The organism is Pseudomonas sp. AC172 (assembly GCF_979258595.1).
On record NZ_OZ409868.1, the window covers coordinates 1,418,436 to 1,476,106 of the forward strand.

General features: G+C 58.2%; 45 protein-coding genes and 3 pseudogenes (1 of these 48 only partly in view). 22 read left to right on the top strand and 26 right to left on the bottom strand.

All coding sequences use genetic code 11. The features are described 5' to 3' along the window. The first annotated feature begins 64 nt into the window (after nucleotides 1–64). Nucleotides 65–1,234, top strand: coding sequence for an acetyltransferase domain-containing protein (locus ACZ0A4_RS06550; protein ID WP_463573679.1), 1,170 nt, complete (start codon nucleotides 65–67; stop codon nucleotides 1,232–1,234). 117 nt (nucleotides 1,235–1,351) lie between these two features. On the opposite strand, the gene ACZ0A4_RS06555 is transcribed toward ACZ0A4_RS06550, so the two are convergent. Beyond that, nucleotides 1,352–2,743 (bottom strand): aldehyde dehydrogenase family protein, encoded by a 1,392-nt coding sequence (locus ACZ0A4_RS06555; RefSeq protein WP_463573681.1) that lies wholly within the window; start codon nucleotides 2,741–2,743, stop codon nucleotides 1,352–1,354. A gap of 103 nt (nucleotides 2,744–2,846) precedes the next feature. Here ACZ0A4_RS06555 and ptrR point away from each other — a divergent pair, with 103 nt between their 5' ends. From ptrR to ACZ0A4_RS06570, 3 genes and pseudogenes are all read left to right on the top strand, one after another. Continuing rightward, nucleotides 2,847–3,725, top strand: coding sequence for a putrescine utilization regulator PtrR (gene ptrR / locus ACZ0A4_RS06560; protein WP_463577498.1), 879 nt, complete (start codon nucleotides 2,847–2,849; stop codon nucleotides 3,723–3,725). Between the two features lie 114 nt (nucleotides 3,726–3,839). Next, nucleotides 3,840–3,926 (top strand): annotated as a pseudogene (locus ACZ0A4_RS06565) (M24 family metallopeptidase); the annotation flags it as partial. Between the two features lie 144 nt (nucleotides 3,927–4,070). Beyond that, on the top strand, nucleotides 4,071–4,499 hold the full coding sequence (locus tag ACZ0A4_RS06570; protein ID WP_463573683.1) for a TOBE domain-containing protein: 429 nt from the start codon (nucleotides 4,071–4,073) through the stop codon (nucleotides 4,497–4,499). Between the two features lie 61 nt (nucleotides 4,500–4,560). Here ACZ0A4_RS06570 and ACZ0A4_RS06575 read toward each other — a convergent pair whose 3' ends face one another. Further along, a complete protein-coding gene (locus ACZ0A4_RS06575; RefSeq protein ID WP_463573684.1) occupies nucleotides 4,561–6,129 on the bottom strand; it encodes an aldehyde dehydrogenase (NADP(+)) in 1,569 nt (522 codons plus the stop codon). Then, complete coding sequence (locus ACZ0A4_RS06580; protein ID WP_463573686.1) at nucleotides 6,126–6,764, bottom strand: cysteine hydrolase family protein; 639 nt, start codon at nucleotides 6,762–6,764, stop codon at nucleotides 6,126–6,128. The genes ACZ0A4_RS06575 and ACZ0A4_RS06580 overlap by 4 nt, the downstream gene beginning before the upstream one ends. A 98-nt stretch (nucleotides 6,765–6,862) precedes the next feature. Between ACZ0A4_RS06580 and ACZ0A4_RS06585 the strand changes: the two genes are divergently transcribed. After that, a complete protein-coding gene (locus tag ACZ0A4_RS06585; protein WP_463573687.1) occupies nucleotides 6,863–7,360 on the top strand; it encodes a winged helix-turn-helix transcriptional regulator in 498 nt (165 codons plus the stop codon). A gap of 6 nt (nucleotides 7,361–7,366) precedes the next feature. Here ACZ0A4_RS06585 and ACZ0A4_RS06590 read toward each other — a convergent pair whose 3' ends face one another. Together ACZ0A4_RS06590 and ACZ0A4_RS06595 are read right to left on the bottom strand one after the other, a co-directional pair. Beyond that, nucleotides 7,367–7,990: a glutathione S-transferase family protein gene (locus ACZ0A4_RS06590; protein ID WP_463573688.1), complete on the bottom strand. Its 624-nt coding sequence runs from the start codon at nucleotides 7,988–7,990 to the stop codon at nucleotides 7,367–7,369. A 99-nt stretch (nucleotides 7,991–8,089) separates the two neighbouring features. After that, nucleotides 8,090–9,505, bottom strand: coding sequence for a purine-cytosine permease family protein (locus ACZ0A4_RS06595; RefSeq protein WP_007910838.1), 1,416 nt, complete (start codon nucleotides 9,503–9,505; stop codon nucleotides 8,090–8,092). A gap of 235 nt (nucleotides 9,506–9,740) precedes the next feature. Between ACZ0A4_RS06595 and ACZ0A4_RS06600 the strand changes: the two genes are divergently transcribed. After that, on the top strand, nucleotides 9,741–10,652 hold the full coding sequence (locus ACZ0A4_RS06600; RefSeq protein WP_463573689.1) for a LysR family transcriptional regulator: 912 nt from the start codon (nucleotides 9,741–9,743) through the stop codon (nucleotides 10,650–10,652). Nucleotides 10,653–10,670: 18 nt separating this feature from the next. On the opposite strand, the gene argE is transcribed toward ACZ0A4_RS06600, so the two are convergent. From argE to ACZ0A4_RS06630, 6 genes are all read right to left on the bottom strand, one after another. Next, nucleotides 10,671–11,819, bottom strand: a complete 1,149-nt coding sequence (gene argE / locus ACZ0A4_RS06605; RefSeq protein WP_463573690.1) for an acetylornithine deacetylase — start codon at nucleotides 11,817–11,819, stop codon at nucleotides 10,671–10,673. Next, nucleotides 11,816–12,493 carry a DUF1028 domain-containing protein gene (locus tag ACZ0A4_RS06610; RefSeq protein ID WP_463573691.1) on the bottom strand — a complete coding sequence of 226 codons (678 nt, stop codon included), beginning with the start codon at nucleotides 12,491–12,493 and terminating at the stop codon, nucleotides 11,816–11,818. Before ACZ0A4_RS06610 ends, argE begins: the two co-directional genes overlap by 4 nt. Nucleotides 12,494–12,612: 119 nt before the next feature. Further along, the gene (locus ACZ0A4_RS06615) at nucleotides 12,613–13,029 is read right to left on the bottom strand and encodes a RidA family protein (protein WP_007910844.1); all 417 of its coding nucleotides are present in this window, start codon (nucleotides 13,027–13,029) and stop codon (nucleotides 12,613–12,615) included. Between the two features lie 58 nt (nucleotides 13,030–13,087). Further along, on the bottom strand, nucleotides 13,088–14,407 hold the full coding sequence (locus tag ACZ0A4_RS06620) for a flavin-containing monooxygenase (RefSeq protein WP_463573692.1): 1,320 nt from the start codon (nucleotides 14,405–14,407) through the stop codon (nucleotides 13,088–13,090). Between the two features lie 206 nt (nucleotides 14,408–14,613). Further along, nucleotides 14,614–14,880: a FecR/PupR family sigma factor regulator gene (locus ACZ0A4_RS06625; protein ID WP_463573693.1), complete on the bottom strand. Its 267-nt coding sequence runs from the start codon at nucleotides 14,878–14,880 to the stop codon at nucleotides 14,614–14,616. Between the two features lie 62 nt (nucleotides 14,881–14,942). Next, nucleotides 14,943–15,761, bottom strand: coding sequence for an alpha/beta fold hydrolase (locus ACZ0A4_RS06630; RefSeq protein ID WP_093437554.1), 819 nt, complete (start codon nucleotides 15,759–15,761; stop codon nucleotides 14,943–14,945). A 176-nt stretch (nucleotides 15,762–15,937) separates the two neighbouring features. Between ACZ0A4_RS06630 and ACZ0A4_RS06635 the strand changes: the two genes are divergently transcribed. The 7 genes from ACZ0A4_RS06635 to ACZ0A4_RS06665 all read left to right on the top strand — a co-directional run bounded on the left by ACZ0A4_RS06635 (nucleotide 15,938) and on the right by ACZ0A4_RS06665 (nucleotide 32,670). Beyond that, nucleotides 15,938–16,387: a winged helix-turn-helix transcriptional regulator gene (locus tag ACZ0A4_RS06635; RefSeq protein ID WP_463573694.1), complete on the top strand. Its 450-nt coding sequence runs from the start codon at nucleotides 15,938–15,940 to the stop codon at nucleotides 16,385–16,387. A gap of 167 nt (nucleotides 16,388–16,554) precedes the next feature. After that, a complete protein-coding gene (locus ACZ0A4_RS06640; RefSeq protein ID WP_463573695.1) occupies nucleotides 16,555–18,261 on the top strand; it encodes a ShlB/FhaC/HecB family hemolysin secretion/activation protein in 1,707 nt (568 codons plus the stop codon). A 26-nt stretch (nucleotides 18,262–18,287) separates the two neighbouring features. Beyond that, on the top strand, nucleotides 18,288–30,122 hold the full coding sequence (locus tag ACZ0A4_RS06645; RefSeq protein ID WP_463573696.1) for a hemagglutinin repeat-containing protein: 11,835 nt from the start codon (nucleotides 18,288–18,290) through the stop codon (nucleotides 30,120–30,122). A 13-nt stretch (nucleotides 30,123–30,135) separates the two neighbouring features. Then, nucleotides 30,136–30,591: a hypothetical protein gene (locus ACZ0A4_RS06650; protein ID WP_463573697.1), complete on the top strand. Its 456-nt coding sequence runs from the start codon at nucleotides 30,136–30,138 to the stop codon at nucleotides 30,589–30,591. 300 nt (nucleotides 30,592–30,891) lie between these two features. Continuing rightward, on the top strand, nucleotides 30,892–31,167 hold the full coding sequence (locus ACZ0A4_RS06655) for a hypothetical protein (RefSeq protein WP_463577656.1): 276 nt from the start codon (nucleotides 30,892–30,894) through the stop codon (nucleotides 31,165–31,167). Nucleotides 31,168–31,179: 12 nt separating this feature from the next. Then, a complete protein-coding gene (locus ACZ0A4_RS06660) occupies nucleotides 31,180–32,322 on the top strand; it encodes a hypothetical protein (RefSeq protein WP_463573698.1) in 1,143 nt (380 codons plus the stop codon). A 9-nt stretch (nucleotides 32,323–32,331) separates the two neighbouring features. After that, nucleotides 32,332–32,670 carry a hypothetical protein gene (locus tag ACZ0A4_RS06665; RefSeq protein WP_463573699.1) on the top strand — a complete coding sequence of 113 codons (339 nt, stop codon included), beginning with the start codon at nucleotides 32,332–32,334 and terminating at the stop codon, nucleotides 32,668–32,670. A gap of 356 nt (nucleotides 32,671–33,026) precedes the next feature. Here the strand turns inward: ACZ0A4_RS06665 and ACZ0A4_RS06670 are convergent. Further along, a pseudogene (locus ACZ0A4_RS06670) lies at nucleotides 33,027–33,476 on the bottom strand (IS4 family transposase); the annotation flags it as partial. 177 nt (nucleotides 33,477–33,653) lie between these two features. On the opposite strand from ACZ0A4_RS06670, the gene ACZ0A4_RS06675 reads away from it, so the two are divergent. From ACZ0A4_RS06675 to ACZ0A4_RS06685, 3 genes are all read left to right on the top strand, one after another. Beyond that, complete coding sequence (locus tag ACZ0A4_RS06675) at nucleotides 33,654–33,854, top strand: hypothetical protein (protein ID WP_463573700.1); 201 nt, start codon at nucleotides 33,654–33,656, stop codon at nucleotides 33,852–33,854. A 208-nt stretch (nucleotides 33,855–34,062) separates the two neighbouring features. Next, the gene (locus tag ACZ0A4_RS06680; RefSeq protein ID WP_463573701.1) at nucleotides 34,063–34,464 is read left to right on the top strand and encodes a hypothetical protein; all 402 of its coding nucleotides are present in this window, start codon (nucleotides 34,063–34,065) and stop codon (nucleotides 34,462–34,464) included. Nucleotides 34,465–34,765: 301 nt separating this feature from the next. Continuing rightward, nucleotides 34,766–35,773 carry a glycosyltransferase family 2 protein gene (locus tag ACZ0A4_RS06685; protein ID WP_463573702.1) on the top strand — a complete coding sequence of 336 codons (1,008 nt, stop codon included), beginning with the start codon at nucleotides 34,766–34,768 and terminating at the stop codon, nucleotides 35,771–35,773. 178 nt (nucleotides 35,774–35,951) lie between these two features. On the opposite strand, the pseudogene ACZ0A4_RS06690 reads toward ACZ0A4_RS06685, so the two are convergent. Then, nucleotides 35,952–37,147 (bottom strand): annotated as a pseudogene (locus ACZ0A4_RS06690) (IS4 family transposase). A 178-nt stretch (nucleotides 37,148–37,325) separates the two neighbouring features. On the opposite strand from ACZ0A4_RS06690, the gene ACZ0A4_RS06695 reads away from it, so the two are divergent. Both ACZ0A4_RS06695 and ACZ0A4_RS06700 read left to right on the top strand, forming a co-directional pair. Then, entirely contained in the window at nucleotides 37,326–37,760 is a 435-nt protein-coding gene (locus ACZ0A4_RS06695; protein WP_463573703.1) for a hypothetical protein, read from the top strand. A 76-nt stretch (nucleotides 37,761–37,836) separates the two neighbouring features. Further along, on the top strand, nucleotides 37,837–38,187 hold the full coding sequence (locus tag ACZ0A4_RS06700) for a hypothetical protein (protein ID WP_463573704.1): 351 nt from the start codon (nucleotides 37,837–37,839) through the stop codon (nucleotides 38,185–38,187). 56 nt (nucleotides 38,188–38,243) lie between these two features. On the opposite strand, the gene ACZ0A4_RS06705 is transcribed toward ACZ0A4_RS06700, so the two are convergent. Beyond that, on the bottom strand, nucleotides 38,244–39,287 hold the full coding sequence (locus ACZ0A4_RS06705; RefSeq protein ID WP_463573705.1) for an LLM class flavin-dependent oxidoreductase: 1,044 nt from the start codon (nucleotides 39,285–39,287) through the stop codon (nucleotides 38,244–38,246). A 147-nt stretch (nucleotides 39,288–39,434) separates the two neighbouring features. After that, nucleotides 39,435–39,920: a flavin reductase family protein gene (locus ACZ0A4_RS06710; protein ID WP_016987069.1), complete on the bottom strand. Its 486-nt coding sequence runs from the start codon at nucleotides 39,918–39,920 to the stop codon at nucleotides 39,435–39,437. A gap of 324 nt (nucleotides 39,921–40,244) precedes the next feature. Between ACZ0A4_RS06710 and ACZ0A4_RS06715 the strand changes: the two genes are divergently transcribed. After that, complete coding sequence (locus ACZ0A4_RS06715) at nucleotides 40,245–41,651, top strand: purine-cytosine permease family protein (protein WP_463573706.1); 1,407 nt, start codon at nucleotides 40,245–40,247, stop codon at nucleotides 41,649–41,651. A gap of 249 nt (nucleotides 41,652–41,900) precedes the next feature. Continuing rightward, nucleotides 41,901–43,001 carry a polyamine ABC transporter substrate-binding protein gene (locus ACZ0A4_RS06720; RefSeq protein WP_141127597.1) on the top strand — a complete coding sequence of 367 codons (1,101 nt, stop codon included), beginning with the start codon at nucleotides 41,901–41,903 and terminating at the stop codon, nucleotides 42,999–43,001. Nucleotides 43,002–43,127: 126 nt separating this feature from the next. Here the strand turns inward: ACZ0A4_RS06720 and ACZ0A4_RS06725 are convergent, their stop codons facing one another. Beyond that, the gene (locus ACZ0A4_RS06725; protein WP_463573707.1) at nucleotides 43,128–44,102 is read right to left on the bottom strand and encodes a TerC family protein; all 975 of its coding nucleotides are present in this window, start codon (nucleotides 44,100–44,102) and stop codon (nucleotides 43,128–43,130) included. A 165-nt stretch (nucleotides 44,103–44,267) separates the two neighbouring features. Here ACZ0A4_RS06725 and ACZ0A4_RS06730 point away from each other — a divergent pair, with 165 nt between their 5' ends. Beyond that, entirely contained in the window at nucleotides 44,268–45,212 is a 945-nt protein-coding gene (locus ACZ0A4_RS06730) for a Dyp-type peroxidase (protein WP_463573708.1), read from the top strand. Here ACZ0A4_RS06730 and ACZ0A4_RS06735 read toward each other — a convergent pair whose 3' ends face one another. Further along, nucleotides 45,213–46,001 (bottom strand): AraC family transcriptional regulator, encoded by a 789-nt coding sequence (locus tag ACZ0A4_RS06735; protein WP_463577499.1) that lies wholly within the window; start codon nucleotides 45,999–46,001, stop codon nucleotides 45,213–45,215. Between the two features lie 83 nt (nucleotides 46,002–46,084). On the opposite strand from ACZ0A4_RS06735, the gene ACZ0A4_RS06740 reads away from it, so the two are divergent. Then, nucleotides 46,085–47,083 (top strand): bile acid:sodium symporter family protein, encoded by a 999-nt coding sequence (locus ACZ0A4_RS06740; RefSeq protein ID WP_463557773.1) that lies wholly within the window; start codon nucleotides 46,085–46,087, stop codon nucleotides 47,081–47,083. A gap of 10 nt (nucleotides 47,084–47,093) precedes the next feature. Here the strand turns inward: ACZ0A4_RS06740 and ACZ0A4_RS06745 are convergent, their stop codons facing one another. The 9 genes from ACZ0A4_RS06745 to ACZ0A4_RS06785 form a co-directional block, all read right to left on the bottom strand. Continuing rightward, nucleotides 47,094–47,849, bottom strand: coding sequence for an ABC transporter ATP-binding protein (locus tag ACZ0A4_RS06745; protein ID WP_463573709.1), 756 nt, complete (start codon nucleotides 47,847–47,849; stop codon nucleotides 47,094–47,096). Next, a complete protein-coding gene (locus ACZ0A4_RS06750) occupies nucleotides 47,843–48,904 on the bottom strand; it encodes a FecCD family ABC transporter permease (RefSeq protein ID WP_242206174.1) in 1,062 nt (353 codons plus the stop codon). The genes ACZ0A4_RS06745 and ACZ0A4_RS06750 overlap by 7 nt, the downstream gene beginning before the upstream one ends. Continuing rightward, on the bottom strand, nucleotides 48,901–50,082 hold the full coding sequence (locus ACZ0A4_RS06755) for an ABC transporter substrate-binding protein (RefSeq protein WP_463573710.1): 1,182 nt from the start codon (nucleotides 50,080–50,082) through the stop codon (nucleotides 48,901–48,903). Before ACZ0A4_RS06755 ends, ACZ0A4_RS06750 begins: the two co-directional genes overlap by 4 nt. Nucleotides 50,083–50,144: 62 nt before the next feature. Next, nucleotides 50,145–52,559 carry a TonB-dependent siderophore receptor gene (locus ACZ0A4_RS06760; protein WP_463573711.1) on the bottom strand — a complete coding sequence of 805 codons (2,415 nt, stop codon included), beginning with the start codon at nucleotides 52,557–52,559 and terminating at the stop codon, nucleotides 50,145–50,147. Between the two features lie 97 nt (nucleotides 52,560–52,656). Further along, nucleotides 52,657–53,634 carry a FecR domain-containing protein gene (locus ACZ0A4_RS06765; RefSeq protein ID WP_463573712.1) on the bottom strand — a complete coding sequence of 326 codons (978 nt, stop codon included), beginning with the start codon at nucleotides 53,632–53,634 and terminating at the stop codon, nucleotides 52,657–52,659. After that, complete coding sequence (locus ACZ0A4_RS06770; protein ID WP_463573713.1) at nucleotides 53,635–54,150, bottom strand: sigma-70 family RNA polymerase sigma factor; 516 nt, start codon at nucleotides 54,148–54,150, stop codon at nucleotides 53,635–53,637. Nucleotides 54,151–54,235: 85 nt separating this feature from the next. After that, entirely contained in the window at nucleotides 54,236–55,420 is a 1,185-nt protein-coding gene (locus ACZ0A4_RS06775; RefSeq protein ID WP_463557779.1) for an aminotransferase class V-fold PLP-dependent enzyme, read from the bottom strand. 15 nt (nucleotides 55,421–55,435) lie between these two features. Continuing rightward, a complete protein-coding gene (locus ACZ0A4_RS06780; protein ID WP_463573714.1) occupies nucleotides 55,436–56,677 on the bottom strand; it encodes an MFS transporter in 1,242 nt (413 codons plus the stop codon). 13 nt (nucleotides 56,678–56,690) lie between these two features. After that, nucleotides 56,691–57,671, bottom strand: partial view of an IucA/IucC family protein gene (locus ACZ0A4_RS06785; RefSeq protein ID WP_463573715.1) — the 3' portion only. It continues 870 nt past the right edge of the window; the window shows 981 of its 1,851 coding nt (coding positions 871–1,851); its start codon lies off the right edge, out of view; its stop codon occupies nucleotides 56,691–56,693.

Below are 57,671 nucleotides of genomic sequence, written 5' to 3' on the forward strand. Positions count from 1 at the left end.
TAACGAAAATTTCAGGGCGCTCGTTGTAGACGCCTGCGGTTATCCCTTCGATTGCGAAACGCTCATGACGATTGTGCTTCCTCGTTCTGCCCCTTTGACCACTGGCCGGCTGCTGTCCATTGATGCCCTCCGAGGCCTGGTCATTCTGTTCATGCTGCTGGATCACGTGCGTGAAACCTTTGTGCTGCACCGGCAGGTCAGCGACCCGATGGACATTGCCAGCACGGAACCGGCGCTGTTCTTCAGTCGTACCCTGGCGCATTTGTGCGCGCCAGTGTTTGTGTTACTGACCGGATTGTCAGCGTGGTTGTTTGGCGAGAAGTACGCAGGCAAGGCCGACGTCAGTGCGTTCCTGTTCAAGCGTGGGCTGTTTCTGGTGCTGCTGGAATTCACCCTGGTCAACTTCGCCTGGACCTTCCAGCTGCCGCCGAGCGTGATTTATTTGCAAGTGATCTGGGCGATCGGTCTGAGCATGATTGCGTTGTCGCTGCTGGTCTGGCTGCCGCGTGGATTGTTGCTGACATTGAGCCTGGTGATCATTGTCGGGCACAACCTGCTCGACGGCCTGCATTTCCCGGTGGAGTCCGCGCTGCATGTGCCGTGGGCGATTCTGCATGATCGCGGCTGGATCGACGTCAGCGACACTCTGCGCCTGCGCACGTCGTATCCGTTGTTGCCGTGGATCGGTGTGATCGGTCTGGGTTATGCGCTGGGGCCGTGGTTTGCTCGCGGCGTTGAAGCGGGTTTGCGTCAGTGGCATTTGCTGATCGCGGGTAGCGCCGGGCTGCTCGGTTTTGTCGGGCTGCGACTGATCAACGGCTATGGCGAGAAACCGTGGGCCGTGGGCGACACGTCGGTGCAAACCCTGATGAGTTTTTTCAACATCACCAAGTACCCACCGTCGCTGCTGTTTATCGCGCTGACCGTCAGCGCCGGGCTGTTGTTGCTGCTGCTGTTCGAGCGTGTACAGGATCGTCGCTGGATTCGCGTTTTGACCGTGTTCGGTTCGGCGCCGATGTTTTTCTATCTGCTGCACCTGTACGCGTTGAAGGTGTTGTACCTGATCGGCGTGGCCCTGTTCGGGCTGAATCAGGGCAGCTATTTTGGATTCTCCTCGGTGGCGGCGATCTGGCTGGCGGCGATCATTCTAGCGATCGGGCTGTTCCCGGCCGTGCGCTGGTTCTCGGCGTTGAAGGCCCATCGCCGTGACATCGCCTGGCTGAAGTATTTGTAAGCAGCCGATTGTGGGAGCGAATCTTCTCGCGAACGCGGTGGGTCAGTGGCAATTAAGCTGCCTGACTTACCGCCTTCGCGAGCAAGCTCGCTCCCACCGGTTTTTCCGGTGTCTGGATTATTTGCGATCCAGCCAAACGGTCTGCGCGTTGCAGAATTCGCGCACGCCGAAGTGCGACAGTTCGCGACCGAAACCACTCTTCTTCACGCCGCCAAAGGTTACGCGCGGATCGCTGGCGGAGTAGCCGTTGATAAACACGCCGCCGGTGTCCAGTTCGCTGGTCAGTTGCTGGGCCAGTGCGACGTTGGCGGTGTAGATCGTTGCCGTCAGGCCAAACTCGCTGTCGTTGGCCAAGGCCACGGCATGCGCGCAATCGCGGGCGGTGATGATCGAAGCGACCGGGCCGAACAATTCCTGTTTGAACGAGGTCATGCGGTCGGTGACATCGGCCAGCACGGTCGGTTCGTAGTAGTTGCCCGGGCCTTGCGACTTGCCGCCGCCGAGCAGCAGGGTGGCGCCTTCTTCCAGGGTGTCGCGCACTTGCTGGTCGAGTTCATCACGCAGATCGAAACGCGCCATCGGGCCGATGTAGGTCTCGGCGGACAATGGATCGCCGACCTTCAACTTACGCGTAGCCTCGACGAACTTTCTGGTAAATTCTTCGACCACGCCTTCTTCGATGATCAGGCGTTTTGCGGCGGCACAAACCTGGCCGGAGTTCTGGTAGCGACCAATCACAGCGGCTTGCACCGCTTCATCCAGGTTGGCGTCGTTGAGCACGATGAATGGATCGGAACCGCCCAATTCCAGCACGCACTTTTTCAACGCGGCACCGGCCTGAGCACCGATGGCCATACCGGCACGTACGCTGCCGGTCAGGGTCACGGCGGCAATGCGTTGGTCAGCGATGGCGGTGGAAACACCTTCCGGAGTGACGTTGATCACTTCAAACACGCCATCGGCGAAACCGGCGCGGGTAAAGGCGTCGCGCAACAGATAGGCGCTGCCCATCACGTTCGGCGCATGCTTGAGCACGTAAGTGTTGCCAGCGATCAGCGCCGGCACGGCACCGCGCAATACCTGCCAGATCGGGAAGTTCCACGGCATGACCGCGAGAATCGGGCCGAGCGGGCGATATTCGATGCGCGCCTTGCCGCCTTCAACCTGCGTTGGCTCAGCGTCGAGCATGGCCGGACCGTGTTCGGCGTACCACTCACAGAGCTTCGCGCATTTTTCGATTTCGCCACGAGCCTGGGCGATGGGCTTGCCCATTTCCTGAGTGATCATCGTCGCCATGGCATCGCTGGTTTCACGCAGCGCAGTGGCCAGCGCGGTCAACAAGCGCGAACGATCTTGCAACGGCTTGCGCTTCCATTTACCGAAGCCGAAAGCTGCGCGGGTCAGTGCGGCGTCGAGGGCAGCAGCGGATTCAAATGCGTAGTGGCCAATCTGCTCGCCAGTGGCGGGGTTGATCGAGATGGCGTGGGTCTGGCTGGAAATATGGCTCATGGCTTTGTCCTGCATGTTCGTCGGATGGGCCTAGAGTAGGGTGGTGTTTGTTTTCTGGAAACTGAATAATAAAGATCGTTTCTTTCACGATTGGAGAATGACTGTGGATCTGGTGCAGCTGGAAATCTTCAAAGCCGTTGCCGAACACGGCAGCATCAGCGCCGCCGCCGCGCAGATCCATCGCGTGCCGTCGAACCTGACCACGCGGATCAAGCAGCTTGAGCAGGATCTGGGCGTTGATCTGTTTATCCGCGAGAAAAGCCGTCTACGTTTGTCCCCGGCCGGGTGGAGTTTTCTTGAGTACGCACGACGGATTCTCGATCTGGTGCAGGAGGCTCGGGCGACGGTGGCGGGCGAGGAGCCGCAAGGCGCATTTCCGTTAGGCTCGCTGGAAAGCACGGCGGCAGTGCGCATCCCCGAGTTGCTCGCGGCGTACAACCAACTGCACCCCAAAGTCGACCTCGACCTGTCCACCGGGCCGTCCGGCACGATGATCGACGGCGTGCTGTCCGGGCGTCTGGCTGCAGCGTTTGTCGACGGCCCGGTGCTGCATCCAGCGCTGGAAGGCGTGCCGGCATTCGAGGAAGAAATGGTCATCATCGCGCCGCTCAATCACGCCCCCGTAAAACGTGCAGCGGATGTGAATGGCGAGAATATCTACGCCTTTCGCTCTAACTGCTCCTATCGTCATCACTTCGAAAAATGGTTCAGTACCGACGCCGCCGTACCGGGCAAGATCTTCGAAATGGAGTCCTATCACGGCATGCTCGCCTGTGTCAGTGCGGGTGCCGGGTTGGCCTTGATGCCGCGCAAAATGCTGCAGAGCATGCCCGGCAGCGCGACCGTCAGTGTATGGCCATTGGCAGCAGACTTTCGCTTTCTGACCACTTGGCTGGTGTGGCGGCGGGGCACGGTTTCGCGCAGTTTGAGCATGTTTGTGCGCTTGCTTGAAGAGCGCGGCGTGGTGCGTGCAGAAGAGTAATTGACACTTTGTGTCGTGGTTGTATCTTTATCGGCGTTTCGCAATATAAAAAACTATACAGCGCAGCCATGAGGAACAAGGAAATGACCACAGCCCTGAGCGGTAAAGAAGCGACAGGCACCGAATGCCGGCGTGTGGATTCTGGAAGTCCAGATCGCCCATCCCTCGCGGCCATTCGGCGCGTTTTATGAAGTTTGCTGATTTGATTCGTGCCGGTTTTTCAGAGCGTGCTTTTATGTAGGAGCGTGACAACAGAGCGCAGCGCTGTAGTTGTTTTTATATAGCGCCAACTTCGATGATGCACGCCGTTTCCTAACTCCAAAGTCAAAAAACAGGACGTCCATCATGAAAGTCAGCGCACGCAACGTATTCAAAGGCAAAGTCAGCAATGTTCAGGCCGGCGCGGTCAACGCCGAAGTGGTACTGACATTGGCTGGCGGTGAGCAATTGGTTGCCGTCGTGACCATGGAAAGCATCAAAAGCCTCGATATCGCCGTCGGCAAAGAAGCCGTTGCGTTGGTCAAGGCGCCATGGGTGATGCTGATGACCGAATCCAGCGACATTCGCTTGTCGGCGCGTAACTGCCTGGAAGGTAAAGTGCTGAGCGTGACCGACGGTGCGGTCAATGCTGAAGTGGTGATCGAGCTGGCTGGTGGTTCGAAGGTTTACTCGATCGTGACCCGTGATGCCGTCGCCGAGCTGGGCCTGGCCAAGGGCGTCAGCGCGACTGCGGTGATCAAGGCTTCGCGCATCATTCTGGGCGTGCCAGCCTGATTTGATTTTGCAAAAATATAATGCCGGGCTCTGGCACCAGACCCCGGCATTTTTTTGCCTGTCAAAACGCCCCGTCGATACTGCGTGGCACGTTCAGCGGATTACCTTCGCGCAATACTTCTGGCAGTAACTCATCCGGAAAACCCTGATACGCCACGGGCCGCAAGAAGCGTTCGATCGAGCTCATGCCGACCGAGGTGAAACGGCTGTCTGAGGTCGCTGGAAACGGCCCGCCGTGTACGGTGGCGAAGGTCACTTCCTGTGGATGGGCGAAGGCATTGACCACGATGCGCCCGGTACGCCGCTCCAGAATCGGCAACAACCGTTGCGCTAATCCGAGGTCGGCGTGCTCAAGATGAATGGCAGCGCTCAGCTGTCCTTTGAATGAGCGAGCCACCGTCAGCAGTTCCACCTCATCGCTGACCGAGACCAACAACGCGGACGGGCCGAAAATTTCGTGGACCAGTGTCGGGTCGTTGAGCAAGTGCTGTCCCTCGACTTCCAGCAGGGCCGCACGCCCGGCGAGTGCGGCGTCGGCCGTCGTACCCACGGCGATCACCTGCGCGCCGGCTCCTTCCATCGCCATCAGACCCTCGACGTAGGCACCCTGAATACCCGGTGTCAGCATCGTTCGCGCCGGGGCCTCGCTGACCCGTTTGCGCATGGCATTGCGCAGCTCATCAAAACCCGCGCCGCGAATGGCGATCAGAATCGACGGACACAAACAGGCCTGACCAACGTTGACCAGCATCCGTTCGATAAAGCCGTCACCGATTTCGGCGCCGCGAATCGCCAATGCCTCGGGCAGGATGAAGGTCGGGTTGACGCTGGTCATTTCGGTGAACACCGGGATCGGCTCGGGACGCAATTGCGCGCGGCGATAGAGCGCCATGCCACCCGGTTCGGAGCCGGTGAAGGTCACGGCTTTGATCAACGGATGATCGACCAGCGCTTCGCCGATGGCATTGCCGCCGCCACGCACCATCGAGAAAACACCTTCGGGCAAGCCATGCGCCTGCACGGCTTTGCGAATGGCCCGCGCCTGGATTTCCGAAGCGCCGGGATGCGCGTTGTGTGCCTTGAGAATCACCGGCGCCCCGGCCGCCAATGCCGACGCGGTATCGCCACCCGCCACCGAGTAGGAAATCGGGAAGTTGCTCGCGCCGAAAATCGCCACCGGGCCGATGGCGATTTTTTGCAGGCGATGATCCATCCGTGGGCGCGGCTGACGCCGGGGTTGCGCCGGGTCGATGGCCAGTTGCAGAAAGCGGCCCCGGCGCACCACGTCGGCGAATTGGCGGAACTGTGTCGCGGCTCTCAACGCTTCGCCCTCAAGCTGAACTTCGGGCAGTCCGGTTTCCAGCGCAGCACGGGCGGCCAGTTCGCTGCGTACTGCGTCGAGGTTGTCAGCAATGCTCTCGAGGAACGCCGCGCGTTCGGCGAGCGAGGTGTGGCTGTAGCGGTCGAATGCCGCATCGGCGAGGTGGGCGGCCTGATCAACCTGCGCCGCACCACCGAAGGCGAACTCGGGTTCGATCAACTGGTTGCTGGCCGGGTTCAGCGCTTTCATCGTGCCTTCGGTGGCAGCGACATCCGCCGCGCCGATCAGCAAGTGGCCGGTCAGGCTCATTGTGCTTCACCCTGGGATTTGAGGTTGGCAATCAGATCGTCAGTGCTGGCAATCACGTGAGCGAATGTCGGGCCGTTGAGTTCGTGGGCGGCGTGCATCATTTCTGCTTTGAAGGCCGCCGTTGCATCGCGGACCAGGGTGACGTGGTAGCCCAGTTCCGAGGCATAGCGCGCGGTGGCTTCGATACAGGTGTTGGCCAGCAGGCCGACGATGATCAGGTGGGTGACGCCTTGCTGCTTCAGGCGAAAATCCAGGTCGGTGTTGGCGAAACCACTGGAACCCCAGTGTTCCTGAACCACGATATCACCGTCCTTCGGCGCGAAATCCGGGTGCCATTCACCGCCCCATTCGCCGCGAGCGAAGTGGTGCATGTGCATGATTTTGCATTGCGTCGGGGTCGGGTGATCCCAGTTTTCGTAGTCGCCTTTTTCCCAGCGGTGATGGGGTACGATGACCACCGGAATGTTCAGCTCACGCACGGTGCGGTCAAGTTTGCGCAGGTTGTCGAGCAGGCCGTTCTGCTCGGCCATCGGTTTGATCAGAGGGAACATCTTGCCGCCGTCCGACAGAAAATCGTTATACGGATCGACCAACAGGTAGGCGGTTCTGTCCAGTGGATAGGGGGTATTCGACATGGCTGCTTGCTCCGGCAATGAGATTATCGGTGCACAGGGCTTGTCCTGGCATCGTGTAGATATGATAATCATAGTAACTGTAAAAGAGGCAAGCCCTGATGGCAGTAAACGATAGTCTTCCTGACACGCTGTGCCCTATCTCCCGGGCCGAGACAATCGTCGGCGACCGCTGGACCGTGTTGGTTTTGCGCGAGTTGTTCATGGCCAATCATCGCTATGACGAGATCCAGGCACAGACCGGCGGTACGCCGCAAATGGTTGCCGCGCGTCTGAAATGTCTGGAAGCGGATGGGCTGGTCGAACGACGCTTGTACAACGAGCGACCGAAACGCTACGAGTATCACCTCACGGCGAAGGGCGAGGCGTTCTACCCGGTGATCATTGCACTGCGGGCATGGGGAGAGACTTGGTGCAAAGCACCGGAGGAGGGACTGGCGGTGAACATGACCCACAAAAACTGCAACCACAGCGCCGGCCTCGGGCCGCTGTGCGAGCACTGCGGCGAACCGTTGCGTCGGGAGGATCTGATCAGCCAGCCACGAGAAGCCTACGCTGCTGAACGGCAGGCGCGGCGTGAGGCGTTCAAAGGCAAATAATCTTGATCACGGCGTGCCGTTTTTACGGTGCAGCACGTAGCCGGGGCGCAGGCTCAAGCGATCGTAATAGGCTTTCACCGCGGCAAAATCCGGGTGAGCCAGTGGGGTTTCGAACCAGCGGTTCACCGACAGCCCGATGGGGATGTCCGCCAGGGAAAACTGTTCGCCGCTGACGTAGGCGCCGGTCTTTTCCAATTGTCGGTCGAGGATGGCCATGGTCTTCGACCACTGCTCAATGCCGTTCGCCAGCGCGGTATTGTCCTGATAGTCGGGCGACTGGCGCACCAGCGACATGAAGGCGTACGACCACGAGCGATTCAGCTCCGAAGCCTGCCAGTCGATCCACTGATCCACCCGCGCCCGGGTTTGCGGTTCGGTCGGATAAAGGTGCGAGCCGTCATAGCGCGACACCAGATAACGAATGATCGAATTGGATTCCCACAAGGTGAAATCACCGTCTCGAATCACCGGCACCATGGCGCAGGGATTAAGCGCGAGAAACTCCGAATCGTTGGTCGATCTGAAGCCCGCCCCCCAGTCTTCACGCTCGAAAGGAATGTGCAATTCAGCGCAAGTCCAGAGCACTTTGCGCACGTTGATCGATGAAGCTTTACCCAGTATTCGCAGCATTGGATGTCCCTTACCCAACAGTCGTCAGACCTACAGAAATACCACAGCGCAATAGAGAAGGCCCGCACAGTGCGGGCCTTCTTTTTCAGCGCATCAATCTCACAGACTGCTCGCCAGTTTCCCGCCCATCATCCGCCGACGGTAGGACGTGTCGCGATTGGCCAGCCAGAAATACAACGGCGAGGTCACCAACAGTCCCACCAGCCACGACAGGTCCGCACCGTTGATGTGCGCCGACACCGGGCCCACGTACAGCGGCGTGTTCATGAACGGGATCTGCACGGCGATGCCGATCGCATAGGCCAGCAAGGCCTGCGGGTTGTAGCGGCCGTAGATGCCGCCGTCGACCTGGAAGATCGACTGGATGTCGTACTGGCCTTTGTGGATCGCGTAGAAGTCGATCAGGTTGATCGCCGTCCACGGCACCAGCACTACGAGCAACACCAGCACCATGTCGACGAAGTGGCCGATAAAGTCTTTCGAGGCGCCGACGGCGGCGAAGCAGCAGGCCAGCAAGACAATGATCGAGATTACCGCGCGGCTCTTGGCGGTAGGAATCCAGCGGTAGGCGAAAGTCTGTACCAGGGTGATCAACGACAACACCGCGCCGTACAAATTGAGGGCGTTGTGGCTGATCACGCTGAGCAGGAACAGCACCAGCATCAGCGGGCCAATGGAACCCGTGGCGAGTTTGACCGCGTCCATGGTGTCCATGCCCACAGGCGTCGCCAGCACCGCGACGGCACCGAAGATGAACGCCAGACTCGAGCCCAGCGCTGAACCCAGATAGGTCGTCCAGAATGTCGACGAGACTTTCACGTCCGCCGGCAAGTAACGCGAATAGTCGGACACGTAAGGCGCAAACGCGATCTGCCACAACGCCGCCAAAGACACAGTGGCCAGCCAGCCGGACAGGTTAAAGCTGCCCCGGGTAAGGAAGTCATCAGTCTGAATATGGGTGAAGATGTAGCCGAAGCCGACGACGATGCCGATCCCCAGCACCCAGGTGCCGATGCGGTTGAGCACGTGAATGAAGCGGTAGCCGATGATGCCGATGATCCCCGAACCGACTGCGCCAATGACGATGCCGACCGGCACAGGAACGCTGTCGACCACGCCGTGCAAAGACTTGCCGGCCAGCACGATGTTGGAGGCGAAAAAGCCGATGTACATGACGCCGGCAATCAACACCACCAACAATGCGCCGAGAGAGCCGAACTGCGCGCGGCTCTGGATCATCTGCGGAATGCCCATCTGCGGGCCTTGCGCCGAGTGCAGCGCCATCAGCACGCCGCCGACCAGATGGCCGACGAGAATCGCGACGATGCCCCAGAGCAGATTCAAGTGAAACAACTGCACGCCCAGCGCACCGGTGACGATGGGCAGCGGCGCTATATTGCCGCCGAACCAGAGCGTAAACAGATCCCTGACCTTTCCGTGGCGATCTTCGGGGGGCACGTATCCTATCGTGTGTTTTTCAATCAGCGGAGCGGAGGATGCTGCAGGGGTAGCCATGACGAACTCCAAGGCAAGGATGAGTACGTGGACGTACTTCGGCAAGCGCCGGCACGGGCGGCGCATTTCTTGTTGAAGTGATCATGTGCAAAGCGTCGGGATAGATAAATTAGTAAGTTTGTTGCTTCAGACCTTAAAAAAAATATGCTTCGGCTGGCGCCGGCGTCCGGTATGTTCAAGCTTGATCGTGCGCCAGGGAAACAGGGCGAACACCCGCGCTCTTTGGGAGACTCACATGGCCGCCTATAACCTGCGCCAGCTCAAATACTTCGTCACCACCGCCGACTGCGGCAGCGTCGCCGAGGCCTCGCGCAAGCTCTACATCGCGCAGCCGTCGGTCTCCACGGCTATCAAGCATCTGGAAGAAAGTTTCGGCGTGCAGTTGTTCATCCGCCATCACGCCCAGGGTGTTTCGCTGACGCCCAGTGGCTCGCGCTTCTATCGCAAGGCATTGGAGTTGCTGCGCGTGGCTCACGAATTCGAGCAGAACGCGCTGGCCGACAATGACGTGGTCGCGGGGCAGATCGATATCGGCTGTTTCGAAACCGTCGCGCCGCTCTATCTGCCGCGTCTGATCGCCGGTTTCAAAGCTCGCTGGCCGGGGGTGGAAATCCGCATTCGTGATGGCGAACAACAAGAGTTGGTACAGGCCCTCACTGCCGGTAGCATCGACGTGGCGATGCTTTTCGAACACGACCTCGACAGCACCATCGAAACCACGCCGCTGATGCCGCCGCAGCAGCCATATGCGTTGCTGCCGGCCAGCCATCGCTTCGCGCAGCAGGCCAAGGTCTCGCTGGATGATCTGGTGCTGGAGCCGATGATCCTGCTCGACGTGGTGCCGAGCCGCACCTATTTCGTGAGCATCTTTGAAGAGCGTGGCCTGACACCGAACATCGTCTTCAGCTCACCGTCGATCGAGATGGTGCGCGGTATGGTTGGCAACGGTTTCGGCTTTTCGATTCTGGTGACCAAACCGTTCAGCGACTACACCTACGACGGCCAGCAAGTCGTCTGTGTGCCTCTGGTGGAAGATGTCACTGGTTCGGGATTATCGGCGGCCTGGCTGCGCCGGGTGCAACTGACCAAACCGGCGCAGTTGTTTGTCGATCATTGTCGCGAAGAGTTGGCCCGGCTGCACCCGTGAGCGCCGTCGAGCCGCTGGTCAGAGGCTGATAAACGCCAGCATCCGCCGCAGCATGGCATCGCACGCCTGCAACTGTTCGAGGCTGACAAACTCGTCGGGCTTGTGGCCCTGGTCCATGCTGCCGGGACCGCAGACCACCGTGGGAATGCCCACCGCATCGAACAGTCCACCTTCTGTACCAAACGCTACAGTGCCGAAATCCTTTGAGCCGCAGAAGGCTGAAATCAATTCCGCCGCTTGGCCTTGTGCATCAGTAGCCAGCCCCGGATACGCCGACAAGGCACTGAAGCGAATATCACTCTGCGCACTGACCGCTCGCATACGCGGCAGCACTTCGCGCTCGGCGTAGGCTTTCAGCGCTTCGGCGACGAGGGCTGGATCCTGCGAGGGCAGGGCGCGGATTTCGAAGTCGAAACGGCAATCGGCAGGCACGATGTTCAAGGCCTTGCCGCCGCTGATCACGCCGGTTTGCACCGTGCTGTAGGGCGGATCGAAGCGCGCATCGTGATGCTCCGGCGCTTTCAACTGCTGGCCGAGGCGGCCCAGTTCGCCGATCAGTTCGGCGGCGTATTCGATGGCATTGACGCCGAGTGGCGCGTAGGCCGAATGGCACGGATGGCCGTGCACATCGCAGCGCATCGCCAGTTTGCCTTTGTGGCCGAGCACCGGTTTCAGCTCGGTCGGCTCGCCGATGATGCACAGCAGCGGTTTGACCGGGCGCTGCTCCAGAACCTTGAGCAACGAACGTACGCCGAGGCAGCCAACCTCTTCGTCATAAGACAAGGCAATGTGCACCGGCATGCGCAGCGGCGTTTTAGCCAGTGACGGCACCAAGGCGAGTACGCAGGCGATATAACCCTTCATGTCTGCGGTACCGCGCCCAAACACCTTGCCGTCTCTTTCGGTCAGTTCGAACGGTGGCAGCGTCCACGGCTGGCCATCCACCGGCACCACATCGGTGTGTCCGGACAGCACAATGCCCGGTTGATCCACCGGGCCGATCGTGGCGAACAGGTTGGCTTTGCTGCACTCATCGTTGTAGATCAGCGCGCACGCCACGTCGAAACCCGCGAGGTAATCGCGGACGAATTCGATCAATTGCAGGTTGGATTCACGGCTGGTGGTATCGAACGCCACCAGTGCCTTGAGCAACTCGACGCTGTTCATCGCTCGTCCCCGGCCACGCCATAGCCCGGCGCTTTCGCCGGATCGAGGGCGCGGTCGATGTAGTCCTGAAGCTGCGGTTCGTAAGCGTTCCAGAGTTTTTGCAACTGGCCGATCGGGTCTTCATCAGCCCAGTCGACGCGCAGGTTGACGATCGGCCAGGTCTGCTCGCCGACCACCACGACAGCGGCCGAATGCACCGGGCCGGCTTCGCCGCCGAGGGCTTGCGCGGCGTGCAGGGCCTTGAGCAGGCGATCAGCGAGTTGACCTTCACCGTCCTCAAAGGCACTGACCATGGCTTCGATCACCGAGCGCCCGGCGAGCATGTTGCCGGCCGCTACGCATTGTTCGCCGGTGACTGCGTTGTGCACGCCGAGAGTTTGCGCCCCGCTGAAATGTGCGGTCTGGCCGAGGTGGTTGATCGCGGTGATCTGGCGGTACTGGCTGTAGCCGTTGCGGGTCAGGACTTTGTCCAGCGCATCGTCCGGCGCCAAACCTTGCTCCATCAGCGCGAGGACTTCCGGGCCGAGTGAGGGCAGGGTGATGTTCTGGCTCGACACCGCGCCAACACCCGGCAGCAGCCACGGGCAGCGGGCGCCGACGGCGATACTGGAGGAACTGATGGCGACACCGAACTGGCCGGTTTCGGCGCAGCGGGCTGCGATTGAAAAGGTCATCTAATGAACTCCTTGTGTGTCTGGACTGGCCTCTTCGCGAGCAAGCCCGCTCCCACATTGAAATACATTCCCCTGTGGGAGCGAGCTTGCTCGCGAAGGCCGCGACTCGGTGTGATGCCTTACTCAGGAATCACCGCAATCACATCAATCTCCATCAGCCACTGCGGCTGCCCCAGCGCCGACACCACCAACCCGGTAGAAATCGGGAACACGCCCTTGAGCCACTTGCCGACTTCGCCATACACCGCCTCGCGATAACGCGGGTCGATCAGGTAAGTGGTGGTTTTGACGATATGGCTCATGTCGCTGCCGGCTTCTTCCAGCAGTTGCTTGACGTTGCGCATGGCTTGTTCGGCCTGCGCACGCGGATCACCCAGGCCGACCAGATTGCCGTCGAAATCAGTGCCGACCTGGCCACGCACATACACGGTATTGCCGGCCCGCACGGCCTGGCACAAATCGTTGTCCAGCGTCTGATTGGGGTAAGTGTCTTTGGTGTTGAACATGCGGATGCGAGTGTGGGTTGGCTGGCTCATGTGAAACTCCTGAAGATGGCGTGCCCCGGCGCAATCGGCGCCGGAGCGAAAAAGGCAATCAAGCGTCGACGGTATCGGCGGTTTTGTTGTGGCTGCTCGAATGCAGCGCGGCTTCACGCTGCTCGGCATCGCGGTAGTCGAGGTACTTGCGCTGGGTGGCGATGTGATCGGCGACGTGTTTGGCGTCGTGCCAAACACCCCAGATAAACGACGAACCCCGGCGCGACTGCCATGGCAGGCCCAGGAAATACACCCCCGGCTCGCTCGACACGCCGCGCTGATGCACAGGCTTGCCCTTGTCATCGAACGTCGCGACCTGCAGCCACGAGTAATCCACGGCGAACCCGGTGGCCCAGATGATCGAGGTCACGCCAGCCTTGGCCAGATCCAGATCGGCCAATGGATTTTTCACGCACTCAGGATCCGGATAGGTTTCGCGCGCTTCCGGTTCTTCCGGCAGATCGAGGCCGTTGCGCTCGATGTAGGCATCGGCAGCATTCAGCAGCGCCAGGTAGTTTTCGTCGCCGCGAGCGAGGTTGCCGAGCAGATCCTGCTTGAAGGTCACCACGCCGTTATTGAACGATTCGGTGACGCCAGCCAGGGTCATGCCGCGATGGGCCAGACCACGGAAATCGATGGTGCGACCGCCATGGGCGCCGCTGACTGCGATGGTCACGTGCTCGCGCCCCGGTTTCATCGCTGCCTGATCCCACTCGCCGAGCACACCCAGCCACCAGCAGAAATCACGGTTGCGATAAGCGCGAGGCGGGCGGTCGTGGGCGCCGACCGACAGATAAACCTGCTTGCCGCAGCGTTGCAGTTCATCGGCGATCTGTACGCCGGAAGAACCGGCACCGACCACCAGCACTGCGCCTGCCGGCAATTGCTGCGGATTGCGGTAGTCAGCGGAGTGGATTTGCAGCAGACGTTCGTCTTGCGGGGCAATCGCCGGGATCACCGGTTTCTGAAACGGCCCGGTCGCGGCGACTACGCGGCTGGCTTCGATCACGCCTTCGGAGGTCTCGACAGTGAAACCCGGGCGTCCGACATTGCGCACCACGCTTTTCACTTCCACACCGGTGCGGATCGGCGCATTGAATTTCTTCGCGTAGGCTTCGAAGTAGTCGGCTACACGTTCTTTCGGGGCGAACCCGTCGGGATCGACGTCATCGAATTCCAGGCCGGGAAAACGATCGTGCCACGCCGGGCCGTTGGCAACCAGTGAGTCCCAGCGTCCGGTGCGCCAGCGTTCGGCAATGCGATTGCGCTCCAGCACCAGGTGCGGCACACCGAGTTTGCTCAGGTGCTCGCTCATTGCCACGCCCGCTTGGCCGGCACCCACGATCAGCGTGTCTGTTTTTATTATTTCAGGGGTCATCTCTACATCCTTCCTAGCAAGGCAGTGGGATTCGGGCCGCTGTTGGCTTGTCCGTTTGGCTTTAGGTCAGACTAGGGAGAGGGGGGATATCGGTAAAATATTATTAAGCTGGGATGTGAAGATAAAATTCTGATGCAGAGGGGCGAAAGCCTTTAAAAGCGCGGGTTGCAGCTCTGGATGCGGGAAGGTCGGGGTGAACCTGACTCTTAAATTTCACGCTTGCGTTCAAGCGCCGCCCCATGACCGGTGAGGAGTTTTTTCGCCGTCTCGGGCTCATTCGGCAATTGGCCGCTGAGATCCCAGATTTCGAGCATTTTTTCGTATTCGAAAGCATGGCGCGGGTCGAGTTGTATCCAGCGCTGGAAATCCTGGCGTACAGCCGGCGGACAGTCATCATCGTGCAGACGCATGCACCAATCGGCGGCTTGCAGAGAGATGTCTTCGTCCATTTCGTTGAGGTCGGAAGGGGTCATTGAACGAGGGTAACAAAAAAGTCCGTCAAGCGATGCCGACGGACTTTTTTAATGCCGAATTTTCAGCGTTTGAGAAACGCTAGCAAATCCTCATTCAAGGCCTGCGCATGCGTCACCGCAAAGCCATGTGGCGCCCCTGCGTAGACCTTCAACTCGGCGCCTTTGATTTGTGCGGCAGCCTGTTTGCCAGTGGTTTCGAACGGCACGATCTGATCGCCGTCGCCATGGATCACCAGCGTCGGCACATCGATCTTGGCCATGTCCGGGCGGAAGTCGGTTTCCGAGAACGCTGTGACGCAATCCACCGTGCCTTTGAGCGAGGCCAGCAAGGCGATATTCAGCGTTTGCGTGAGCACACCGTCAGAGACTTTCTGGCCTTGGTTGGTGCCATAGAACGGCGCAGCGAAATCCGCAATGAACTGCGCACGATCCTGCAGCAGGCCCGCCTTGATGCCATCGAACACCGAGGTGTCGACACCTTGCGGGAAGTCGGCTTTCTTGCCGAACAGTGGCGTCACCGCGCCCAACAACACCAGACCGGCAACGCGCTCGCTGCCATGCCGGGCGATATAGCGGCTGACGTCGCCGCCACCCATGGAGAAGCCCACCAGTGTCACGTCGCGCAAGTCCAGATGGTTGATCAGTTGCGCGATGTCATCGGCGAAGGTGTCGTAGTCGTAACCGGTCCACGGCTGGTCGGACCGGCCGAAGCCACGGCGATCGAACGCGATGGTGCGATAACCACGGCTGCTCAGGTATTCCATCTGGTATTCCCACATGTCGGCATCCAGCGGCCAGCCGTGGCTGAACAGTACGGGTTTACCGCTGCCCCAATCCTTGTAGTAAATCTCGGTACCGTCTTGCGTGGTGAAGGTGCTCATGGAAACTCCTGCTTCAGGGTTCGCTGCCGAAATGGCGGCATTCACTATCAGCGCAAAGCGATCCGGCTACTTGTATGCAGGTGCTGGTTTTGCGCCGGAACAGTCGTGGGTTGCTGCAGAGTTGTATGATGCAACCTGAAACTACACGTTCGGCCACTGAGAGGGAGTACGTTTACGTGAAACGCAAAAGTTTGCAGGGCAATGCCTGCCCGGTCGCCCGGACGCTGGACCTGATCGGCGACTGGTGGTCGTTGCTGATCATTCGTGACGCGCTGGACGGGATCCGGCGTTTCAATGATTTCCAGAAGAGTCTGGATATCGCGAAAAACATGCTCAGCGCGCGCCTCAAGGGGCTGGTGGAGCAGGGGATTCTGCAGGCGATGCCCGCCGCCGACGGCGGGGCCTATAAGGAATACGTGCTGACAGAGCGTGGCAAAGCCTTGCAGACCGTGATCGTCGCGCTGTCGCAGTGGGGCGGTGAATTCATGTACGCGCCGGGTGAACCGGGGTCAGTGATGGTTGATGCAAAGGATCGTCAGCCGATCCGCAAGTTGGCGTTGACGGCGGCCGATGGTCGGTCGCTGGCTCCGGAGGACGTTGCGACGCGTATGGGTGTTGAACACTGAAAGGCGGCGCTGATTAATCAGGGTATGCCTGGCGGGACTGCGATCCCTTTTGTACATTCCTCGTTACAAACCCGACAAAAGGTCGAAACGATTGTTTGACGTCAAAATGATGGCCATCTAATATCGCGCCACTATTTTGATGTCACTTTCGTCTCGAGGGATCGAACATGTCCTCACCCGCCCTCGTGGCGAGGTTGTGCGTAGCTTTGCTGTGCCTGTCTCCACTTCAGATTGCCGTTGCTGCACCGACCCCCGGTGACACCGACCTTATCCGTGACCGCCAGAACCGCCTGCTCGAAGAGCAGCAGCGACGCCTTGAGGAACTCAAGGATCTGCCCGGCAAGGACGCCAAGCCTGCGCAACCGGCAGCCCCCACCGATACCCGCTGCTTCCCGATCAAAGACATCGAACTCAAGGGGGCCGACAGTCTTTCCGAGCGCGATAAAACCCGCCTGCTCAAACCCTATATCGGCGAATGCCTGGGCGTGCCGCAGCTCAACGAGCTGCTCAAGGTCATCACCGATCACTACATCGAGAAGGGCCTGGTCACCAGCCGCGCCTACCTGCCGCAGCAGGATCTGTCCACCGGACACCTGCAAGTGCTGGTGGTCGAAGGCAAGCTCGAAGGCATGAAAGGCGCGGAAAACAGCCAGCTCTCGGCGCGCGAACTGGCCATGGCTTTTCCCGGCAAAACCGGTGAACTGGTCAACCTGCGCGAGATCGAGCAAATGGTCGATCAGCTCAATCGTCTGCCATCGAATCAGGCAAAAATGGAGCTGGCGCCCGGACAGAATGTCGGTGGCAGTGCAGTGCTGGTCACCAACACGCCGCAGAAACCATGGCGAGTCGGGCTGTCGCGCAACAACGACGGCCAGCGCAGCACCGGTGAGCAGCAGTGGGGCACCACGTTTGACTGGGACAGCCCGCTCGGCCTGGCGGATCAGTTGAGCCTGCGCGGCGGTCACGATGCCATGACGGATCATCAGCACACCTCCCGTAACGCCATGCTCAATTACAGCTTGCCGTGGGGCTGGTGGACCTTCAGCTACACCTACAGCCAGAGCGAATACCGCTCGCAAATCGCCGCCAACCTCTACAACTTCAAACAGACTGGCGACAGCGAAAACCATCAGTTGCGCGCCGAGCGGGTGATCCACCGCGACGCCGTCAGCAAGACCTCGCTCAGCGCGGGTCTGTCGTATCTGCGCACCAACAACTTCATCGAAGACAGCAAACTCAAACTGAGCAGCAACCGCATCAGCGAAGCGCAGTTCGGCTTCAACCACGGTCGCCGTGTCGGCAGTGCCTTCGTCAACTTTGACGCCGGCATGCAAGAGGGCATCGGTGCCTTCGATGCGCAGGGTAGTCATGATCCGGGTCCGGGTGAACCGAATGCCCGCTACCGCAAATACTCCGCAACGCTCAGTTATTTGCAGCCATTCAAACTCTGGGGCGAGTCGTTCAGCTTCAGCAGCCTGATGACCGGTCAGCGCAGTGAAGATGTGCTGTTCAGCCCGCAGCGCACCAGTCTCGGTGGCTCGTCGTCGATTCGAGGCTACAAGGATCAGTCGCTGTCCGGCGACAGCGGTGGTTACTGGCGCAACGATTTGCGCTGGTCGCGTCCGGTGACGGTCGAGTGGCTGCAACCGGTGTTCTCCGAATACGGCACCAGCCTCGGTTACGACCAGGGTGTGATCCAGAACGGTCGCTACAACGGCGATCAGCACGGGCGGATGTCGAGCAACTCGCTGGACCTGTTTGCCCGTGGTCAGCATGTCGCCGCCAGCGTGACGTTTGCCCATTCCCTGGAACGCCCCGATGCGCTGACCGAGCGTGAAGCACCGATCTACTTCCGTCTGGATTTCTTCCTCTAATACCGCCCGCCCCGAGATTTTCTGAAATGGACATTCGCCAACTGGCCTTTATCGCCCGTGAGCCTGCTGCTGCCGCAAAAAACCGCGAACGCTTCCTCGGCATGCCCAAGCGCGGGCTGGCGTTTCTCTTGGCGAACGTCATGTTCTGGCAACCGATGTGGGCGCAGGCCGACGGCATCGTGGTGGCCAACCCGAACACCTCGCTGGATCGCGCCGGCAATGGCGTGCCGATCATCAACATCGCTACGCCCAATGCCAGCGGCCTGTCGCATAACCAGTTCCACGACTACAACGTCGGTGCGCAGGGGCTGATCCTCAACAACGGCTCAACCCAGAACACGGTCACGCAATTGGGCGGGCATATCATCGACAACCCGAACCTGAAAAACAGCGGTTCGGCGCAGGCGATTCTCAACGAAGTCATCAGCGGCAACCCGAGCCAGTTGCGTGGTTACACCGAAGTGGCGGGGCAGTCGGCGCGGGTGATCGTCGCCAACCCGTATGGCATTACCTGTAATGGTTGCGGTTTTATCAACTCACCGCGTGTGACGTTGACCACCGGTAAACCGGTGCTCGACAACGGTCGGCTTGATCGCTTTCAGGTTGATCAGGGTTCAGTGGCCATCGAGGGCGCGGGCCTTAACGCGACCAACGTCGACCGTTTCGAAATCATTACCCGCAGCGCGAAGATCAACGCCGAGATTCAGGCGCAGAACCTGACGATTGTTGCCGGGCGCAACGACGTCAACGCACAAACCCTGAATGCCACCGCCCGCGCCGATGACGGCAGCGCAAAACCGCAACTGGCCATCGACTCCTCGGCCCTCGGCGGCATGTATGCCGGGGCGATCAAACTGGTCGGCACCGAGGCCGGGGTCGGGGTGAAGCTCGACGGCAAACTGATTGCCAGCGGCGGCGATATTCAGCTCGATGCCAACGGCCAGTTGAGCCTCGCAGACACCTCGGCCACTGGCGCCGTTAACGTCAAGGCTGCCAGCCTCGATACCCAAAGCGCGATCTATGCAGGCACCGCGCTCAATGTGCAGACTCAAGGCAACCTGACCAACCGTCAGACCCTCGCGGCGCGCGACAGCATCAGCCTCAGCGCCGGCGGGCAACTGACCAACGCCGGCACCATCGAAGCGGGCGTCAACGCCGATGGCAGCCGCAATGCCAGCGGTGATCTGAGCCTGACCGCGCAGCATCTGGACAACACCGGCAAGAGCTTGCTCGCCAGCCGCAATCTGACGGTCAACGCCGCCACCCTGAACAACCAGAACGGTACGCTCAACGCCAAAGCCATTGCCATCGGCGGCGGGACCCTGGACAACCGCAACGGCCGGATGCTCGGCGATCTGGGCCTGAATATCGATCTGAGCGCGGCGCTGGACAACCGTGGCGGTGTGCTCGGTTCCGGTGCAATGGTGAATCTCAAAGCAGCCAGTCTCGATAACCGCGACTCCGGTTCGTTGGTCAGCGATAGCGCCCTGACAATGCGGGTCGCTGGCTTGCTCGACAACAGCAACAAAGGCGGGATCACCGCCAAAGGTGCAACAAGCGTTTCGGTTGGCACACTGGTCAATCAGGCAGGCCTGATCAGCAGCCGCAGCGCGTTGCAACTGACCGCCGATCAGACCCTGGATAACCAGTTCGGTACGGTGATTGCCGACGGCCAGTTCACGCTCACAGCCCATGCTCTGGACAACCGCAACGGCAACCTCGTCGGTAAGTCGGATGCCAGCGTTCAGGCGCAGAACGTCAACAACCAGAAAGGCAAGTTGATCGCCACTGGCATGCTCAAGCTCAATGCCAATCAACTCGATAACCGGCAGAGCGGTCTGCTGGGTTCGACCAACGCCATGACCCTGACGGTTGGCGAGCTGGACAACCGGGGCGGTGAAATCAGCACCAATAGTGATCTGCTGCTCTCCGGCATAAAACTCGACAACAGCGATGGCGGCAAGGTCTTCGCCGGCAAGGCTGCGACGCTGACCGTCGATGATGTGCTAAACCGCAACAAAGGCCTGATCGATGCAGCCACGCGGTTCACGCTGCACGGGCGCACGCTGGGCAACAACGGCGGGGAATTGCGCAGCCAGCAAGCCATGCAACTGACCGTCGACGATGCCTTCGATAACGCTTTGGGTAAAGTCAGCAGTGAAGCGACGCTGGCAATCAGCGCCGCACAGCTGATCAACAATCTGGGCATTTTTTCCAGTGCCGCCGATTTGAAGCTCGTCAGCCGTGGCGGCCTCGATAACCAGGGCGGCAAGGTTGTCACCGACGGTGCGCTGGTCATTGAGAGCGGCAGCCTCGACAACCGTCAGCAGGGCACGCTCAGCGGTAAAGGTGCGGTCACCGTCACTACCGGCGCATTCGATAACAGCAACGGCTTGCTCAGCAGTGCCGACACCCTTGATCTCGTTGCCGGGCAGGTCACCAATGATGGTGCTGGCACTATCGGCAGCCAGGGTGCGTTGACGGCTTCGGTCACAGGTCTCGATCAACAGGGCGGCAAACTGTTCAGCAACACGCGCCTGAGCCTGGACCTGAATCACGGTCAGTTGAACAACGCTGGCTCGATCAACGCCCCCGGCGCACTGCTGCTCAAGCAACTCAACGGCGTCAACAACCAGGGCGGCACGATTTCCAGCGCTGAAGCGTTCACGCTGACGGCGCAAAATCTGGATAACGGCAGCGGCAAGCTTTTGAGTAATCAAGGCCTCACCCTGCGCATCGCGGCGGCACTGGACAACGTCAAAGGCATGATTGGCGCAGCCGTCATCGATGCCCGCGCCGGGAGTGTGAACAACAGCGGCGGCAGCCTGACCAGCCGTGGTGACCTTGAACTGAGCGTTGACGGCCTGCTGCGCAACGACGGCAAAGGCTTGATCAACAGCAAGGGCAATCTGACGCTGACCGCCAGCGGACTCGACTCGAGCAACGGCGGCGAAGTTTCCGCCAACGGTGACATTGACCTGACACTGACCTCGCTGACGCAGAACGGCGGACGACTGCTGGGTGAAAAATCGGTCACGGTGGATCTGGCCAATGGCGACTTCGACAACCAGAACGGTCTGCTCACCGCCAAAGGCCCGCTGACCTTCAAACGTCTGCGTGACCTGAGCAATCAGAACGGCGAAGTCTCCAGCAACCTCGGTTTTGACCTCATCGCCCGAGCGATAAACAACAGCGCCGGCAAAATCATCAGCGGTGAAAAGCTGTTGGTGCGCGGCACGGATCTGATCAACCAGCAAGGCCTGCTGTCCGGCTGGCAGGCGCTGAGTGTCAAAGGCAACAGCCTCGATAACCGCGACAGTGGCACGCTGTCGAGCAAATACGCCGATGTCGCTGTTGATCTCACGGGTGCACTGCTCAACAGTGGTTCGGGCGCTGTCGTCGCTCAGGGCAATCTGAGCATCAACGCCGGCAGTCTCGATAACAGCGACAAGGGCAACCTCAGCAGTGGAGCAGGGCAGACCCTGACGCTGGCCGGTGCGCTTAATAACAATCAGGGCGGCCTGATTGCCAGTGCTGCGGCGCTGGATATCGTCAGCACCGCGTTCAGCAATATCGGCGGCGCTATCAATGCGCAGCAGGTCATCAATGCCACGGCTTCAAGCCTCGACAACCGTGGCGGCCAGATCGCCGGCAACGACGCAATCAACCTCAACCTGAGTGGCCAGCTGAACAACAACGCCGGCAAACTCGCGGGTGCCGGACCGATGCTGATCAAGGGCGTGACCGATCTGCACAACCAGAACGGCCAGCTCGCCAGCCAGAAAAACCTCGACCTGCGCACCGGTTCGCTGGACAACAGCAACAAGGGCACCATTGCCGCCAATGACCAATTGTTGATCACCGCCACGGGCGCGGTCAGCAACCAGGGCGACGGCCTGATCTACAGCAAGAATGCCGATGCGCAACTGAAAGCGGCCAGCCTGCTTAACGGTAAGGGCTCGATCCAGAGCGACAGTGGTCTGACCCTTGAGATCAGCGGCGACTTCGACAACCAGAGCGGCAAAGTCATTGCCCAGAACGGCGATGTGCTGATCACCGCGGCCAACATCGATAACCGTGGCGGCACGCTTTCCAGCATCAAAGGCGCGTTGGAAGCGCGAACGGTTGGCGTTCTGCGCAATGGTTTCGACCTGAATAATAACCGTCAGGGCGGCATCATTCAGGCGCAGAGCCTGACGCTGTCGGCATTGGCGGGCCTCAACAACAACGGCGGGCGGATCTCGGCGCAAGCGGCAGACAGCAGCATCACCACGGCTGCGCTGACTAATGACAGTGGCGTGCTTTATGCGAAAAAGCTGTTGGGCGTCACTGGCGCAAGCCTCGATAACAGCGGCGGACAGATTGCCGCCGAGCGCATCGATTTCAGCCTCAGTGGTGCGCTAAGCAATGGCGCGGGCGTCATCGAAAGCGACACACAACTGAGCATCAAAGCGGGAACGCTCGATAACCAGAACGGTCGCCTCCGTTCGCTGGGCGTCACCGGCAAAACCGAATTTCAGATTGGAGGTTTGCTCGACAACCGCAATGGCGTACTGGAAACCGCTAACACTGACCTGACCCTGGCGGTCGGCAGCTTCCTCAATACCGGCGGGCAGCTCAACCACGTTGGGCGCGGCAAGTTCGATATCTCCACGGCCAATGTGCTGGGTGCAGGCGGCAGCATCGTGACCGGCGGCTTGCTGGAACTCAACGCCGATAGCTGGAACAACAGCAGCGCGATTCAGGCCGGTCGCCTGAACGTGAACGTGCGCGAATTCAGCCAGAGCGCCAGCGGCAAGCTGCTGGCTTCGGAGTCTTTGCAGGCCCGGGGCGGCAACTGGACCAACAACGGCTTGATTGCCAGTGATGGCTCCATCGATATGCAGTTGGGCGGAACCTATGCGGGTAGCGGTCGCCTGAGCAGTCAGCGCGGCACTTATCTCTCCGCTGCACAAATGAACTTCGGTGCGGGCGGCAGTTTCGCCGCCGGCGCGACATCGACCATCAGCGTCGGTGGGCAACTGCTCAACGCGGGACGCATCACCTCCAGCGAAGACCTGACCGTCAACGCTGGCAGCGTAGCCAACTACGGCAGCCTCGGGGCGGCGCAGAACCTGTTCATCAACACGCCCACATTACTCAACGATCGCGGGCTGATTTTCAGCGGCAACAACATGACACTCGGCGTCAGCACGCTGACCAACCAGCACGGCGATTTCTACAGTCTGGGCAATGTGCTGATCGGTGGATATGGCGGCGCGGCGCGGGCTGCCGGGGTCTACAACATTTCCGGTTCGATGGAGAGCGTGAAGGATTTCACGCTGAACGCTGATGTGTTCGAGAACCGTACGGAAGGACCATCGGCGTCGGTTGAGCGCAAGCAGATTTCCGGTTTTATCGCCGCTACGTGCGGCGACTGTGTTGGCGGCACGTTCAATAACTTCCTCGTCACCCGCGAGACTTATCAATTTGTCGACAGTGATAACAGCGCCTCTGCCGTGCTTAACATCGGCAAGGATTTTGTTTTCCAGGGTGGTTCGTTCCTCAACAGCAAAAGCACCGTGGCGGCGGGTGGCAACATCACCGTCACTGCTGACACCCTGAAAAACATCGGCGCCAAAAGCGGGATTATCGACGTTACACGCCACTACAACTTTGAAATGGGCACTGGCAGCACCGCGCGGTTCATGGCCGACGTCGTGATGCCGTACAACCAGCGCAACAATCCTGATTTCCCTTCTATCTACTACGTGGTCGCCCCAGAAGGTCTGGTTCGCAAAGCCACAGCCAAGACAGTGGGCGGCGGCATTGTCATCACCGACGACGAAACCGGTGAAAACGTCGGCAGTCGCAAATACGGCCGGGCCATGTCTGGATTCAGCGCCGGTTTCGAAACCTCGACTCCGTCGCAGTACGACCCCGATAACCTGCTGGCATTGCCGAGCGAACTGGCGCAGTACCAGAAAGGCCTGGCGGTTGAAACGGAAAGCACCAGTGCGGGGCTGCCCGGTGCCGCGACCGGTCGCAACGCAGTCATCCAGGCCGCTGGCAACGTCTCGATCAACGCCACCAAAGAAGTGGTAAACGCCGTCATCCATGAGGATTACAGCTCAACCGGTGGCACCAACAAAGTCGCTGATACCAAGGTCGGTAACAGTGACACTGTCGTTGTCCGCATCAACAGCCAACTGCCGCCAGATCTCGCCCAGCAGCAAGTCAATCCGCTGAGCCTGCCAGGCTTCTCCTTGCCCACCGGCGAAAACGGTCTGTTCCGTTTGAGCGGGCAGGGCAGCAGCACCGCAGCGTCCGGCAACGGGCCAGCGCCGACCTGGACGGTGGGCAATGAAGCGATCAGCGCTCAGGATCATTTGGCCGTCGCCACCAATGGCGGCCCGCGCAATCTGTTTGGTGACGCCCCGGCTCAGGTTTCCGACGGCACTCGTGCGGTCGATACGTTCCATCGAACCTCAAGCACTGGCGATGACACTCCTCCGGTCACCCGCGTTACCGGCCTGCCGGACACCAAGGCACCGTCCAACCCACACAAATACCTGATCGAAACCAACCCGGTACTCACCGACCTCAAGTCGTTCATGAGCTCCGATTACCTGCTGGCCAAACTCGGCTACGACCCCGACCAGAGCGCCAAACGCCTCGGTGATGGTCTCTATGAACAACGCCTGATCCAGCAAGCCGTGACCGCGCGCACCGGTCAGGCTTTCCTCGACGGCCAGACCTCCAACGAGGGCATGTTCAAGTACCTGATGAACAACGCCATCGCCAGCAAGGACGCGCTCAACCTGTCGGTCGGTGTGGGCCTCACATCGCAGCAGGTCGCCGCGCTGACCCACGACATCGTCTGGCTCGAAGAGCACGAAGTGAATGGCGAAAAAGTCCTGGTGCCGGTGGTGTATCTGGCTCAGGCCAGCGGCCGTCTCGGCTCGACCGGGGCGTTGATTGCCGGTAATGATGTGACGCTGATCGCCGGTGAAAACCTCGATAACGTCGGCACGCTGAAGGCTACCAACAACCTGTCCGCCACGGCGGGCAAGGACCTGATCAACAGCGGTTCGGTCGAGGCGGGTAATCGGCTGGATCTGTTGGCGACCAACAACATCGTCAACAAGGCCGGCGGGATCATTGCCGGGCGCGATGTCAGCCTGACCACGCGCACGGGCGATGTGATCAACGAGCGGACCATCACCTCGATGGACGACAAATACGGCACCGTCACCCGGCATCAGGACTTTGCCGATAACGCAGCGCGGATCGAGGCGGCCAACGACCTGACCGTCAAAGCGGCCAACGACATCAACGTCATCGGCGGTGTGCTGAAAAGCGGTCAGGACATGGCGTTGAACGCCGGTCGCGATGTCAATGTGGCCTCCGTGCAGGTTAACGACAGCGCGTCGCTGGGTTGGAGGGGAGCTGTCAGCAGTGTCACGCAATTGGGCGCGGATATTGATGCCGGGCGTGATTTCAAGGCTGATGCCAAGCGTGACATCAGTGTGATTGCCAGTGACATTGATGCCAAACGAAATGTGTCGATGTCGGCGACTGAGAATCTGGTGATCAGTTCGGCGGCTGACGAGGAGCATTCGCGTTCTGCAAACAAGAGAATGTCGCGTCAGGATGATCAGGTCAGACAGGTGATGTCCGGTATTACTGCCGGCGGTGACATGACGTTGAATGCCGGCAAGGATCTGGAACTGATTGCCAGTCGAGTCAGTGCAGGGGATGAGGCTTATCTGTTTGCTGGCAACAATGTAAATCTGGAAACCGCGGATAACCTCGATCACTCTTACTACTCGAAGACCAAAAAAGGCTCGTTCGGCAAGAAAAAGTCGACGATGTCTGAAAGCGAAAGCGCCGTTTCGGTCAGCTCCGTTGTTGCAGCAGGCAACAAGCTGGCGATTTCCGCCGGAGAGGACTTCAACGCCACCGGTGCCAAGCTGAAAAGCGATGGGACATTGCTCGCCACTGCGGGTCACGATATCAATCTTGATGCTGCCGAGGATTATGCGAGTACCGCCAATGCCTCCTCCAAAAAGGGCTGGACTTCGAGCAAGTCCAGTGCTTCGGAGGTCACTCAGGCACGTTTGAACAGCACTGAGTTGGTCGCGAAGAATATTGAACTGAAGGCTGATCATGATATTGCGCTGACGGCCGCCGCGCTGCGTGCCGAGAGTGAGGTAAAGCTCACCGCTGCCAATGATGTATTTGTTGGTGCAGGTGAAGAAACGCATACGTCCGCTCAGTCGAAAAATTCCAGCAAGAGCAGTGCGAACTTTTCGGGTCTGTTGACTTCAGCACAAAAGTCACAGCAAGCCCAATCGACCTCGACCCAAAGCATCGGCACTGACATTAGCGGTGGCAGTATTCAGATCAAAAGTGGCCGCGACACTGTTGTCGAGGGCAGTACGCTGGTTGCCGATAAAAACATTGGCATCGATGCCGGTCGCAATCTTGAAATTACCAGCGCTGAGAACACCGAGAGTTCAAGCTCCAGGTCTGGCAGTAAAAAAGTTGGCGAGCTTGGCTCCTGGTGGCAGGGGGCTACGGGGATTGTCAAACAGAAAGAGACCGAGCAATACGACGCTAAGCGCCAATCGGGCAGCCAGATTGCTTCGCTGGGCGGCAACATCAGCCTCACTGCCGGCGACCGCTATAACCAATCAGCCAGCCAATTAGTCACGCCTCTGGGTAATGTGAACATCACTGCCAAGCATGTCGATATCGAGGCCGGTTTCGACTCCCTCAACTCCAGTAAAACCGCCAGTACCAGCCGTACCGCCGTTGGCGGGTCGGTGAGTATCCCGTTGCTTGATGCCTTGCGGGGTATTCAGCAAATGGGTGAGGCAGCGCAGAAAACCAGCGATGACCGAATGGTCGCACTGGCGGCAGTGAACGCCGCCATGAGCGCCAATCAGGCGCTGGATGCCGGTCAGGCGATGATGCAGAACCCTCTGGGTGGCGTGAAAGTCAGCGCCAATCTGAGCAACAGCCAGAGCAAGATGAACAGCAGCCAGAGTGGCCGCAATGTAGTTGCCAGCGATGTTGTCGCGGGTGGCAACGTCAACATCGTTGCAACGGGAGCCAGTGCTGACAGTGACATCAATGTGGTGGGCAGCCGAATCGAAGGCGGCGGCGATGTCAGCCTGAAAGCCGACGGTGAAATCAATCTGTTGTCAGCGCAAAACACCGCACACCAGCAAAGCACTAACAGCAACAGTGGCTGGAGTGTCGGCATCGGCTTCGGCTTTGGTGAACAGAACGGTTTCACCCTCGATCTGGCAGCCAACAAGGGGCGCGGCAGTAGCGATGGCGACGACGTCACTCACACCAATACCTCAATCAAGGCGGGTCATACGCTCAACCTGGAGAGCGGTGGCGACACCAACATCAAGGGGGCTGTCGCCAGCGGTGAAACGGTCAAGGTTAAAGTCGGCGGTGACCTCAATGTCGAGAGCCAGCAGGACACCAGTACCTACACCTCCAAGCAGATGAGTGCAAACGTCGGGTTGAGTGTCTGTGTCCCGCCGTTCTGCTACGGCAACAGTAGCGTCAGCGGCGGAATTGCTGCTCAGCACATGCAAAGCGAGTACGCCAGTGTGTCCGAGCAATCGGGAATCAAGGCTGGCGACGGCGGATTCCAGGTTGAGGTCAAGGGCAATACAGATCTAGTAGGGGCGATAATCGCCAGCACCGACAAAGCGGTCGCCGACGGCAAAAACACCCTGAGCACTGGCACGCTGACGAGTTCTGATATCAAGAACAAGGCCGAGTACGACGCTAGTAGCATCAATCTCAGTGGTGGTTATGGCGGCGACATCGGACGTGACAAAAACGGTAATGCCAGCGCCACCGCTAGCCGGGGCGGGCCAGTTGTCGCCAGTAAGAATGGCGTGAGCGCCACCACGCCTGTCGTCCTGTTCGCCAGTGACAGCTCCAGCAGTACCACGCACAGTGGGATAAGCGGTGCTGCTGTGACGATCACCAACGGCGCAAAACAGCAGGAGCTCACTGGAAAAACCGCTGAGCAAACCATCGCAGCGATAAACACGAATGTTTCAAGTGATCGCGATGGCAGCAATAAGCTGAAGCCGATTTTCAATGCCGAAGAAATCGGTGCGAACTTCGAAATCGTCGGCAAGTTTGTGCAGAACGTTTCTCAGTTCGTCGAAGACCGTGCGCGGGAGATGGATAGCAAGAAGAAGCAGGCTGATCTGGAGTTGGCGGCGTCCTTTGATCCGAAACTTTCCGAGAAGGCTCAACTGGCTCACCACGAGAACTACCTGCAGCTCAAACAGCAGATCAAGGAGATTGGCGATAACTGGGGGGCCGGTGGTACTTACCGCCAGATCGCTACAGCCCTCGTCGCCGGCATAAGCGGCAACGTCAGCGGCAGCAGTGCGCAGTTTGCCCAGAACATGGTGGTCAATTACGTACAGCAGCAAGGCTCATCTTATATCGGTGATTGGGTGAAAAAGGGTCTGAAGGAAGGCAGCCCTACACACGCCGCGTTGCATGCGATTCTCGGCTGCGCCGGTGCTGCGGCCAGCAACCAGTCGTGTTCGGCGGGTGCTTTGGGCGGTTCAGCAGCGAGCGTGCTGGCGGGACTGTTCGCAGACACCGATCCAAATGAAACAGCGATAGAGCGCGAAGCAAAACGCAACATCATCACCAGCCTGGTGACCGGTATTGCGGCCATGAGCAATCCGAATGGCGCCGCCACAGCGAACAACGCTGCAACGGCGAACATCGACAACAACTGGTTGGCGACGCAGCAATACGTTCAGGCCATGAAGGAAATTGATGCCGAGCCCAATTTTCTGAAGAAACTGGCGATCCAGGCCAAGTGGCAGATGGTTTCTACGCGGCAGGATTTGCTGACCGGCTCCGGAGTCCTCAAAGGTTTTACCGATGGGATGGCGGGTGCGGGCCTGGGGACTTTGGATAGCGCCGTCATGTTGATGAGGGATCCTGTGCAGAGTTGGGACGCCGTCGTGGAGTTCGCTGGCTCTGATGAGGCTCAGGCGCTGCTGGGTAAAGCAATTGGCGCTGCGTTCAAATCCCAGATTGATCAAATTGGGCTGGCGCTCGTCGAAGGCGGCGATGCCAACGCAGAAAACCTCGGCCGGCAAATGGGGCAAGCCGTGGCACTCGTGGTTCAGCTGTTGGCGGGCGGTGGGAGCAGTTCTGCAAGTAGCGCGTTGACCCTTTCGCGGATGGGTATTGATGTCTCGGTCAATACCGTCAAGAAAATCGGTAAGTCGTTTGATCTCGATTTTGTCAAAAAACAGATAAACAAGTTCAAGGATGTCGTGCGGGATACGGACGTGCCGGTGCTTGATCCGGTCACTCCACCCAAAACGGGGGGAGGGTTAGCGGGTAATGGCGAGGGGTTGTTTTCCAGCGTCAATCGCACGTCCTATACACCAAAGGGTGAAACGTTCGGGCAGGCATTTGATTTTTCATGTGTTGCAGCAAGTTGTAAAATGGCCGCAAACCTGGTGGATACACCTGAGGCCTATATTAGACAAGCAATATTGATGGAGTCAGACGGCGCATTTCTTTCAAATGTTCCTAAAGGATTGAAGGATTTGGGTTTCACAGGGACGGCTACGTATTCAAGTGATATAACAGTGAAAACGATTACGAGCGCTACGGAAAATGGTGCCGCTGTGATCGTAAATGTGAGAACCGAGTTAGGGGGGCTTCATGCGATTGTTGTGGACTCTGTAGAGCATGGAATTGTTGGAATACGGGATCCATGGCCATTAGGGGTTGGATCAGCATACTCCGTGCCCACAAGCGCATTAGAAGAAATCCTGAGCGGCGGTGTAATCGTTCATCCATAGGTGAATAAGTATCATGCAGAAGAAATGTGATTTGTATTTATGTGAAGCGGTCGATGCCTCGCAGCTTAAAGTTATTCGCTTGTTTGATCAGGGTTTTGTTTGCGAAGCCGGAACCAAACTTACGGGTTACCTATCTATTAGTGTAAATAGAGTGAAGCTGGTGGCAGTAGTATCTGATTTGAGGCGGCGTCAGATACCCTGCTACAGCGTGCCAGTGGAGTACCGGGTAGATCGGGTATCATTTGAGGCTGCATTGGAAGTGGCGAAGGCGCATAGCATCGAGCAGCAACTGGTCGTTGCGGAAAACCCAGCTCAATATCCTCCATTGTTTTGGTCGTTTGTGTTGGGTTCTAGAGTTGCTACGGAAAATAAGGCGGGCGGGGTAATTATGGTCGACCGCCTGGACGGCCATATCTGGGGGCTTGAGGAGTACGAAGAGTATATGTATGACTACAATAATGTATTTTAGAAGAAGGGAAGGTGGAAGGGGTATAAGAGGGCTTGAGACGTTTAATGAAGGCTTAAAATGGTATGCAAGTTTTTTCGCAATTTCACTGTTATGGTGCGCTAAATTTTTGTTCAAACAATTTAAATGATTCGGCGGAGGAATAAATGGGTACAGATCCTGAGGGATCCCCACAAGTCTACTCTAGGCTCTGCGCCTGATGATGCACCTCATCACGCAGAGCTTCTTCAGATTGTTCCCGTGTTTTCTGCCTCCAAAATCTGCGTAACTGCGCCAAAATTCCTAGCGCACTGACAGGATCACTTGATCGTCGGCACCAGCGGCGGCCCGCGCAATCCGTTCATCGACGCGCCAGCTCAAGTTTCCGATGGCACTCGCGCAGTCGACACCTTCCATCGAACCTCGAGCTCTGGCGACGACACCCGTCCGGTCACCCGCGTTACTGGCCTGCCGGACACCAAGTCACCGTCCAGCCCGCACAAATACCTGATCGAAACCAACCCGGTACTCACTGACCTCAAGTCGTTCATGAGCTCCGATTACCTGCTTGATAAATGGGGACAGAGCACGTTTCGATAGCACTCTTAAAGCGTGGTCCGTCCCCTTTTTTATTCGAAAGAAATTGATGCCGAACCCAATTTCCTGAAAAAAATAGCTATTGCGGCGAAGTGGCAGATCCAGTCTACGCGGCAGGATTTGCTGACCGGTTCCGGAGTCCTCAAAGGCTTTACCGATGGGATGGCTGGAGCGGGGCTGGGCACTTTGGATAGCGCCGTCATGCTGATGAGGGATCCTGTGCAGAGTTGGGACGCCGTCGTGGAGTTCGCTGGCTCTGATGAGGCTTATGCATTGCTGGGTAGTGCAGTTGGCGCTGCGTTCAAATCCCAGATTGATCAGATTGGACAGGCGCTCGTCGAAGGGGGCGATGCCAACGCGGAAAACCTCGGCCGGCAAATGGGGCAAGCCGTGGCGCTCGTGGTTCAACTGCTGGCGGGCGGTGGGAGCAGCTCTGCCAGTAGCGCGCTGACCCTTTCGCGGATGGGTATTGACGTCTCGGTCAATACCGTCAAGAAAATCGGTGCATCGTTTAATCTGGACACTGTCAAAACCCAGATCAGCAAGCTACCGGGTGTCGTGCGGGATACTGATGTACCGGTGATTGATTCGGTTAAGCCGGTTGTACCACCGAAAGTGGATCCCGTCGTACCACCGAAAGTTGACCCGGTTGTTGAGCCAGTTAAACCGAAACCTCCTTCAAGCGGTGGGCTGACACCTGTATATAAGGATCCTGAAACTGGTCTGAATGCGATCAACCCGAATCCGTCCACCAACACCGCCAGAATTGAAGAGCTGGCCAAGGATCTCGATACGCAAAAAATTGCTCTACATGAAGGGCAGGTTGCTGTACAGCTTGAAAACACTTTTGGCAGTACGCTTGAACGCGTCAAACCCACTCTCGGTAAGCCCAATCCCGATTTTGTCTTCGTAGATGGTCCTTATGTAGGGAAAACGGTGGATTTCATGTGGACTGATTCGAGCAGGTCTGGACCGCTCAATAAATTCTTTGTTAATAACGCAAAGACTAATTATGATCAGCTCATTAAGCATATCGAGAAGGCAGATATAGTACCCCTTGATTTCAGGAATTTAACTATTGAGAATCAGGGGCTTGTCAAAGGTTGGATTGATAGTTTGCCTTCTGTCTCGAAAGATAAAATCATAATTTTGAGGTGATGTATGGGGATGTACATAGCGATCGCGGATGGGGTCGGTAGGGCCTTAACCAAGGGGGTGTTTGACTGTGTAGTTGAAAGTACGCGGGCTTGTTATTTAGCGAAGGATAGCGATTGCCTGCTGAAAATTTATGAACCGCTGGATGAACAGGGGCAAAGCTTTATCTCACTTCGAGACGTTGATGTGCTGTGTTTCAACGTTTTCTATATCGCCTGTGAAAAAGCGATGAATTCCTTTCCTGAAAGTGAAATGGGACAGAGTGTTCCTTTCGATCATCTAGAGGGTATTCTTTGGAACTGGCGCGAAGTGTTGGGTTTGATGCGTACAGATGTCAGGTACAGAGGGTAAAGAGCGACAAGATCAGAGTCTGACAATTTTGTTGTCTACTGCTCCAGAGCGCGGGCGCGCAAAGGACAATGTGACAGACCCTGAGGGATCCCCACAAATCTACTCCAGGCTCTGCGCCTGATGATGCACCTCATCACGCAGAGTTTTCTCCAATGTTTCCCAGTCTCCGCTGACTCCGAACTCTATGCATCTACGCCAATACTCCAGGCCCAGTCGCCACAATTAGAGCACGCGTCTTTCTCTGAAACTGTTGCTTTGATAGCGCCGCTCAAGGTTACTTTTTCGAGCCTGAAGTCCCGTTAAAAAGAGCAGGTAATTGGCGGGAGCGGCAATCAACAACAGTAGCTCAATACGATGCTTGGTAGCAATTCGGCCAGTGTTTTGAGTAGGCGGTTTTGGTACTTGGGGCAGCTCTTGCGCTTATGAACACTTTCATAAACAGGAAATGAGCGCCCCGCCAGAGGGATCGATGCTCTCAGCAAAAAGGCTGTGCCTGAAGCGTCAATTCGAGACCAGTCGACCAGGATCAGAGGATGCTTCAACGAACCCAGCAATGCCCGAAGCATTACCCAATAGAACAATGGGCGCTCTGATCTCAAGTGTTGATTGCCCAGCAAGCGATCCACGCGCTTTATCGAATGCTTGGGGTAAGCACGCCCCTTCATGTAGCGCCAAAGAGCGGTCAGTGTCAGGTGACGTCCATGCAGTAACGAACTGACACAACTCATCAGTGATGTCAGACGGCGAGAATGGATAGAGGGCAGTGCTTGAGCGAGCGCTCTGTGTAAAAATCGGATGGCCTGCATGGGTTCGGTTTCTTGTATTTGTGTGGTGCAAACCAAGTTGCCGACTCATGCAGGTCTCTTCAATATTCCAACTTCTTGATTTTCTTTAAGAAAAATCGGGGATCCCTCAGGGACAGACCCTGAGGGATCCCAGGCTTTCCCGATATTCGCTGTAACCTGTAGGGTGAGGATGTATTCATGGCAGCGATCAGGGGCGGTGTGGTGTTGGGTGGTGAGTACTCAGGCTGGGAGATCATTGTTGAGGATGATCGTGATGGCGACACAGGTGGGTATTATTTGTACTTGAAAAAAAGTGGTAGCGAAGGGTTTGATTACTGGTTTGAGAGTGAGTCTGCGCTTAAGGCGCAGTTAGCCGAACTCCATGTTGAGTGGTACTAGTCAGTGCTCCGTCCCAGGTTACCCCGCAACAGTGAATCGCTGCAATACAGCCGGCCTCGTTCTTTGACGCCCCAACCGTGATGAATGGGGACAGACCACATTTAGAAAGCGCTCTGAAAACGTGGTCTGTCCCCTTTTTATCTGCCAGCTTTTTTGAGTGGAAATGCGGGTTTGCCTGAAGAGCTTTTCAACCCTAGGTAATAGCGTTATGGACAAGAGATTAAAGGCGCTGTGTGTGCAGCTTGGGAAGATGAGTTCTGAGTTGGCTACCGACTGGATGATTTCAACTTACCCAGTTGACGCTATGGAGTGGGGGGAGGCACTGTTACTCATACCCCATCGCACCTGGAAACGTTCTGACCAAAAGCGGTTGGCAAGATATTATTTTTGTAAGTTGCCATTTTCTGGGGGGAGAGGATATGAAGTCTTCGCTTCTATAATGCCGCTGCAGGTTTTAGTTGCCTGCATTTTAGAGCGTCTACCTACAGAGTCATCAAGAATTGAACTGCTTTGCTATTATCTGGTTCCTGTTCTTGAGCGGTTTGCTAAAAATGAATCTGATCGTCAGATGATTGTTGAGTTTGTTACGAAGCTTCATGTGAAGGAATAAGAAAAGATGAATGGGGACAGACCCTGAGGGATCCCCACAAACTACTCCAAGAGATAAATGGGGACAGACCACGTTTAGAAAGCGCTCTGAAAACGTGGTCTGTCCCCTATTTATCCATTCGAGTACGTGCAGCTGGCCTCGTTCTTTGACGCCCCAACCGTTGGCCATTTATCATGCGTAAGCATAACGGCGTCACTGTGTCGTGAATCATTCGAGTACGTGCCTTCCTGCGGCTGCGCACGTCAACCCTGCCTCACCAATCCCGTATCGGCCTACGCCGTCATTTCAGGTGCTCAACAACGTGTCTGTCCCGAAAATTTCTGTCGTCATCCCCACGTACAACGTTGAGTCCTACATCGCTGAAACCCTCGATTCGCTGATCAATCAAGCCGTGCCGTTGCATGAAATCATCTTGATCAACGACGGCTCGACCGATGGCACGCTCGCGGTGATTGACGCTGGATTTGGCCATCGCCCGGAAGTCAAAGTGGTCACCCAGGTCAATCAGGGCGTTGGCGCTGCCCGGCGCAATGGTCTGGCGTTGGCGAGCGGCGAGTATGTGTTCTTCTGCGACCCGGACGATGTAGTCAGCCCGGAGTTGTTTTCGACGCTGGTGGAGCAGGTGCAGGCCAACGCCGCGCTTGAGTTGTTTTATTTTTCCAAGCGTTCGTACACCGAAGTGGACGGCGAGAAGCAACTGTTGCGACGTAACACCGCTGCCAGCCGCAATGGCTGGTTCGAGGCGGGGCGCGACTTGCTGCAGGATCTGATTTTGTCCGGCAAGTATCACGCGGCGACGTGGCAATACATTTTCAAGCGTTCGGTGTGCGAGCGTTTTGTGGTCCGGCTGGAAGGGCGGGCCCATGAAGATCATGTGTTCAGCATGAATGTTTACCTGCACAGCCAGACCACTTTTGCCACGGCAGCGGACTATTACTTTCAACGGGTCAGGAGCGGTTCGCTGACGCAGAGCCACAAGGACGTTGAGTACGTGATGGGCAGTTATGCCGCGTATCGCGACACGCTGGCAGCGCTGAAAAAGCACATTGCTGCGTTCAGTGCCGGGCGCGAAGTTGCGCTAAATTTCATGGAGCGCAATGTCGACGCACTGATCACCAAGTGCATCAAGTATGGTGTGCCGTTGCCACAGCAGATCACCTCGATGACGCGACAAGACAGCCGTGATTGCGGGGTGATGTTGCATACTCGCTGGACGCTGTGGTTTCCGCGCATCGTTCATGCGGTGCGCAAGCTGCGTTTCAATCTGAAGCAATCGCGCCGAAGTCGAAAAGCCGCCGCTCAGGGGTAGCGTTCACTTGCCGACAAGCGCAAAAAAGGGGCGAATTCATATCGATGAATTCGCCCCTTTTTATTGCTGTTCAGTTACGCGGTTCTCAGCGAAACGCTGGCACCACATGCTTGATAAACAGCTCCAGCGATTTCTTCTTCTGATAAATGGGGACAGACCCTGAGGGATCCCCACAAATCTACTCCAGGCTCTGCGCCTGATGATGCACCTCATCACGCAGAGCTTTCTCCAATGTTTTCCAGTCTCCGCTGCTTCCGAACTCTATGCATCTACGCCAATACTCCAGGCCCAGTCGCCACAATGAGAGCACGCGTCTTTCTCTGAGACTGTTGCTTTGATAGCGCCGCTCAAGGTTACTTTTTCGAGCCTGAAGTCCCGTTAAAAAGAGCAGGTAATTGGCGAGAGCGGCAATCAACAGCAGTATCTCAATACGATGCAGGCAATGGCTTCTATGTAGATTCAGACCCAATCCCAAGTGCTCACTTTTCACATCCCTGAAGCCCTCCTCAATCTGTGCATACGGCGTTTGTAAACTGCCACGATTTTTGCCGGATTCCATTCGTCCTGAGCCAGGTTGCTGGCAAGCAACCATGGTTCACGCTCGCGTCTGGCGGATTGTCGACTCAGTTTGTTTTTTGCAATTGACCCCGTAACGCGTTGGTGTTTGCGGCCCTTGGCGCAGTGCCGTACGCAGTACAAATCGATGAAGTGTGGGGCGCTTCGCGTCATCTCGACACGGCCAAGTGCCTTGGGTGAGGCGGCGGCCAATGCATACAAATTCTTCACGGGTTGCCAGTCAGTTTGATCGCGACGATAAAGTTCGCGATTTCTTATCCGCGCGACGTAATACCAGCCTTGGGCGGCGACAGCCTTTATCCATGGTCGCCGAAAACCCGCATCGGTGACCAGAATCGGAACGCAGTCATCTGGTAGCAATTCGGCCAGTGTTTTGAGTAGGCGGTTTTGGTACTTGGGGCAGCTCTCGCGCTCATGAACACTTTCATAAACAGGAAATGAGCGCCCCGCCAGAGGGATCGATGCTCTCATCAAAAAGGCTGTGCCTGAAGCGTCAATTCGAGACCAGTCGCCCAGGATCAGAGGATGCTTCAACGAACCCAGCAATGCCCGAAGCATTACCCAATAGAACAATGGGCGCTCTGATCTCAAGTGTTGATTGCCCAGCAAGCGATCCACGCGCTTTATCGAATGCTTGGGGTAAGCACGCCCCTTCATGAAGCGCCCAAGAGCGGTCAGTGTCGGGCGACGTCCATGCAGTAACGAACTGACACAACTCATCAGTGATGTCAGGCGGCGAGAATGGATAGAGGGCAGTGCTTGAGCGAGCGCTCTGTGTAAAAATCGGATGGCCTGCATGGGTTCGGTTTCTTGTATTTGTGTGGTGCAAACCAAGTTGCCGACTCATGCAGGTCTCTTCAATATTCCAACTTCTTGATTTTCTGTAAGAAAAATCGGGGATCCCTCAGGGACAGATCCTGGGGGATTCCCCGCGCTAATGGAATTAGATCCCGGGTTTATTGCGTGTAGATCATAAATGATGAAGAATTTTTTCTATTATCAATCGCTTCCTGATTCGATGCCTGTAGAAGATGTGGCAAACGAGTTTCATGAACTGCTGATCGAGAAGCCTTTTTCTGGAAAGTCAAAGTTTGATTTTTTACAGGCTCTGTTAGAACTCAGCGATCGTCAGTGGCACACCTATGAACAGTTGTGCGAGTCACTAAAGACTCAAATTGAAAAAATCTTGATCAATGAGTGGGATGGGTTTGATTTTGATTTTGCTCAGGGGTCGATCGTCGTTGCGGCACACCTTGGATTGGCTGGACTGTTTGACTTTATATCAAACCAGAATGTCAGTGAGCTTTCGTCAGAAGTAGCTATCGAGATCAAAGAGGCAATTGCTGAGCTGGGTAGTAATATCGCTGATCCGTATAGTGGTATGAAAGAGATGGGTGGAGACTACGTTTAGCGAACATTTGAAAACGTCAGCTAACCCGTTTTCCACCGTTTCGAGGTCAACGTAGCCTCATCGGAGTCTGAGCCATTTGAAATTGAACATTCATTTCCCTGACAACCTCATCTCTGATGACTTGCTCAGGCAGCAACGGATTCCCTGCCTTTGCAAGGCCTCAACGCAGTTCGAGATTTCCTTCTCGGATACAGTCCCCGAATCATCCGGGATCGTATCGGGCTGGAATCGTGAGGAGCTGGAGCGACGGGCGATCGCCGGGGCGGGTGGTCAATACACCCACTATGCGGACAGTCTGATTACCTTAAGTAAAAAGTTCATTGATCTTGAAATGTTCTATCGAAGCTTTGGTTGGTGCACTGTATTTCGAGATGGACAATACGCACCCGCCGGAAATTTCTGGGACGATGAGCCAACGCAAAACTAAAACGCCCCGAACTCTATCGGGGCGTTTTCATTTATCAGGCCGAGCCAGCAACGTGTTCACCGAAACGCCGGCACCACATTCTTGATAAACAGCTCCAGCGACTTCTTCTTCTCCTCATGCGGCAAGCTGTTATCACACCAGAAACTGAACTCATCCACCCCTAGTTCCTGGTAGTACTTGATGCGCGGAATGATCTCCTCCGGCGTACCAATCATTGCGGTCTTGTGCAAACTCTCCAGTTCAAACTCCGGACGTCCGGCGAACTTCTCTTCCGGGCTCGGCGCAAGGAAGCCGTTGACCGGGGTTTGCTTGTTGCCAAACCACGCATCGAACGTGCGATAGAAACGTGAGATCGCTTTCGCGCCGATTTTCCAGCCATCCGGGTTATCAGCGGTGTGCACGTGGGTGTGGCGCAGCACCATCAGTTGTGGGCGCGGAACATCCGGGTTGTTATCCAGCGCGGCCTGGAACTTGTTCTTCAGGTCGAGAACTTCTTCGTCGCCCTTCATCAATGGCGTAACCATCACGTTGCAGCCGTTGGCCACAGCGAAGTTGTGCGAGTCCGGGTCGCGGGCGGCGATCCACATCGGCGGGTTCGGCTTCTGGATTGGCTTCGGCACGCTGGTGGAGGTAGGGAATTTCCAGATGTCGCCGTCGTGGGCGTAGTCGCCTTGCCACAGGGCGCGGACCACCGGAACCATTTCGCGCAGTGCCTGGCCGCCGCTGGAGGCAGGCATGCCGCCGGCCATGCGATCGAATTCCACCTGATAAGCCCCACGGGCCAGGCCGACTTCCATGCGGCCGTTGCTGATGACGTCGAGCAACGCGCATTCACCGGCGACCCGCAGCGGGTGCCAGAACGGCGCGATGATGGTGCCGGCGCCGAGGTGAATGGTGGTGGTTTTGGCGGCGAGGTAGGCGAGCAATGGCATCGGGCTTGGCGAGATGGTGTATTCCATCGCGTGGTGTTCGCCGATCCACACGGTGCTGAAACCGCCGGCCTCGGCCATCAGGGTCAGTTCGGTGAGGTCTTCGAACAGTTGGCGGTGGCTGACGCTTTCGTCCCAGCGTTCCATATGGATGAACAGGGAAAATTTCATGACGCTTCCTCGGATCTTTTGTTGTTGAGGCTACGTGTGGGAGCGAGCTTGCTCGCGAAGGCTGTGTAACAGCCAGCATCTATGGCGACTGACAAGACGCCTTCGCGAGCAAGCTCGCTCCCACAGTTGTTATGCGTTGTTCTTCTATCAGGCCAGGACGGGCAGGGCGCCCATCTTGCCGTGGCAGTACACCAGCGGCCCGGCGATTTGTTCGGGGACGATCAGGTTCTTCACTGCACCGACCATGATGGCGTGGTCGCCACCTTCGTATTCACGCCACAGCTCACATTCGATGATAGCCGTTGCGTTGGCGAGGATCGGGTTACCCAGTTCGCTCAAGGTCCATTCGATACCTTGCGCCTTGTCCTTTCCTTTGCGGGCGAAGGCGTAGGCTTCGCTTTGCTGGCCGCCGGACAGAACGTGGATCGCAAAGCGTTTGTTTTTGATCAGCACCGGGTAGGAGTCAGAGCTGTAGTTGGGGCAGAACAGCACCAGCGCCGGGTCCATCGACAGCGAGCTGAATGCACTCGCAGTCAGGCCGACGATCTGACCGTCATCGTCCAGGGTGGTGATAACGGTTACGCCGGACGGGAACGAGCCCATGACTTGTTTGTAGATGGCGGCATCGATCATTGGTCGGTCCTCGGGTGTGGTGCTACTGTTTTTATGTGTTTGTTGGTCTGATGGTATACCAGTATTCAATCTTTGCAAGGGCTTTCGAGCTGAACCGATAAACGTGCCGCGTTCGTCGGAAACTCAGCAATTACGGGGCTTTCGACTGGTCTGCAAGCCGCGGTTTCAGTAAGGATGGCGTATCAGATAACGCCGCAAACTACGGATCAGTCTTGTGAATTGTTTGGAATACCATAATATGGTCTGCATCTGAGGGGCGGCCAGAGAGTCCCCCCGGTTTGGCTTCATACAACGATAAGAACAGACCAACTCGAGTTCATGCATATGTCCCAGATGTCCCGGCAAGATCCGTTGATCGAGAATCATACGGTCGACTACGTCCCACTCGCGGAACGCCACGGGAAGGCCCGCGACCTTTTCACCCTGTGGTTCAGCACCAACATTGCGCCACTGCCCATCGTCACCGGCGCCATGGTGGTTCAGGTGTTCCATCTTGATTTGCTCTGGGGGCTGCTGGCGATTGCGCTGGGGCACATGATCGGCGGCGTGGTGATCGCGCTGGCCTCGGCGCAAGGCCCGCGCATGGGCATTCCGCAAATGGTCCAGAGTCGCGGCCAGTTCGGTCGCTACGGCGCGCTGTTGATCGTATTCTTCGCAGCGATCATCTACATAGGTTTCTTCATTTCCAACATCGTGTTGGCGGGTAAATCCATCGTCGGCATTGCGCCATCGGTGCCGGCGCCGTTGAGCATTCTGATCGGCGCACTGGCGGCCACGGCGATTGGTGTGATCGGCTACAACTTCATTCATACCCTGAACCGCATTGGCACCTGGGTGATGGGCAGTGCGTTGCTCGCCGGTTTCATCTATATCTTTGCCCATGACTTGCCGGCGGACTTCCTCACTCGCGGCAGTTTCAACTTGTCCGGCTGGCTGGCGACGGTGTCGCTGGGGATCATCTGGCAGATCAGCTTCTCGCCGTACGTGTCCGACTATTCGCGTTACCTGCCTGCAGATATCGGCATTGCCAAACCGTTTTGGGCGACCTATCTGGGTGCGACGCTGGGCACGATTCTGTCGTTCAGCTTCGGCGCCGTTGCCGTGCTGGCAACCCCGGAAGGTACTGAAGCGATGGTCGCGGTCAAGCAGTCGACGGGTTGGCTCGGGCCGATTCTGATGGTGCTGTTTCTGCTCAACATCATCAGCCACAACGCGCTGAATCTTTATGGTGCGGTGCTGTCGATCATCACCTCGATCCAGACTTTTGCCAGCCAATGGACGCCGAGCATCAAGGTACGCGTAGTGTTGTCGAGCGTGGTACTGGCGGGTTGCTGCGTAGTCGCACTCGGTGCTTCGGCGGATTTCATTTCCGAGTTCATCGGTTTGATTCTTGCGCTGTTGCTGGTGCTGGTGCCGTGGGCGTCGATCAACCTCATCGACTTCTACCTGATCAAGCGCGGCTGCTACGACATCACCTCGATCTTCCGCGCCGATGGCGGGGTTTACGGGCGCTTTAATCTGCATGCGATCATTGCTTATTTCATCGGCATCCTCGTGCAACTGCCATTCGCCAATACCTCGCTGTACGTCGGGCCTTACGCCAATCTGGTTGAGGGCGCGGACTTGTCCTGGCTGGTCGGCCTGGTGGTCACCGTTCCGTTGTATTACTGCCTGGCGACACGCGGCCAGACTCAGCAGAGCAGGGCGGCGAGGTTGGGTTACACCGATTGACCTGATCCGCTTCACAACAATGCCCGGCCATTCGCCGGGCATTGTTGTTTCCGCATTCCGGCGGTCAATCAAATTGGCCACATCGATCCCCTTTTGGCCCATCCCCCACTGTGCTCCAGCTACGCTGTCAGCAAGAATCAAAACCACAACGAGACGCTGGACCTTTTTTACCCTTGGCTACCTTTACAGCCGCTGCCGTGTACAGAACATAAAAACCATCGAACTCACGCTGCCTTTTGGGGAACAACCATGGTCACGATGAAACGCATTCTAGGCGCCACTGTGTGTGGGCTGACGCTGCTGGCCGGGGCCGTACAGGCCGAGCAACGCGAACTGCGCGTGTACAACTGGGCGGACTACATCCTGCCGTCCGTGCCCAAGGATTTCGCCGCAAAAAGCGGCATCAAAGTGACCTGGGACACCTTCGACACCAACGAATCCCTGGAAGCCAAACTGCTGACCGGCAACTCCGGTTACGACCTGGTGGTGCCGTCGAACCAGTTCCTTGAAACGCAGATCAAGGCTGGCGTGTTTCAGAAACTGGATAAATCGAAACTGCCGAACTGGAGCCACCAGGACCCGGAACTGTTGAAACTGCTGGGCAAGAACGATCCGGGCAACCAGTACGGCGTCCCTTACATGGTCGGCACCGTGTTGATTGGCTTCAACCCGGCCAAGGTCAAGGCAGCATTGGGCGACAACGCGCCGGTGGACAGCTGGGATCTGGTGTTCAAACCGGAGAACATGGAAAAGCTCAAATCCTGCGGTGTAGCGATGCTTGATTCGCCGACGGAAATCCTCCCGCTGGCTCTACATTATCTGGGCCTCGACCCGAACAGCCAGAACCCCGCCGACTATGAAAAAGCCAAGGAGTTGATGCTCAAGGTTCGTCCGTACGTGACCTATTTCAACTCGGCCAAGTACATGACCGACATCGCCAACGGCGACATCTGCGTGGCCATCGGTTACTCCGGCAGCTTCTACCAGTTCGGCAACCGCGCCAAAGAGGCCGGTAACGGTGTGGTAGTTGACTGGCGCTTGCCGAAGGAAGGCGCGCCTATCTGGTTCGACACCTTCGCCATTCCGAAGAGCGCGAAGAACGTCGCCGAGGCGCATGAATTCCTCAACAACCTGCTCGATCCGAAGGTGATCGCGCCGATCAGCGACTTCCTCGGCTACCCGAATGCGAACAAGGATTCGATACCGCTGATCAACAAGGAAATCACCGACAACCCGAACCTGACACCAACACCGGAAGCGCTGAAAAACCTCTACGTCGTGCAGCCGTTGCCGCAGAAACTTGAGCGTGTACGCACTCGCGTGTGGACCAGTATCAAGTCCGACAAGTAACTATCGGCCGAATGAAACCCCTGTGGGAGCGAGCTTGCTCGCGAAGGCGTCGGATCATCCAGCATCATCGTTGAATGACACAGCGCTTTCGCGAGCAAGCTCGCTCCCACAGGTTTATGTAGGGTGTCATTCAGTGCGGCGTTCGGCATCTTTGGTCATCACCAGACTCAGCAATACCGAACTCAGGATGACCCCACCCACCACCGCCAGCGACCATTCCACCGGCATGTGCAGCCACGGCATCAACACCATCTTGCCGCCAATGAACACCAGCACAATCGCCAGCCCATACTTGAGCAAGTGAAAGCGGTCCGCCATGTCCGCCAGCAGGAAATACAGCGCGCGCAATCCCATGATCGCGAAGATATTCGAAGTGAACACAATGAACGGATCAGTCGTCACGGCGAAGATTGCCGGGATGCTGTCGACCGCGAACATCAAATCACTGGCCTCAATCAACACCAGCACCAGAAACATCGGGGTGGCCCAGCGCACGCCGTTCTGCAAGACGAAAAAGCGTTCGCCATGAAAGCTGTTGGTGATGCGCATATGCCCGCGCACCCAGCGCAATAAAGGATTCTTGTCCAGATCCGGCTGGTGGTCGGCAAACACCAGCATCTTGATTCCGGTGAAGATAAGGAACACGCCAAACGCATACAGCAGCCATTCGAACTGCGACACCAGCCACACCCCGGCAAAAATCATCACTGCGCGCATCACGATCGCCCCGAGCACGCCGTACAGCAGCACTCGGCGCTGCAACTCGGGCGGTACGGCGAAGTAGCTGAAGATCATCACGAAGACGAACATGTTGTCGATCGACAGCGACTGCTCGATCAGATAACCGGTGAGGAATTCGAGGGTCTTCTCCCGGGCGATCTCGGCGCCGAACGCGCCGTGCAGGTACCACCAGAGCAGCGCTGCAAAACTCACCGCCAGCAAGCACCAGGCAATGACCCAGGACAAGGCTTCGCGCACTGAGACCCGATGCGCCTTGCGCCCACCGAAGACAAACAGGTCCAATGCCAGCATGGCAAGCACGAAGACGATGAAGGCGCCCCACATCCACGGTTCGCCGATATTGATGTTAGTGGCTGGCATGTCACGCTCCCTGTCTATTATTCGATTGGGGTCAGACGAGGCCAATGCTAACGACGCTTTTACGGCGAAGAAAAATCGTTTATTTCTGCGCAACAGTTCGTTAAAAACGAAGTATCTGCCCTCGTTGACAGCTCGGGCATTTTTTACGGAGCGACATTTCCAGCGATGAATACCGACATTCTCGAACCTCAAGCGGTGTGCAGCCCGATCACCAGTAGCGCGATTTTCATCGTCGCGACGCTGAATGCGGGGGCCGATGCTGCGCAAACCGTAAAAGACTGGTGCGGTGACGTCGCCGGGCTGGTGCGTTCGGTGGGCAAGCGTGTACCGACCGGCAATCTGACGTGCATTTGCGGCTTTTCCTCGAACGCCTGGGATCGCCTTTTTGGCAGTCCGCGCCCGGCGTCGCTGCACGGTTTCCGCGAATTTGGCGGGGAAAGGCGACATGCCCCGGCAACCCCGGGCGATCTGCTGCTGCACATTCGCGCCGATCAAATGGACCTGTGTTTTGAACTGGCCACGCAAATCATGGCGGTTCTCGGCGATGCGGTGACCGTGGTCGACGAAGTACAGGGGTTCCGCTATTTCGACATGCGCAGCATCATCGGTTTCGTCGACGGCACGGAAAACCCGGTCGGGCGCAAAGCGGTCAACTTCACTATCGTCGGTGACGAAGATCCGGATTTCAGCGGCGGCAGTTACGTGTTGGTGCAGAAATACCTGCACAACATGAGCGCGTGGAACGGCTTGAGCGTCGAGGCGCAGGAGCGGGTAATTGGTCGCACCAAACTCTCTGATATCGAACTGGATGACGCAGTAAAACCGAAAAACTCGCACAGCGCGCTGACCACCATCACCAACGCACAAGGCGAGGAAGTGAAAATCCTCCGCGACAACATGCCGTTCGGCCGACCGGGGGCAGGGGAGTTCGGCACGTTCTTTATCGGCTACGCGCGCTCGCCCGAGCCGATGGAGCAGATGCTGGAAAACATGTTCGTCGGCAAGCCGCCGGGTAACTATGACAAGTTGCTGGATTTCAGCACCGCCGTCACCGGCAGCCTGTATTTCGTGCCGTCGGCGGATTTGCTGGAAGAACTGGCGGATCGCTGATCAGCGGAAAAACTCCCCCGGCGTCTCCCCAAACTGCTGTCGAAACGCCGCAATAAACGCCGACGTCGAATCGTAGCCGCAGGCCAGCGCGACGTCGGTAACCCGTTCACCTTTTTCCAACGGCGTCAGCGCACCGAGCAGGCGCAAGCGCTGGCGCCAGGCGCGGAAGGTCAGGCCGGTGTCGCGCAGAAACAGGCGGGTGAGGGTCTTTTCGGTGACGCCGAACTTTTCGCTCCAGTGGCTCAGCGTGGTTTGCTGTTCCGGATGTTGTTCAAGGCTCTGGTAGATCTGCTTCAAGCGAGCGTCTTGCGGCAACGGTAACATCAGGTCGATTTGCGGTGCTTCGGCCAGTTGATCGAGGATCACTTGCGCCAGACGTCCGTGTGGGCCGCTCTGGTCGTATTCCACCGGGACCTGACTGAACGCGCGGATCAGTTCCCTGAGCAGATCGCTGACGCCGAGCACATGACAGCGCTCGATTGCCCATCCGGCAACGCTGCAATCGATGTACAGGCTGCGCATTTCCGTGTGCGGCGAGCTGAACACCCGATGCGGCACGCCCGCCGGGATCCACACGGCGCGCTCCGGCGGGGCGACAAAGCGGCCGACGCTGGTCTGGATTTCCAGCACACCCTGAATCGCGTAGGACAACTGCACCCACGGGTGGCTGTGGCGTCGGGTCAGGGCGCGATTGGGCAGTGATTCGGTGCGTCCGTACAGTGGACGCGGCAGGCTGGGCAAGCCGGGAATGCTGCGGCGAACGCTTTTGTCATGTCCTTTAGGCGGCATCTTGTGGCCCTTCGGCGTTAGTCGGTAATTGGCAGTCACGTTAGAGTCGTCGGCACGCACTGGCAACCCCGGATGAACCGACCATGACTCGCCCACGTTTTTTACCCGATAACTTCACCCTGACGCTGATCGGCGTCGTGCTGCTGGCCAGCTTCCTGCCGGCCAGCGGCCAGGTCGCCGTCGGTTTCGGCTGGCTGACCAACATCGCCATCGCGCTCCTGTTTTTCCTGCACGGCGCCAAGCTTTCCCGCGAGTCGATCATTGCCGGCGCCGGTCACTGGCGCCTGCATTTGCTGGTGTTCGGCCTGACCTTTGTGCTTTTCCCGTTACTGGGCCTGGCGCTGAAACCGCTGCTGTCACCGCTGATCGGCGACAAGCTGTACATGGGCATGCTTTACCTGTGTGCACTGCCGGCCACGGTGCAGTCGGCAATTGCTTTCACCTCGCTGGCGCGGGGCAATATCCCTGCGGCGATTTGCAGCGCGGCGGCGTCGAGCCTGTTCGGGATTTTCCTCACGCCGTTGTTGGTGACGCTGCTGCTCAATGTCCACGGTGATGGCGGTTCGACGCTGGAGGCGATCCTGAAAATCAGCGTGCAATTGTTGCTGCCGTTCATTGCCGGGCAGATCGCCCGGCGCTGGATCGGTGCGTGGGTGGGACGTAACAAGAACTGGCTGAAGTTCGTCGATCAAGGTTCGATTCTGTTGGTGGTTTACGGCGCATTCAGCGAGGCGGTCAACGAAGGTATCTGGCACCAGATTCCGCTCATCGAGTTGCTGGGGCTGGTGGTGGTCTGCTGCATTCTGCTGGCGCTGGTGTTGTTGGCGTCGACGTTGTTGGGCAAGGCCTTTGGCTTCAGCCAGGAAGACCGCATCACCATTCTGTTCTGCGGCTCGAAAAAGAGTCTGGCCACCGGTGTGCCGATGGCGCAGGTGTTGTTTGCCGGCAGCACGATTGGTGTGCTGATTCTGCCGTTGATGCTGTTCCATCAGATTCAGTTGATGGTCTGTGCGGTGCTCGCTCAGCGCTACGCGAAACGGCCGGAATCGGTGCCGGAGCTGATGGCGCAAGTCGACCCGTGATCGCCGCAGATCAGACGATATCGTCGATCAGGATATGCGACAGCCCCTTGCTGCACTGCTCGATCCGTGCTTCGACCTTGTAGACGTTGCGCAGCATCTGTTCGGTGATCACTTCACTGCTCGGGCCGCTGCCCTGCGCCGTGCCATCGGCAATCACCAGCACTTGATCGGCGAAACGTAACGCCTGATTCAGGTCATGGATGGCAATGAACACAATCACTTCACGCTTGCGCGCCAGGCGGCGCATGAAGTTCAGCACTTGCACTTGTCGATGCATATCGAGGGCGCTGGTCGGTTCGTCCATCAGCAGGATTTCCGGCTCGCGCACCAGCGTTTGGGCGATGGAGACCAACTGCTGCTGACCGCCGCTGAGTTCGCCGAGGTTACGAAACGATAACGCCGTGATGCCCAGCGCAGCGAGAATCTCGTCGACCAGTTTCAGTTCATCATCGTGGACCACCCAGCCCGGCGTCAGTTGCTTGCGCGCCAGCAGCACCGACTCATACACCGTCAATCTCGCGCTGGCGTTCAGGCCTTGCGGCATGTAACTGATGCCTGTCGGGCCTTTTTTCGACTCCTGCAGAATGACTTGCCCCGGCCCATCGATCAGCCCGGCCATGCGCTTGAATAACGTCGATTTACCGGCCGCATTGGGCCCGACCACGGCAACGACCTGACCGCCAAAAAACGTCGCCGTCGAGACGCCGCGAATGATTTCGCGCTGACCGTAGCGGGCGCCGAGATTCTCCAGTTGCAGCTTCACCATGAGTTTTTCTTCCCGCCGAGAATCAGAGAAATGAAGAACGGCACGCCGATCAGCGAGGTGACCACGCCGATGGGGAAAATGGCGCCGGGGATCAGGGTTTTGCTCACCACCGAACTGGCCGAAAGAATCAATGAGCCGGTGAGCAAGGAGGCCGGCAAAAAGAAGCGCTGGTCTTCACCGATCAGCATGCGCGCGATGTGCGGCCCGACCAGACCGATGAAACCGATGGTGCCGACGAAGGCCACGGGAAAGGAGGCGAGCAGGCTGACCATGATCAGCGTCTGAAAGCGCAAGCTGCGCACGTTGATGCCGAAACTGGCAGCCTTGTCGTCGCCCAGGCGCAGGGCGGTCAAGGCCCAGGCACGTCTGGCGAAAATCGGCAGGGTGATGAGGATCACCAGGCAGATCACCCCGAGTTTCGGCCAGGTGGCTTTGGTCAGGCTGCCCATGGTCCAGAACACCACGGCGGCGACGGCTTGCTCGGTGGCGAAGAACTGCACCAGCGCCAGCAGCGCATTGAAAGTGAACACCAGCGCGATGCCGAGCAGCACAATGGTTTCGGCAGTGACGCCACGGCGCATGCTCAGGAAGTGAATCAACAGCGCCGAGAGCATGGCCATGATAAAGGCGTTGAGCGGCACCATGAATTGCGCGGCCAGCGGGAACAGCGCAACACCGAACGCCAGGCCCAACGCCGCGCCGAAACTGGCGGCAGCGGAAATGCCCAAGGTGAACGGACTGGCCAACGGGTTGTTGAGGATGGTCTGCATCTGCGCGCCGGCCAGCGACAACGCCGCGCCCACGGCCACGGCCATTAGCGCAACCGGCAAACGAATATCCCACATCACCACGCGCACTTGTGGCGAAGCACTCTCCGGCGAGAACAGTGCGCCGAGCACTTCGCTGAAACTGTAACTCGCCGGGCCCAGTGCCAGATCGAGCAATACGCTGCACAGCAACAGAATCACCAGCCCAGCGAGGATCAGGCGTTTACGCAGCACCAGCCGACGGTAGGTTTCGCGCTGCACCTCGACGGTGTCGGTCAACGAACTCATTGTTTCGCCTCGGGGTTGCGCAGGCTGACGAAGTAGCCCGGCTCATACGGAACAGGCAGGAAGCGCTCATGCAGTTCGCGGAAGGAGGCGTCGGGATCGAGATCGGCAAACAGCTCCGGGTGGAACCATTTGGCCAATTGCTGAATGGCCACGAACTGGTAAGGGCTGTTGTAGAACTGATGCCAGATGGCGTGAAAGGCTTGCGTTTCCTGAGCCTTGATCCCGGCGTAGGCCGGACGCCGGGTGTACCACGCGAGTTTTTTTCGCGCCTCGGTCATGTTCGCACCGGGACCGACACCGACCCAATGGCCACCGGGCGCAAAGGCTTCCCAGTTGGCCGTCGTGACCACCACGTGCGCCGGATTGGCGACGATGACCTGCTCGGGATTCAACTGGCCGAACGTGGTCGGGATGATCCGCCGGGCAATATTGTTGCCGCCGGCCATGTCGACGAACAGGCCGAAATTTTCATTGCCGAAGCTCAGGCAGCAATCGTCGGTGTAGCCGCCAATGCGCTCGATGAACACGCTCGGGCGCTGAGGATGTTGTTTCTCGATGACGTCGGTGACGCGGTGAATCTGCTGGTTGCGAAAATCAATGAATGCCTCCGCGCGTTGTTCTTTACCGAATAGTTTGCCGAACAGACGCATGGTCGGTTCGGTGTTCTGCATCGGGTTGTTACGAAAGTCGACGTACACCACGGGGATGCCCAACGCGTCGAGCTTCTCGATATAGCGCGCGTCTTCGGTGGCATGCTGTGCCTCGATGTTGAGCACGATCACATCCGGGCGCTGCGAGATCGCTTGCTCGATGTCGAAGGTGCCGTCTTCAAAACCGCCGAAGGTGGGGATTTTGGCAATGCCGGGGAATTTGCGCCGGTAGGCGTTGTAGGTGTCCGGGTCGGACTGGATCAGGTCCTTGCGCCAGCCAACGATGCGTTCGATCGGGTTTTGAGTGTCCAGCGCGGCGACCAGATACAACTGCCGGCCTTCACCGAGAATGACCCGTCTCACCGGCAGATGCACCTTGACCTTGCGCCCGAGCAGATCCGTCACTTCGGTGCGCGCGGTATCCACTTCGGTGGCGTTTGCATTGCGCGGCGCCAGCGCAGACAGGCTCAGCAGTCCTGCCAGTAACAGCGCAGCCAAGGCGAGGCTGCGTCGATCGAAAATCACCATGGTCAAAGCCTTTGCAAAGGTCAGTTCGACCAACGGCTCACACCGCTGGCCGACTGAACGTTTCAGAAATCGACAGTCGCCGACAGTAATAAGGTGCGCGGTGAGCCTTGGGAGAACGCGCCGTAGGAAGCGACGCCCGACCAGTACTCGTGGTCGAACACGTTCTGCACGGTGGCGCGAAACGTAGTCGGTCGATCATCGATGCGTGTGCTGTAGCGGGCGCCGACGTCGTAGCGCGTCCAGTCATCGAGTTGTTGTGTGTTGGCCTGGTTCACGTACTGGCTGCCGGTGTGGATCGCGCCACCGGTCAGCGTCAGGCCCTCGACCCACGAGGTGTCCCATTCGACCCAGAGGTTGGCCTGAACCTCGGGCACGCCGACCGGTTTGTTGCCTCGGTTGGCGGCCACGCCGGTTTTCGTCAGTTCGGCATTGAGCAAGGTCACGCCTCCAAGCAGGCGAGTGCCTGGTGTGACTTCGCCGAACACGTTCAGCTCCAGCCCGCGATTGCGTTGTTCGCCCCGCACCGAGAACACCCCGGAGGCCAGTTCGCCGCTGGGTTTGGTGATCTGAAACAGGCTGATGGTGGAGGTAAACGTGCCGTAGTCGGCCTTGATCCCGAGTTCGTGTTGGCGGGAAATGTACGGGGCGAAGATCTCGCCGGCGTTCGACGCAGTGGAAGGCGCGATGTCGCCCTTGCTCAAGCCTTCGAGGTAGTTGTAGTAGAACGAAACGTGATCCCATGGCTTGATCACAGCGCCGAACAACGGTGTCGTTCGGCCGTCGTCGTAGGACGTGGTCACCACGCCGGCGGCGTTGTAGTTGTCGGATTTGATGTTCTGTTTGCGCAAGCCCAGGGTTACCTGCGCGCGGTCATCGAGAATCGACAGCGTGTCCGCAAGCGCCACGCCAGTCAGTTCGCTCTCCGAGACCTTCGGCGTATCCGGCTTGGGGATGTAAGGTTGCGGGCGATCCACCGGGTGATAAATGTTCGACAGAATCGGCGCGCCGGAAATGATCCCGCGCGACAACACATCGCGATAGCGACTGACTTGCACGGTGGTGCGGTGACTGATCGGGCCGGTATCGAAGCGCAGCCGCGCACCGGCGTCGACGGTGTAACGCTCGACTTCAAATTTGTAATAGCCGGGAATTGAAGAAGTGTCGCCGGCCGAATTGATAATGGTCGGCGTCTGGTCGGACATCCGCGCGACATCGGATTTGCCGCCGCCGGCATGGGCGAACACCGTCAATGCATCGCTGAGGTCATATTCGCCGCTGAGCAGCGCAGACTTGTCTCGGGTGGTCGACCAGCCCCAGTCCTGACTGACGTTGGTTCGGCCGTTGGCGGCGGAAGGAATCTCCACGCCCGAGGCAATCAGGAACGGCCGCGAAGCCGCGTCGAAGCTTTCTTTCTGGTTGAGCCAGTCGAAGGTTGTGCGCAGGCGGTCGCCCTGGTAATCGAGGGAGATCGCGCCGATGTCGACATGCCGCGATTGATTGTCGATCACCGTGTCGCCCAATTGCGTGCTGCCGTTGAAGCGCACACCGAAGCGGCGTTCTTCGCCGAAACGCCGACTGACGTCGAGATGGCCACCGGCCTGAGAATCCATGGCGTAACTGGCGGTGAAGCGGGTCAGGTCTTCATCGAGAGAGCGCTTGGGCACCACGTTGATCACGCCGCCCACCGCGTTGTTGGGTGACATACCGTAGAGCAGGGCGCCGGGGCCTTTGACCAGTTCGATGCGCTCGGCGTATTCGGTGAATACCCGATAGTTGGGAGCGACACCGTACACACCGTCGAAGGCCAGTTCACCAAGGTTGCCTTCGCCGACGGGAAAGCCACGAATGAAGAATGAATCGACGATCCCCCCCGTCTGGCCGGTGGAGCGCACCGAAGAATCACGTTCCAGCACATCGCCGACGGTGACGGCCTGTTGATCCTTGATCAGCGCCGAGGTGTAAGTGCTGACACTGAAGGGAGCGTCCATCACATCGGTATTGCCAAGAATGCCCAGACGTCCGCCGTTGGCCACCTGACCACCTGCATAGACGTCTGGCAGGGAGTCGGCGCGCTTTTCGGTGCCGATGATCGATGTTTCATCCAGCGTTACCCGGCGCGGCACCAGCGTGTAGCTGCCGTCACTGCGCAAGACCATGTCCAGACCACTGCCCTCCAGCAAGCGATTGACCGCCTCTTGCGTAGAGAACTTGCCAATCAGCGCAGGACTGCTCAAACCTTCGGTCAACGAGGGCTGGAACGACAAGGCAATACCAGCGTCCACGGCAAAACTCGACAGGGTCGCACCCAGCGGCCCGGCGGGAATGTTGTAGGCGCGAACCGCGACAGCGTCCAGTTGCACCGGCACGGCGGCCAAGGCAAACGGGCATACGGCACCGATCAGGACAAGGCTTAGCAACGCACTGCGAACAACGGGTTTGAACTGACGATCCGGGCGCAGGAGGCGTGCAGCAAGCATGGATGAATGAGCCTATGAACAGGACGGAAAGGTGCTACTCCCCATTTGCCAGTCGAGATCAGAAAAAGTATCACCGGGACGGCAAATATTTTTTCACTCAGGCAGGGGAAAGCATGACCCAGTAGCCATTCAAGTGGCCGCTGACGAGAATCGGGTAGGTTTGCGCGAGCATGTTCAGCGTGCGCTGGCTGTCGCTGATGGGATAGGCGCCGGAAACGCGCAGATCGGCGATCGCCGGATCGAGGCGCACGAAGCCACGGCGATAGCGCGTCAGTTCCTCGACGAAGTCGGCCAGGCGCATCTTGTCGGCCATCAGCATGCCTTGCGTCCAGGCACCGACATAACGGTCGGCAACGCTGAGCTGGCCAAAGGTGTGGGACGAGAAGTCGGTGCGTTGACCGGCGTTGACGATCAGCGGCGTGGTCTGGCGATTGTCCGCGAGCTCGACTTTGACCGCACCTTCCAGCACCGCGAGGTGCGTGCGCGGTTGCAGTTCGCGCACGGTGAAACGCGTGCCCAGTGCCTGCATGCGACCTTGACGGGTGCTGACCAGAAACGGTCGCGCCAACGGTGAAATGTCCGGCGCGGTCTGCACCAGTATTTCGCCTTCGCGCAGGTGAATGAGGCGTTGATCAGCGTCGAACAGCACGTCGATGGCGGTGTCGGTGTTCAGGGTGATTTTCGAGCCGTCGGCCAGGGTCAGCTCGCGTTGCTGGCCAATCGCAGTGCGGTAGTCAGCTGACCATTGCTGCGACTCTGCCAGCTTCCAGCTGCCCCAACCGGCCGGCAGGATGGCCAGAATCATCGCCAGTTTGCCCAGCGCCGCGCGGCGCTCCGGGCTGCTTGGGCGGTCGAGTGCCGACATTGCCAATGACGGTGGCAGGCCGCCAAGTTTGCTCTTTAGTAACTGCGCGCGGGCCCAGGCACGAGCGCGCTCGGGCGTGCTGACTTTCCAGCATTCCCACTCGCCGCGCTCGCTGTCAGTGAGTTCGCCATCACTCATGCGGATCAGCCAGTCGGCGGCTTCCTCCAGCGCCTGGTGATCGAGGTGTGGTTCATTGCGCCGTGCGAGCATTCACTCCACCAGCAACAGGCACTGCATGAAGGCTTGCTTCATGTAGCGTTTGACGGTGATCAGCGAAACGCCCAGTTGCTCGGCAATGTCATCGTATTTAAGGCCGCTGATCTGCGACAGCAGGAACGCGCGTTTGACCAGCGGCGGCAGGGCGTCGAGCATCGCGTCGATTTCGTGCAGGGTCTCCAGCACCATGAAACGCAATTCCGGCGAAGGCACTTCCGGCGCCGGCACATGGGCGAGGGCGTCCAGGTAGGCACGTTCCAGCGCTTTGCGTTGATACCAGTTGACCAGAATGCCCTTGGCCACACAGCTCAGATAGGCGCGCGGCTGCTCAATGACGGTGACTTGCGAGGCGAGAATGCGCGTGAAGGTGTCCTGCGCCAGATCCGCCGCATCCATGGCGTTTCCCAGTTTTTTTCTCAGCGTCGCGTACAGCCAGCCGTGATGGCCGCTGTACAGGGCTTCGATCGCGCGCAGGTGATTGTCATTATTCGCGGGAAGGGTTTCGCTCATGGCTGCAGATTTTCATGCAATTGAGAAGTATTCCCAATGCTAGTTTACAAACCCTGTGTGACGCAAGCGCCGATTGGTGTCCTGTTCAGACGCCCTGCAAACCGCGCAGTGCAGCGACCATCGTGTCGATTTCCGCCTCGGTGTTGTACGCATGCAACGAGGCACGGCTGACCTCCAGCAAGTCTCTGTGTTGCATGTCGAGCAGGGTCGAGCGGAACGTCGAGGTGCTGACGTTGATGCGCTTTTCCTGGCCGGCCAGCCGCTGCTGAACGTGCGCGGCGCTGCTGTCGCGATGAGTAAACGTGACGATGCCGGACTTCTGCACCCCGAGGTCTCGCGGCGTGATGCCGGGGATATCTGTCAGTTGCCGGCGCAGGTAATCGGCCAATTGTTGAATCCGTAACCACATCGGTTCGATGCCTTGCGCCAGCGCGTATTCCACTGCCGCACCGAGACCGAGTTTGGCGGCGACGTTGCATTCCCAGTTCTCGAAGCGTCGGGCATCGGCGCGGATGGTAAACGTGTCGGCGCTCTGCAAGGCGGCAGCATGCAGGTCGAGAAACGCCGGCTCGAGGTTCTGACACAGGGACCTCTCGACATACAAGAAACCCATCCCCCGTGGCCCACGCAGGTATTTGCGGCTGGTGGCGGCGAGCATGTGGCAGCCGATTTTCTGCACATCGATCGGCATCTGCCCGACACCCTGGCAAGCGTCGAGCAGAAACAGCACGCCAGCCGAACGGGCGAGGGCGCCGATCTGCTCGACGGGTTGCACCGGGCCGCCGTTGGTGGCGATCATCGGCAGGGAAATCAGCGCAACGCGATCATCGTCGAGCATGTCCTTTAAGGCCGGCAGTGAAACCTGGCCGTGCTCATCGTTGGGGATGACACGAATCTCGATGCCCCGGCGCTGCTTCATTTGCAGATAAGGAATGTAGTTGCCGGCGTACTCGGTGGTCGATGTCAGCAGCACATCGCCGGGTTGCAGCGGTAACGAATAAAACGCCATGTCCCAGGCGCGGGTCGCATTTTCGATGATCGCGATTTCATCGGGTCGAGCGTTGAGCAAACGGCCGATGGCGGAATAAACGTTTTCCACTTCGGCCGACTGCTGCCCGGCCGCTTCGTAGCCGCCCAGACTCGCTTCAAGCTGAATATGACGGGTCATCGTTTCGATCACCGGCGCGGGCATCAGCGCCGCCCCGGCATTGTTGAAGTGGATCAGTTGCGCGACGGCGGGGGTGTCGGCACGCAGTTGTTCAATGTTCAAAAGCAGACTCCTTGATCATTCCCCGTCCGGGGCAGGGCTCGGCTGCATCGCCGCCGGCCAGTAGCGCAGGGCGACAATCGGGATCAGTGCGACGACATAGGCAAGGCAAACAAACAGATAGGTGTACTGCAAACCGTAGACCTGACTGAGCAGGCCGCCGGCCGAAATCCCCGCAATCGAAGCGAATTGCGCAGTGCCCTGAGCGATGCCCAGTACATGACCTTGCTGTGAGCTGTCAGCGGTTTTCGAGATCAGCGCCATCAGCACCGGTGTGGTTGCACCCAGCAGCACGCCCCAGATGAAGTAGGCAATGACAAACACCACCGGGTTGTGGGTGACGCCTGCCACCGCAGTGAGGACGATGCAGCCGATGACCACGTAAGTCATGCGCTGCAAGGTGTCCTGCTGACCACGGTGTTCGAAATAGCGCGACCACGCCGTGGCCGACAGAATGAAGCCCAGCGCCAGCAAGCCGTAGCAGAGGCCGACCACCGAATTGCTGACCTCGAACACCGAGCTGACATACAGCGAAAACGAAGTCTGCGGCAGCATTCGCGCCAGCAACAGAATGCCCATCACACCGAGCAGCGACAGCAATGGCGAGCCTTGCCAGAGACTGCCGGAACGAACCGGCACAGCCTTGTCGACGACCACGGCTTTCTTCACCGGCGGCACGTCCGGCAAGGTCACGGCGGCGATCACGGTACACACCGCACACAGCGCCGAGGCGATGATGTTGATCCAGAAGAACGTCGCGTAATCAAGGATCAGACCGCCGACCACTGCACCCAGCAGCGAGCCGACATTGGTCGAGATTTGCAGAATGGCGAACAGCCGTGCACGTCGCGACGGTGCCTCAATGCTGACGCCATAAGCCTGTGCCGGCGCGATATAGCCGGCAAACGCGCCTTGCAGAAAACGCAGGATCAGAATGACCCAGATATCACTGAAGAGGGCCAGCCCCAGTTGGGTCAACGACAAACCGGCGAGCGCGCGGATCATCATCAACTTGTGGCCGTAGCGATCGCCGATGCGGCCCCAGAAGGCACTGGTGAGAATAATGCCCAGCATCGGCCCGACGTACACGACGATGCTGGCGAAGCTGAAAACCGACTCGGAGCTGGTCAGCCCACGCAGGTGGACAGGCCAGAACGGCCCGCTCATTTCCATCGCGCCCATCGACACCAACTGGATCGCGAATAGAAGATAAATCAGGATTCTTACTCTCGAACCCTGGATGGCACCTGCATGGGACATGAGTCAGCCTCGGTTAAACGCTAGCGAGCGGGTTGGTCAGGGTGTGCTGCAAACGATAGTTGCTGTACTGCATCATGTGCATGCGCAGCAACGAACGAGTCGGCCATGGGTCTTCGACGAACGCTTTGTGTTCGACTTCCCAGACATCGGGCGCGACACGATCACGCACGGCTTCGAAGGCAAGGTCGGTTTCCTCGCGCAGAATCTGCCACAGCCGCGTGTTATTGAAGCCGTACTCTTTGGTCAGCCACAGGGCGATCTCATGCAGGTGCGTGAGGAACGCCGCGTCCAGCACAAACATGCGCACCGGCTCGATATCACCGGAGAACACCGTCGGCAGAATGCCCGGCTGTACGTGCGGTTGCAGGCTGTATCCACGACCTTCCAGCAACGGCGCGTAAGTGCGGCCATCGCCGAAATCGCGGATCAGCAGACTACGTGCTTTGCCGTCCGGGGAGAACAGCACCATGGTGTTTTGCTGATGGGCTTCGAGGCCGATGCCGTACATCAAGTAGATCGCCACCACCGGATGGGTGACCACTTTGGCGTACTCGCGGAACCATTCCTCGACCTGCGCAGCATGGGCGCGCAGACCGTCGCGCTCGATCAGATCGGTGAACAACGGACGACCACTGCCCGGCAAACGGGTGAACAGCGATGCGACGGTAATCGGCAGGCAATCATCCTGGCGTTCGAACGCTGGCGCACTGCTGCGATAGACCACGGACAAATGCCGGCCCGGATGATCGTCCTGAGTGACGGCGTTTTTGTAGCGCACACCGATTTCTTCCGGGAAGATTTCCAGGCGCTGATCAAAGCCGTTTTCCGTCTCAAGAATCTTGCTGATCACCGTGCTGATGCGCGGGCCCATGTGAATCGACTTGGCTTGCAGGCTGCGCAGTTCGCTGGTCATCCACACGGCGATGGGCAGTTTGATCAGCGGCGCGCTTTCATCCAGCACCGGCATCATCGTGCGATACGACATGGTCGGCAG

What these genes read in the sequence shown, in the direction of transcription:
- ACZ0A4_RS06595 (WP_007910838.1), bottom strand. Translation starts at nt 9,505, where the DNA reads ATGGCTACCCCTGCAGCATCCTCCGCTCCGCTGATTGAAAAACACACG.
- ACZ0A4_RS06720 (WP_141127597.1), top strand. Translation starts at nt 41,901, where the DNA reads ATGGTCACGATGAAACGCATTCTAGGCGCCACTGTGTGTGGGCTGACG.
- ACZ0A4_RS06765 (WP_463573712.1), bottom strand. Translation starts at nt 53,634, where the DNA reads ATGCTCGCACGGCGCAATGAACCACACCTCGATCACCAGGCGCTGGAG.
- ACZ0A4_RS06710 (WP_016987069.1), bottom strand. Translation starts at nt 39,920, where the DNA reads ATGATCGATGCCGCCATCTACAAACAAGTCATGGGCTCGTTCCCGTCC.
- ACZ0A4_RS06555 (WP_463573681.1), bottom strand. Translation starts at nt 2,743, where the DNA reads ATGAGCCATATTTCCAGCCAGACCCACGCCATCTCGATCAACCCCGCC.
- ACZ0A4_RS06665 (WP_463573699.1), top strand. Translation starts at nt 32,332, where the DNA reads ATGTACATAGCGATCGCGGATGGGGTCGGTAGGGCCTTAACCAAGGGG.
- ACZ0A4_RS06695 (WP_463573703.1), top strand. Translation starts at nt 37,326, where the DNA reads ATGATGAAGAATTTTTTCTATTATCAATCGCTTCCTGATTCGATGCCT.
- ACZ0A4_RS06585 (WP_463573687.1), top strand. Translation starts at nt 6,863, where the DNA reads ATGGCAGTAAACGATAGTCTTCCTGACACGCTGTGCCCTATCTCCCGG.
- ACZ0A4_RS06715 (WP_463573706.1), top strand. Translation starts at nt 40,245, where the DNA reads ATGTCCCAGATGTCCCGGCAAGATCCGTTGATCGAGAATCATACGGTC.
- ACZ0A4_RS06770 (WP_463573713.1), bottom strand. Translation starts at nt 54,150, where the DNA reads ATGAGCGAAACCCTTCCCGCGAATAATGACAATCACCTGCGCGCGATC.
- ACZ0A4_RS06620 (WP_463573692.1), bottom strand. Translation starts at nt 14,407, where the DNA reads ATGACCCCTGAAATAATAAAAACAGACACGCTGATCGTGGGTGCCGGC.
- ACZ0A4_RS06735 (WP_463577499.1), bottom strand. Translation starts at nt 46,001, where the DNA reads ATGCCGCCTAAAGGACATGACAAAAGCGTTCGCCGCAGCATTCCCGGC.
- ACZ0A4_RS06725 (WP_463573707.1), bottom strand. Translation starts at nt 44,102, where the DNA reads ATGCCAGCCACTAACATCAATATCGGCGAACCGTGGATGTGGGGCGCC.
- ACZ0A4_RS06600 (WP_463573689.1), top strand. Translation starts at nt 9,741, where the DNA reads ATGGCCGCCTATAACCTGCGCCAGCTCAAATACTTCGTCACCACCGCC.
- ACZ0A4_RS06745 (WP_463573709.1), bottom strand. Translation starts at nt 47,849, where the DNA reads ATGGTGAAGCTGCAACTGGAGAATCTCGGCGCCCGCTACGGTCAGCGC.
- ACZ0A4_RS06570 (WP_463573683.1), top strand. Translation starts at nt 4,071, where the DNA reads ATGAAAGTCAGCGCACGCAACGTATTCAAAGGCAAAGTCAGCAATGTT.
- ACZ0A4_RS06680 (WP_463573701.1), top strand. Translation starts at nt 34,063, where the DNA reads ATGGACAAGAGATTAAAGGCGCTGTGTGTGCAGCTTGGGAAGATGAGT.
- ACZ0A4_RS06780 (WP_463573714.1), bottom strand. Translation starts at nt 56,677, where the DNA reads ATGTCCCATGCAGGTGCCATCCAGGGTTCGAGAGTAAGAATCCTGATT.
- ACZ0A4_RS06650 (WP_463573697.1), top strand. Translation starts at nt 30,136, where the DNA reads ATGCAGAAGAAATGTGATTTGTATTTATGTGAAGCGGTCGATGCCTCG.
- argE (WP_463573690.1), bottom strand. Translation starts at nt 11,819, where the DNA reads ATGAACAGCGTCGAGTTGCTCAAGGCACTGGTGGCGTTCGATACCACC.
- ACZ0A4_RS06610 (WP_463573691.1), bottom strand. Translation starts at nt 12,493, where the DNA reads ATGACCTTTTCAATCGCAGCCCGCTGCGCCGAAACCGGCCAGTTCGGT.
- ACZ0A4_RS06705 (WP_463573705.1), bottom strand. Translation starts at nt 39,287, where the DNA reads ATGAAATTTTCCCTGTTCATCCATATGGAACGCTGGGACGAAAGCGTC.
- ACZ0A4_RS06675 (WP_463573700.1), top strand. Translation starts at nt 33,654, where the DNA reads ATGGCAGCGATCAGGGGCGGTGTGGTGTTGGGTGGTGAGTACTCAGGC.
- ACZ0A4_RS06645 (WP_463573696.1), top strand. Translation starts at nt 18,288, where the DNA reads ATGGACATTCGCCAACTGGCCTTTATCGCCCGTGAGCCTGCTGCTGCC.
- ACZ0A4_RS06730 (WP_463573708.1), top strand. Translation starts at nt 44,268, where the DNA reads ATGAATACCGACATTCTCGAACCTCAAGCGGTGTGCAGCCCGATCACC.
- ACZ0A4_RS06755 (WP_463573710.1), bottom strand. Translation starts at nt 50,082, where the DNA reads ATGGTGATTTTCGATCGACGCAGCCTCGCCTTGGCTGCGCTGTTACTG.
- ACZ0A4_RS06580 (WP_463573686.1), bottom strand. Translation starts at nt 6,764, where the DNA reads ATGTCGAATACCCCCTATCCACTGGACAGAACCGCCTACCTGTTGGTC.
- ACZ0A4_RS06590 (WP_463573688.1), bottom strand. Translation starts at nt 7,990, where the DNA reads ATGCTGCGAATACTGGGTAAAGCTTCATCGATCAACGTGCGCAAAGTG.
- ACZ0A4_RS06740 (WP_463557773.1), top strand. Translation starts at nt 46,085, where the DNA reads ATGACTCGCCCACGTTTTTTACCCGATAACTTCACCCTGACGCTGATC.
- ACZ0A4_RS06550 (WP_463573679.1), top strand. Translation starts at nt 65, where the DNA reads ATGACGATTGTGCTTCCTCGTTCTGCCCCTTTGACCACTGGCCGGCTG.
- ACZ0A4_RS06615 (WP_007910844.1), bottom strand. Translation starts at nt 13,029, where the DNA reads ATGAGCCAGCCAACCCACACTCGCATCCGCATGTTCAACACCAAAGAC.
- ACZ0A4_RS06630 (WP_093437554.1), bottom strand. Translation starts at nt 15,761, where the DNA reads ATGAGCACCTTCACCACGCAAGACGGTACCGAGATTTACTACAAGGAT.
- ACZ0A4_RS06760 (WP_463573711.1), bottom strand. Translation starts at nt 52,559, where the DNA reads ATGCTTGCTGCACGCCTCCTGCGCCCGGATCGTCAGTTCAAACCCGTT.
- ACZ0A4_RS06750 (WP_242206174.1), bottom strand. Translation starts at nt 48,904, where the DNA reads ATGAGTTCGTTGACCGACACCGTCGAGGTGCAGCGCGAAACCTACCGT.
- ACZ0A4_RS06640 (WP_463573695.1), top strand. Translation starts at nt 16,555, where the DNA reads ATGTCCTCACCCGCCCTCGTGGCGAGGTTGTGCGTAGCTTTGCTGTGC.
- ACZ0A4_RS06625 (WP_463573693.1), bottom strand. Translation starts at nt 14,880, where the DNA reads ATGACCCCTTCCGACCTCAACGAAATGGACGAAGACATCTCTCTGCAA.
- ACZ0A4_RS06575 (WP_463573684.1), bottom strand. Translation starts at nt 6,129, where the DNA reads ATGAGCCTGACCGGCCACTTGCTGATCGGCGCGGCGGATGTCGCTGCC.